49 protein-coding genes and 3 pseudogenes (1 of these 52 running past the window's edge) are annotated in these 57,671 nt (G+C 68.7%); 34 read left to right on the plus strand and 18 right to left on the minus strand.

Annotation, left to right across the window (positions count from 1 at the left end; genetic code table 11):
• The first annotated feature begins 141 nt into the window (after nt 1–141).
• From EER30_RS10975 to EER30_RS10985, 3 genes and pseudogenes are all read left to right on the plus strand, one after another.
• Nucleotides 142–1,713: an AAA family ATPase gene (locus EER30_RS10975; protein WP_127500289.1), complete on the plus strand. Its 1,572-nt coding sequence runs from the start codon at nt 142–144 to the stop codon at nt 1,711–1,713.
• A 41-nt stretch (nt 1,714–1,754) separates the two neighbouring features.
• The gene (locus EER30_RS10980; RefSeq protein WP_127500290.1) at nt 1,755–3,755 is read left to right on the plus strand and encodes a DUF885 domain-containing protein; all 2,001 of its coding nucleotides are present in this window, start codon (nt 1,755–1,757) and stop codon (nt 3,753–3,755) included.
• 446 nt (nt 3,756–4,201) lie between these two features.
• Nucleotides 4,202–5,603: pseudogene (locus tag EER30_RS10985) on the plus strand (IS701 family transposase).
• 1,025 nt (nt 5,604–6,628) lie between these two features.
• Here the strand turns inward: EER30_RS10985 and EER30_RS10995 are convergent.
• Nucleotides 6,629–7,174 carry a TetR/AcrR family transcriptional regulator gene (locus EER30_RS10995; RefSeq protein WP_127500292.1) on the minus strand — a complete coding sequence of 182 codons (546 nt, stop codon included), beginning with the start codon at nt 7,172–7,174 and terminating at the stop codon, nt 6,629–6,631.
• A gap of 116 nt (nt 7,175–7,290) precedes the next feature.
• On the opposite strand from EER30_RS10995, the gene EER30_RS11000 reads away from it, so the two are divergent.
• The 3 genes from EER30_RS11000 (at nt 7,291) to EER30_RS11010 (ending at nt 10,665) form a co-directional block, all read left to right on the plus strand.
• Complete coding sequence (locus EER30_RS11000) at nt 7,291–8,181, plus strand: oxidoreductase (protein WP_240669949.1); 891 nt, start codon at nt 7,291–7,293, stop codon at nt 8,179–8,181.
• Nucleotides 8,182–8,276: 95 nt separating this feature from the next.
• Entirely contained in the window at nt 8,277–9,158 is an 882-nt protein-coding gene (locus EER30_RS11005) for an SDR family NAD(P)-dependent oxidoreductase (RefSeq protein WP_127500293.1), read from the plus strand.
• Between the two features lie 55 nt (nt 9,159–9,213).
• Nucleotides 9,214–10,665 (plus strand): aldehyde dehydrogenase, encoded by a 1,452-nt coding sequence (locus tag EER30_RS11010; protein ID WP_127500294.1) that lies wholly within the window; start codon nt 9,214–9,216, stop codon nt 10,663–10,665.
• 127 nt (nt 10,666–10,792) lie between these two features.
• Here EER30_RS11010 and EER30_RS11015 read toward each other — a convergent pair whose 3' ends face one another.
• Together EER30_RS11015 and EER30_RS11020 are read right to left on the minus strand one after the other, a co-directional pair.
• Entirely contained in the window at nt 10,793–11,212 is a 420-nt protein-coding gene (locus tag EER30_RS11015; RefSeq protein WP_127500295.1) for a carboxymuconolactone decarboxylase family protein, read from the minus strand.
• A 90-nt stretch (nt 11,213–11,302) separates the two neighbouring features.
• Complete coding sequence (locus EER30_RS11020) at nt 11,303–11,767, minus strand: hypothetical protein (protein WP_127500296.1); 465 nt, start codon at nt 11,765–11,767, stop codon at nt 11,303–11,305.
• A 695-nt stretch (nt 11,768–12,462) separates the two neighbouring features.
• Here EER30_RS11020 and EER30_RS11025 point away from each other — a divergent pair.
• Together EER30_RS11025 and EER30_RS11030 are read left to right on the plus strand one after the other, a co-directional pair.
• Nucleotides 12,463–13,152, plus strand: a complete 690-nt coding sequence (locus EER30_RS11025) for a hypothetical protein (protein WP_127500297.1) — start codon at nt 12,463–12,465, stop codon at nt 13,150–13,152.
• Nucleotides 13,149–13,412, plus strand: coding sequence for an ATP-binding protein (locus EER30_RS11030; protein WP_240669950.1), 264 nt, complete (start codon nt 13,149–13,151; stop codon nt 13,410–13,412). The genes EER30_RS11025 and EER30_RS11030 overlap by 4 nt, the downstream gene beginning before the upstream one ends.
• A gap of 17 nt (nt 13,413–13,429) precedes the next feature.
• On the opposite strand, the pseudogene EER30_RS49895 reads toward EER30_RS11030, so the two are convergent.
• A pseudogene (locus EER30_RS49895) lies at nt 13,430–13,691 on the minus strand (TSUP family transporter); the annotation flags it as partial.
• Nucleotides 13,692–14,115: 424 nt separating this feature from the next.
• Between EER30_RS49895 and trxA the strand changes: the two are divergent.
• Both trxA and EER30_RS11045 read left to right on the plus strand, forming a co-directional pair.
• On the plus strand, nt 14,116–14,496 hold the full coding sequence (gene trxA, locus EER30_RS11040) for a thioredoxin (RefSeq protein ID WP_127500298.1): 381 nt from the start codon (nt 14,116–14,118) through the stop codon (nt 14,494–14,496).
• Between the two features lie 59 nt (nt 14,497–14,555).
• Nucleotides 14,556–14,825 (plus strand): metal-sensitive transcriptional regulator, encoded by a 270-nt coding sequence (locus tag EER30_RS11045; RefSeq protein ID WP_127500299.1) that lies wholly within the window; start codon nt 14,556–14,558, stop codon nt 14,823–14,825.
• Between the two features lie 3 nt (nt 14,826–14,828).
• On the opposite strand, the gene EER30_RS11050 is transcribed toward EER30_RS11045, so the two are convergent.
• Complete coding sequence (locus EER30_RS11050) at nt 14,829–15,206, minus strand: DUF302 domain-containing protein (protein WP_127500300.1); 378 nt, start codon at nt 15,204–15,206, stop codon at nt 14,829–14,831.
• A gap of 3 nt (nt 15,207–15,209) precedes the next feature.
• The gene (locus EER30_RS11055; protein WP_127500301.1) at nt 15,210–15,878 is read right to left on the minus strand and encodes a ferritin-like domain-containing protein; all 669 of its coding nucleotides are present in this window, start codon (nt 15,876–15,878) and stop codon (nt 15,210–15,212) included.
• 99 nt (nt 15,879–15,977) lie between these two features.
• On the opposite strand from EER30_RS11055, the gene EER30_RS11060 reads away from it, so the two are divergent.
• Nucleotides 15,978–16,124: a hypothetical protein gene (locus EER30_RS11060; RefSeq protein WP_164842281.1), complete on the plus strand. Its 147-nt coding sequence runs from the start codon at nt 15,978–15,980 to the stop codon at nt 16,122–16,124.
• A 116-nt stretch (nt 16,125–16,240) separates the two neighbouring features.
• On the opposite strand, the gene nicT is transcribed toward EER30_RS11060, so the two are convergent.
• Together nicT and EER30_RS11070 are read right to left on the minus strand one after the other, a co-directional pair.
• Entirely contained in the window at nt 16,241–17,425 is a 1,185-nt protein-coding gene (nicT, locus tag EER30_RS11065; RefSeq protein WP_127500303.1) for a Nickel transporter NicT, read from the minus strand.
• Between the two features lie 71 nt (nt 17,426–17,496).
• Nucleotides 17,497–18,687: an NAD(P)/FAD-dependent oxidoreductase gene (locus tag EER30_RS11070; protein WP_127500304.1), complete on the minus strand. Its 1,191-nt coding sequence runs from the start codon at nt 18,685–18,687 to the stop codon at nt 17,497–17,499.
• 227 nt (nt 18,688–18,914) lie between these two features.
• Between EER30_RS11070 and EER30_RS11075 the strand changes: the two genes are divergently transcribed.
• From EER30_RS11075 to EER30_RS11090, 4 genes are all read left to right on the plus strand, one after another.
• Nucleotides 18,915–19,235 (plus strand): rhodanese-like domain-containing protein, encoded by a 321-nt coding sequence (locus EER30_RS11075; protein ID WP_127500305.1) that lies wholly within the window; start codon nt 18,915–18,917, stop codon nt 19,233–19,235.
• Between the two features lie 34 nt (nt 19,236–19,269).
• Nucleotides 19,270–20,631, plus strand: coding sequence for an MBL fold metallo-hydrolase (locus EER30_RS11080; RefSeq protein WP_240669952.1), 1,362 nt, complete (start codon nt 19,270–19,272; stop codon nt 20,629–20,631).
• Nucleotides 20,632–20,714: 83 nt separating this feature from the next.
• Nucleotides 20,715–21,314 carry a rhodanese-like domain-containing protein gene (locus EER30_RS11085; RefSeq protein WP_127500307.1) on the plus strand — a complete coding sequence of 200 codons (600 nt, stop codon included), beginning with the start codon at nt 20,715–20,717 and terminating at the stop codon, nt 21,312–21,314.
• A complete protein-coding gene (locus EER30_RS11090; protein ID WP_127500308.1) occupies nt 21,311–22,243 on the plus strand; it encodes a TSUP family transporter in 933 nt (310 codons plus the stop codon). Before EER30_RS11085 ends, EER30_RS11090 begins: the two co-directional genes overlap by 4 nt.
• A gap of 207 nt (nt 22,244–22,450) precedes the next feature.
• On the opposite strand, the gene EER30_RS47875 is transcribed toward EER30_RS11090, so the two are convergent.
• A complete protein-coding gene (locus tag EER30_RS47875) occupies nt 22,451–23,506 on the minus strand; it encodes a DUF302 domain-containing protein (RefSeq protein WP_205650181.1) in 1,056 nt (351 codons plus the stop codon).
• 244 nt (nt 23,507–23,750) lie between these two features.
• Between EER30_RS47875 and EER30_RS11105 the strand changes: the two genes are divergently transcribed.
• The gene (locus tag EER30_RS11105) at nt 23,751–25,499 is read left to right on the plus strand and encodes an aminotransferase class V-fold PLP-dependent enzyme (RefSeq protein WP_127500309.1); all 1,749 of its coding nucleotides are present in this window, start codon (nt 23,751–23,753) and stop codon (nt 25,497–25,499) included.
• Nucleotides 25,500–25,556: 57 nt separating this feature from the next.
• Here the strand turns inward: EER30_RS11105 and EER30_RS11110 are convergent, their stop codons facing one another.
• Complete coding sequence (locus EER30_RS11110) at nt 25,557–26,060, minus strand: methyltransferase family protein (protein WP_127500310.1); 504 nt, start codon at nt 26,058–26,060, stop codon at nt 25,557–25,559.
• Nucleotides 26,061–26,572: 512 nt separating this feature from the next.
• On the opposite strand from EER30_RS11110, the pseudogene EER30_RS11115 reads away from it, so the two are divergent.
• The 4 genes and pseudogenes from EER30_RS11115 to EER30_RS11125 form a co-directional block, all read left to right on the plus strand.
• A pseudogene (locus EER30_RS11115) lies at nt 26,573–28,465 on the plus strand (heavy metal translocating P-type ATPase); the annotation flags it as partial.
• Between the two features lie 27 nt (nt 28,466–28,492).
• On the plus strand, nt 28,493–28,936 hold the full coding sequence (locus tag EER30_RS49900; protein ID WP_432417532.1) for a hemerythrin domain-containing protein: 444 nt from the start codon (nt 28,493–28,495) through the stop codon (nt 28,934–28,936).
• The gene (locus tag EER30_RS11120) at nt 28,933–29,616 is read left to right on the plus strand and encodes a hypothetical protein (protein WP_127500312.1); all 684 of its coding nucleotides are present in this window, start codon (nt 28,933–28,935) and stop codon (nt 29,614–29,616) included. Before EER30_RS49900 ends, EER30_RS11120 begins: the two co-directional genes overlap by 4 nt.
• 80 nt (nt 29,617–29,696) lie before the next feature.
• Nucleotides 29,697–30,320: an alkaline phosphatase D family protein gene (locus EER30_RS11125; protein WP_164842282.1), complete on the plus strand. Its 624-nt coding sequence runs from the start codon at nt 29,697–29,699 to the stop codon at nt 30,318–30,320.
• Nucleotides 30,321–31,152: 832 nt separating this feature from the next.
• Here EER30_RS11125 and EER30_RS11130 read toward each other — a convergent pair.
• Nucleotides 31,153–32,301, minus strand: a complete 1,149-nt coding sequence (locus EER30_RS11130; RefSeq protein WP_205650182.1) for an amidohydrolase family protein — start codon at nt 32,299–32,301, stop codon at nt 31,153–31,155.
• A 784-nt stretch (nt 32,302–33,085) separates the two neighbouring features.
• Between EER30_RS11130 and EER30_RS11135 the strand changes: the two genes are divergently transcribed.
• The 6 genes from EER30_RS11135 (at nt 33,086) to EER30_RS11160 (ending at nt 38,680) form a co-directional block, all read left to right on the plus strand.
• Nucleotides 33,086–33,286 carry a hypothetical protein gene (locus EER30_RS11135; RefSeq protein ID WP_127500314.1) on the plus strand — a complete coding sequence of 67 codons (201 nt, stop codon included), beginning with the start codon at nt 33,086–33,088 and terminating at the stop codon, nt 33,284–33,286.
• Nucleotides 33,287–33,316: 30 nt separating this feature from the next.
• A complete protein-coding gene (locus tag EER30_RS11140) occupies nt 33,317–35,461 on the plus strand; it encodes an MMPL family transporter (RefSeq protein ID WP_127500315.1) in 2,145 nt (714 codons plus the stop codon).
• Nucleotides 35,462–36,099: 638 nt separating this feature from the next.
• The gene (locus tag EER30_RS11145) at nt 36,100–37,155 is read left to right on the plus strand and encodes an SEC-C metal-binding domain-containing protein (protein WP_127500316.1); all 1,056 of its coding nucleotides are present in this window, start codon (nt 36,100–36,102) and stop codon (nt 37,153–37,155) included.
• Nucleotides 37,148–37,759, plus strand: a complete 612-nt coding sequence (locus EER30_RS11150) for a hypothetical protein (RefSeq protein WP_127500317.1) — start codon at nt 37,148–37,150, stop codon at nt 37,757–37,759. The genes EER30_RS11145 and EER30_RS11150 overlap by 8 nt, the downstream gene beginning before the upstream one ends.
• A 23-nt stretch (nt 37,760–37,782) precedes the next feature.
• A complete protein-coding gene (locus EER30_RS11155; protein ID WP_127500318.1) occupies nt 37,783–37,995 on the plus strand; it encodes a hypothetical protein in 213 nt (70 codons plus the stop codon).
• Nucleotides 37,976–38,680, plus strand: coding sequence for a chloramphenicol phosphotransferase CPT family protein (locus EER30_RS11160; RefSeq protein ID WP_205650183.1), 705 nt, complete (start codon nt 37,976–37,978; stop codon nt 38,678–38,680). Before EER30_RS11155 ends, EER30_RS11160 begins: the two co-directional genes overlap by 20 nt.
• 123 nt (nt 38,681–38,803) lie before the next feature.
• Here EER30_RS11160 and EER30_RS11165 read toward each other — a convergent pair whose 3' ends face one another.
• From EER30_RS11165 to EER30_RS11170, 3 genes are all read right to left on the minus strand, one after another.
• A complete protein-coding gene (locus EER30_RS11165) occupies nt 38,804–39,196 on the minus strand; it encodes a VOC family protein (RefSeq protein ID WP_127500319.1) in 393 nt (130 codons plus the stop codon).
• Nucleotides 39,169–39,330, minus strand: a complete 162-nt coding sequence (locus EER30_RS46990; protein ID WP_164842283.1) for a hypothetical protein — start codon at nt 39,328–39,330, stop codon at nt 39,169–39,171. Before EER30_RS46990 ends, EER30_RS11165 begins: the two co-directional genes overlap by 28 nt.
• Before the next feature lie 164 nt (nt 39,331–39,494).
• On the minus strand, nt 39,495–42,527 hold the full coding sequence (locus EER30_RS11170) for an AAA family ATPase (protein WP_164842284.1): 3,033 nt from the start codon (nt 42,525–42,527) through the stop codon (nt 39,495–39,497).
• 219 nt (nt 42,528–42,746) lie between these two features.
• Between EER30_RS11170 and EER30_RS11175 the strand changes: the two genes are divergently transcribed.
• From EER30_RS11175 to EER30_RS11190, 4 genes are all read left to right on the plus strand, one after another.
• Nucleotides 42,747–43,421: a sigma-70 family RNA polymerase sigma factor gene (locus EER30_RS11175; protein WP_127500321.1), complete on the plus strand. Its 675-nt coding sequence runs from the start codon at nt 42,747–42,749 to the stop codon at nt 43,419–43,421.
• The gene (locus EER30_RS11180) at nt 43,418–45,448 is read left to right on the plus strand and encodes a hypothetical protein (protein WP_127500322.1); all 2,031 of its coding nucleotides are present in this window, start codon (nt 43,418–43,420) and stop codon (nt 45,446–45,448) included. Before EER30_RS11175 ends, EER30_RS11180 begins: the two co-directional genes overlap by 4 nt.
• A gap of 55 nt (nt 45,449–45,503) precedes the next feature.
• Complete coding sequence (locus EER30_RS11185; RefSeq protein ID WP_092555671.1) at nt 45,504–45,797, plus strand: WXG100 family type VII secretion target; 294 nt, start codon at nt 45,504–45,506, stop codon at nt 45,795–45,797.
• An 84-nt stretch (nt 45,798–45,881) separates the two neighbouring features.
• Complete coding sequence (locus EER30_RS11190; RefSeq protein ID WP_127500323.1) at nt 45,882–50,234, plus strand: FtsK/SpoIIIE domain-containing protein; 4,353 nt, start codon at nt 45,882–45,884, stop codon at nt 50,232–50,234.
• 46 nt (nt 50,235–50,280) lie between these two features.
• On the opposite strand, the gene EER30_RS11195 is transcribed toward EER30_RS11190, so the two are convergent.
• Both EER30_RS11195 and EER30_RS11200 read right to left on the minus strand, forming a co-directional pair.
• On the minus strand, nt 50,281–50,883 hold the full coding sequence (locus tag EER30_RS11195; RefSeq protein WP_127500324.1) for a hypothetical protein: 603 nt from the start codon (nt 50,881–50,883) through the stop codon (nt 50,281–50,283).
• A complete protein-coding gene (locus EER30_RS11200) occupies nt 50,880–51,167 on the minus strand; it encodes a hypothetical protein (RefSeq protein WP_127500325.1) in 288 nt (95 codons plus the stop codon). Before EER30_RS11200 ends, EER30_RS11195 begins: the two co-directional genes overlap by 4 nt.
• Nucleotides 51,168–51,608: 441 nt before the next feature.
• On the opposite strand from EER30_RS11200, the gene EER30_RS11205 reads away from it, so the two are divergent.
• From EER30_RS11205 to EER30_RS11215, 3 genes are read left to right on the plus strand one after another with little or no spacing between them, the layout of a single operon-like run.
• The gene (locus EER30_RS11205; protein WP_127500326.1) at nt 51,609–52,328 is read left to right on the plus strand and encodes a hypothetical protein; all 720 of its coding nucleotides are present in this window, start codon (nt 51,609–51,611) and stop codon (nt 52,326–52,328) included.
• Nucleotides 52,325–53,599, plus strand: a complete 1,275-nt coding sequence (locus EER30_RS11210) for a LysM peptidoglycan-binding domain-containing protein (protein WP_127500327.1) — start codon at nt 52,325–52,327, stop codon at nt 53,597–53,599. Before EER30_RS11205 ends, EER30_RS11210 begins: the two co-directional genes overlap by 4 nt.
• 31 nt (nt 53,600–53,630) lie before the next feature.
• Nucleotides 53,631–54,989: a ferredoxin reductase family protein gene (locus EER30_RS11215; protein WP_127500328.1), complete on the plus strand. Its 1,359-nt coding sequence runs from the start codon at nt 53,631–53,633 to the stop codon at nt 54,987–54,989.
• Nucleotides 54,990–55,302: 313 nt separating this feature from the next.
• Here EER30_RS11215 and EER30_RS11220 read toward each other — a convergent pair whose 3' ends face one another.
• Nucleotides 55,303–55,923 (minus strand): TetR/AcrR family transcriptional regulator, encoded by a 621-nt coding sequence (locus EER30_RS11220; RefSeq protein ID WP_127500329.1) that lies wholly within the window; start codon nt 55,921–55,923, stop codon nt 55,303–55,305.
• Between the two features lie 87 nt (nt 55,924–56,010).
• Here EER30_RS11220 and EER30_RS11225 point away from each other — a divergent pair, with 87 nt between their 5' ends.
• Nucleotides 56,011–57,399, plus strand: coding sequence for an MFS transporter (locus tag EER30_RS11225; RefSeq protein ID WP_127500330.1), 1,389 nt, complete (start codon nt 56,011–56,013; stop codon nt 57,397–57,399).
• 58 nt (nt 57,400–57,457) lie between these two features.
• On the opposite strand, the gene EER30_RS11230 is transcribed toward EER30_RS11225, so the two are convergent.
• Nucleotides 57,458–57,671, minus strand: the 3' end of a protein-coding gene (locus tag EER30_RS11230; RefSeq protein ID WP_127500331.1) for a pyridoxamine 5'-phosphate oxidase family protein. It continues 326 nt past the right edge of the window; only the last 214 of its 540 coding nucleotides appear in the window; the start codon falls outside the window, past its right edge; its stop codon occupies nt 57,458–57,460.

A 57,671-nucleotide genomic window follows, 5' to 3' on the forward strand; every position in this document is an offset into this window, starting at 1 on the left:
CCGTGAAGAACCGGCTCAACCGCATGCAATACCGAGCCGGACTGATCGACGCCTTCTTCACCGGAACCGGCCTTTCACCACCGGCACCAGCCAGACCCTGACCGCAAAAGGTGTCTAGCCGTCGCCGCAGCAACCGAGGACATGCGGCTGCAAGTAGATCACCTCCGCCAGCTGTACGAGGCTGCGCGGGAGGACGCCGAGCGGCAGGGTCGGCAGATTGCCGAGTTCGAGCGGCTGCGGCGGGCAATGGACGACCGTGACCCGGACGAGGTGCGCGACGAGATCGACCGCCTTCGGGCCGACAGCACGGAGCTCAAGCGGCTGCGGCTGACTGCTCCGGCGGAGAAGGAGTTGCAGCTAAGCGCTCTCGAGGAAGAGGCTCGTCAGCTTCGTGACCGTTGTGTCGTCTACGCGGCGGACAACGAACGGTTGCAACGCCAACTCTCCGCACACCAGATCACGGCGACAACGCTGGAACGGATGACCGTCGGCAAGGAGGCGTTGGAGGCGGAAGTCCGTGCGTATCGCGACATGATCGAGGAGGAGGAACGAAAGTGGCAGGGGCTGGTGGCACGGCGCGAGGGCACCTCACCGCTGCCGATGTGTACCGAGATGGATGCCATCCATGCGGATCGGCCGTCCGACCTGTCGGAAGATGTGCCGCCCCTGCCTGAGCTGGTCAGCCGGGTTCGTGCCCTCATCCGCCAGCAACATGACCTCTTCTACGAAGAGGCCGACCTGCGGTCGTTTCTGGCCGGCCTGGCCACCAGCCAGCTTCATCTGTTGCAAGGGATCAGCGGCATCGGCAAGACACAGTTGCCGCAGCGTTTTGCCGAGGCCATCGGGGCTGGGTCGGCAGTGGTATCAGTGGGCGCGGATTGGCGTACCCCGCAGGACTTGATGGGCTACTACAACGCCTTCGAGCGCCGCTTCTACGAATCCGAATTCACAAAGGCGCTGTATCGCGCCCAATGCCCAACCTTCGCCGACCAGCCTTACGTCATTGTGCTGGACGAGATGAATCTCTCGCATCCCGAGCAGTACTTCAATGACGTGCTCTCCGCGCTGGAACGTGATGTGAGCAGGACAGCCACGCCAGATCTCGTGCTTATGAGCGCGGCCGTGTCGCCCCCGCCGAGGTTGCTTCGTGAGGGCAGGCTGCTGCCCGTGCCAAGGTCGGTGTTCTTCGTCGGCACGGCCAACCACGACGAAACCACAGTCTCCTTCGCTGACAAGACCTACGATCGCGCCCACGTCATCGAGCTGCCGACCAGCCCGCACTCGTTCGACGTCCCGCCGCAGGATCCACTCCCGCGTCTGAGTTTCCGGGCATTGACCCGTACCTTCGATACGGCAGTGGCCAAGCACGGGGGTGCGGCGGCCGATGCGCGAACGTTCCTCACCAACGAGCTGGCCAGCCGTCTGGCCGATGACTTCCGCATTTCCTGGGGAAGCCGGCTGAACAAGCACATCGCGCGGTATGTGCCCGTTGTGGTCGCGGCGGGCGGAACGGTTGGCGAGGCGACCGATCATCTGATCGCGACCAAGGTTCTGCGCAAGCTGCGCGGCCGGTACGAAATCCGGGTCGATGAGCTCAAGAAGTTGCGGGACGATCTCGAATCGCGCTGGTCGAGCCTGCCGGGTAGCGGCATGCCGCCTATTCGCTCCCGGTCCGTCATCGAGGCACTCATCCGAGACCTGGGTCAGGCGTAGTGCCCACGGACCTTGTCGTTGACCGGATCACGGGCCGCCTAGTGCCGGTCGACGAGGCCGTGCCCATGCTTGGACGCTATGCCAACCCGGGTCGATCTGGAAATAAGGTCGGCAGCCTTGACGGCCTTATGCCGGACATCGTTACCAGGGAAGCGGTCGTCGCTATCGGCGAACGCGTCGCGGACCTTGCTGCCCGTCGCGCGCCCTTGAGCGACTTGATCGACGTATCACCTTTGGTCGACGACCAGGCAGCCCGGGTAACGCTGCGGCAGCAGCCGCTCGAAGCGGCGATCGAAGAGCATTTGCCGTATCTCCGGGCCGTTTGTTTTCGGCCGGCGGCCCGTTTGCGCTCCACCAATCGCCTGGTACCGGTGGCGAGGATGCGCACCATTACTCCGCACTCTATCGTCCGGCTCGCCGCCCACAGCGAGGACTGGGCAGCGCTGCGCCCGGACGGGGTTCGCCCGGACCGCGTGCTAAGCCCCGAGCGGGAAGTGGAGATCGACCTGTATGAGAATCGACTCGCCGCCCGTTTGGTCGACGAGTTGTCGCGGTATCTCGCCGCGCGTGCGGCGCAGATCCGTGGAATAGAAAGCATGTTCAGCGGCATTCAGCGCTACATCGACGACATCGCCGGACGGCATTGGAAGTCTGGCTTGCGGCTGTGGAGCCTGGTCGGTGAGCTCTTCGATCGACAGGATTGGCAAGAGTTGGCGCGATTGCGCTTGGCCGAGGTGGAACGACTGCGTACGGCTGTCATGGCATTGCGGTCCTCGCCGGTCTGGGTGGGTGTCAATCGCCGGGCCGCACTTGGAGGCGCACTGCGCTCGACCAATCTCTTGGCCGGCGAGGACCGTTACCGACATGTGGCCGAGTTGTGGCGACAGCTGGTGACCTTGCACGGCGCCGACCAATCGGCTAACGCGTTGATGAAGCAGGCCGAGGGCTGGGTCGCTGGGTTTGCCGGATTTTGTTGGGTCTTGGTGGTCCGGGCATTCGATGAACTGGGCGCCGTACCGGAGATACCGGTGCGAGTAGGAGAGGCCGTCACCTATTCGATCGGCGAGACCACCATGACGCTGCGGCCGAGGGCCGGATCGGGAGTTCTGCTCCTCGAAAAAGACTCGGTCCCAGTGATGCGCATTGTTGCACTTCCGCATGCGTTGAGCGCTTCCGGTAACGCCGACACTGTGTCGACCGAACTGGACGCTCTCGTTGCCGCAGCGCCCGACATGCCTACGCTGGTGTTGTACCCGGGTACGCAGGAGGAGCGCCAACAGCTGCCCGAGGGCGTTCGGTTGAGGACATATGAGTCACCTGGCACCCCTGCGCCGCAGCACCGCAACTCGATGCTCTGGCCGATGCCGGTGTCTCCGATGGAGATCGACAGTGTGATTCGGCTCGCTCGCACGGTGCGCTGGTTGGTCGAGCAGCCACGCCTGACTAGCTATCCATATAAGGTGTCCTGCAGCGCGGCGTTAGCTGACGAATTGGTCGTCAAATGGGACTGGCTGGTTCGCGTGCCAGATGGCGTCGCCGTGATCCGAATCCCGGCGGCTAACGAGCGAGCCGCCGCCGAAACCTTGGTGTCGGCGAACCGGCACGAGACTGCGCGGTTCCGCGGGCTTGGCAGCAATGTGGCCGAAATGCAAACGCTTTGGCAGGGAATTGAGCGCGCGATCGCAGACACACTAGATCTGACCCGCTGTCCACGGTGCGGTTCCTCATCTACGAGGCCGGAAAGGGCATTGGAACCTCGCGGTGATAGCGGCTTCCGGGCGACTTGTGGAGATTGTGACGCCGCATGGGAAAGCCGCCCCTGCGCGTCGTGCCTTCGAACCTATCCAGTCCTGGCGACGTCCGGCCCGACGATCGAGTTCCCAGACGGTGATCGGATCGACCGCCGCTACGGTATTGACCTGCTCGTTGCTCCATGCGCGACGCGGGAACGGATATTCATATGTCCCTGGTGCGCACGCTGCGGCAACGAGATGGCTGCGTCGAACTGCGTCCGGTGCACGACTACAGCAGTCGCGCCTTGACGGGCATTTGTGCTTAGCTTTCGTCGTCGGCGGTGCCACGGGAGCGTTGGCCTATGATGCCAATCGGGTAACATGGGTTGCTGACGCTACTTTTGTTGCGCATGGCACGATTGTGGAGAAGCCCTCAATGTAGCACAGGTGATGACCTTGTCGCCTTGGCAGCTTAATGAGTAAATCAGCATATACGTAGGCGTGGGCACGGCGTCGGAAACGAGAATTATTCGGCCGTCCTGGAATCCATGTAGCGGCCTTAATGCAGTGGAGCGTCGCAAACTGTGCTGAAGAATATTCTTTCTCTTGAATTTTGGACGGTTTGCATCTGCTGCCGGAAATCCTAAATGGCAGGCGCCGCACTAGTACGGCAGCCGCCATTAGCAGTCTGACCTGCTGGGATGCGGTGGGGGCGGTGTCCAACATGGACGCAGCCGCCTGTTGATCATGTGTGTGTGAAGACAACAAGATCGAAGGCGGCTGCTGCTGCCAGGATAGAGGCTGCCCGCACAGCCCGGACCGCGGGTGAGTTGCTGGGCCGGTTGCGGTCGTGTTTCGTGCGCACGCAGACCTGGCAGCACGCGGGCCGGTACGTGTCGGCGCTGGTCAGCGAGATCCCGAAGCGCAACGGGTGGGCGATCGCGCAGCAGGCCGGGGACCGCACACCGGATCGCACCCAGCGGCTGCTGAACCGGGCGGTATGGGACGGGCAGGCGGCGATGAGTCAGGTCCGCCGGTTCGTCGTGACCGGCCTGGACGCCGTAGCCGGGCGCCGAGCCCGGCGGGGGCTGCGGATCGCCGCGCTGGACGAGACCGGCCAGCAGAAGGCCGGCACGGCGACGTGCGGGGTGAAACGGCAGTACATGGGCTGCGCCGGCCGGCTCGCGAACGGGATCAACACGGTGCACCTGGCCTATGTGCGTGAACGTGTCGGGCATGCGCTGATCGGGGCCCGGCAATGGATCCCGGCCGAGCACCTCACCGACCCGGACACGACGACTCGGATGGGCATCACCAGCGGGCTGGAATTTCGGACCAAAGGGCAACTGGCCATCGACATCTGCACCGACGCCTACGCCGACGGCGTCGCCTTCGATTTCGCCTGCGGCGACGAGGTCTACGGCAACTGCACCCAGCTCCGGGAATTCTTCGAAGACCGGCAGCAGGCCTACGTGCTGCGCGTCGCGTCGACCTTCATGCTCACCCTCAACCCGGAGACCCGGATGACCTGCGCGAAGGCCGTCGCCCTGCTCGTCACCGACCAGCGCCGGTGGCAGATCCGCTCGGCCGGTGCCGGCTCGAAAGGACACCGCTGGTATGCGTGGGCGTGGATCGCGACCGCCAGTCCCCGGCACTACCTGCTGATACGCCGTCACCTCAAAAGCGGTGACCTGGCCTTCCACTACTGCCACGTGCCACAAGGCCAACCGCTGACCCTGGCCCGACTCATACGGGCCGCCGGACTGCGCTGGCCGGTCGAGGAAACGTTCGAGTTCAGCAAAGACTCCTTCGGCCTCGACCAATGCCAAGCCCGGCTCCACACCGCAATCACCCGGCACACCGTGCTGGTCATGACCGCCCTGGCCATCTGCGCGATCGCCGCTGCCCGCCTCAAAACCCGCACCGACACCCAAGCCCCACCAGCCAGCACACCCGAATCAGCGACCACCGTCCGAGCCCGGCATGATCCCGCTGACTATCCCCGAAACCGCACGCCTGCTCGCCACCACCTGGCACCAGCCGAAACCCACCGACCACGACACCCACTGGCGCAACTGGCGACGCCGCCACCAAGCCCGAGCCCGCTGGTTCCACCAACGCACCCGACTCAACCGAGAGTATTCCCTGGCCAACTAGCAAATGGCGGCTGCCGTACTAGACCGACCGTGGTCACATGCCTGGTCACAACGATGGTCCGGTTCTGTCGGATCGGCCAGAGCTGAGTGGCATGGCCATGCCGTTCTGTCCGGTTCTGCGTACGTAAAAGCATGCGCCGACACTGCTTGACCAAATTGTAATGCGACTGGGGGTCAAGGGGTCGCAGGTTCAAATCCTGTCAGCCCGACAGCGAAGGGGTTTCGCAGGTTAGAGACTTGCGGAAGCCCTTTTTCGTGTCTGACGACGTCACCGGGATCGAACACGCCGCTTGTAGACCCTTTGACTCGGCAGGTGACGAGAGATGCCCCTACTGAAGCTCGACCGACTGTGCGAAGGCCTGGAGAAGGGCGAGTGGGCCGGCTTCCTACGCGACTGGGACCGCGCCCTGCGGGCCGGGAATCACCCGGAGACGACCCGCTGCAACTACTTCCTGGCCGCCGCGCAAATGGCCAAGTATCTGGCCGACGGGTCCCCGGATCCGGACGCTGATGACGCCGCGCAGGACCCAACCCTGGTGACGAAAGCCGTCGCCGTTGACCACGCTGCCGAAGGCGGTAGTGCTGCGCCGCGACCTGTACTTGTCGGCGTCGAAGCCGGCTCCGTCGATTACGGTTTTGGCGTGGGAGTGGCGGGATGCTCTGCTTTCGTTGCAGCCGTCGAGAGTGGAGTTTTAGCAGCACGGCGGTGGGGCCCTGACAGGCGCGGAGTGTGTGGCCGCCTATGGAATTGGCTAGGTTCCTAGGATGCAAGGCGCGATGAGGCGCAAGCGATCGAGATGCGGTGTTGGACCGCTGTGTCGGGTGCATGGAAACCCCCATTCCAGCATCCCGCCGTTGGACTGGTGCGGGATCATGTGGTCCACGTCGGCCGGCGGCAGGCCTGTGTCCCGCAGGAAGTTGGCGATAGCAGGGGCGGGTGGATCTTCGCCGAGTCCCGGGCCGCGCGACCCCACACATTGAGGGGTGCGGGCCCGCATTGAGAACTCGGCGGTGAACGGGGGACCGTCAGGCCGCGCCGAGGCCGTTCATGAAGGTGGCTACGACGAGGTCGGCGGCTTGCGGTGGCGTCAGGGTGGGGAACTGGTGGGCTGCGGCGTCGACGAGTTGGTCGAGGACCGTTCGCGCCCAGGTCATGTCCACGTCGCCGCGGAGGTATCCCTCGTCTCGTGATCGGCGGATGAAGGCGTCGACTCGGGCGCTCTGTTCCTGACGGCGGATGCTGGCGGCAGGGTCGTTCTGCATCATGCGGCGAGTGTCGAGAGGCCATTCGCGGCTGACGGGGACGATTTTCTCCACGTAGCGGTGCAGGGCGACGGGCACGGGGGCCTCGGTCAGGCGGGCCTCGTCGAGGACGTTTTCGGCGGAGTCGAGCTTGGCCTGGAAGACGGCGCTGAGCAGGGCTTCGCGGTTCGCGAAGCGGCGGTGCAGGGTGGTGCGGTCTACTCCGGCGGCAGCGGCGACGGCTGACATGGAGGTGCCGGGGTCCTCGGCCAGAAGTCGAGCTCCGGCGCGGAGGACGGCATCTAGGTTGCGGGCGGCGTCGGCTCTCATGGTGCTGCGATCTTACTCGACTGTTTCAGTTACCCGGCAATCTTCTGCGTGTGAGCCGCGGAACAGAATATTATCGCCTCACTGCTGTTGCATTTAGCGACCGTAACTCTACGGTTGTGTTGCTGCCCGCTTCGGGCGGCGAGGAATGGCAAGTGAGGATACGTACGATGACAAGGACTTGGCTGATCACCGGTAGCTCGCAGGGCCTGGGCAAGGCACTGGTGCTCGCAGCGCTGGAGGCCGGCGACCGAGTAGTGGCGACTTCCCGCAAGCCGGAAGCGCTGGCTTCCCTGGTGGCAGAGCACCCCGAGCGTCTCGCGACCGTCGCGCTCGACGTCACCTCCCCGGCGCAGGCCCGAGTGGTGGTAGCCGCGGCGGTGCAGCGGTTCGGCTCCATCGACGTGGTGGTCAACAACGCGGGCTACGCCACCAGCGGCTCGATCGAGGATTTTCCCGAGGAGGAGTTCCGCGCGCAGGTCGAGGCGAACCTGTACGGCGTGGTCAATGTGACGAGGGCGGTCCTACCCGTGATGCGCGGCCAGCGCTCCGGGCACATCGTGCAGATCTCCTCGATCGGCGGCCGTGTGGGCGGCACTCCCGGCCTGGGTGCCTACCAGACGGCGAAGTTTGCTGTGGAGGGCTTCTCCGAGGTCGTCGCCAACGAAGTGGCCCCCTTGGGCATCAAGGTCACCATCGTCGAGCCGGGCGGTATCCGCACCGGCTGGGCCGCCGGGGCCGCCGAGCCCTCCGGTCCCATCACGCCTGACTACGAGCAGACGGTTGGTGCGTGGCTGGATCGATTCGCGCAGTATGCCGGGAACGAGCCCGGCGACCCGCACCGCATGGCCCGCGCCATCGTCGACACCGTGGACGCCGCGGAGCCTCCGCGCCGACTGCTGCTCGGCAGCGACGCACTAGGGATCGCGATCAGCTCAGAGGAAGGCCGTATAGCGGAAGCCAACTCGTGGGCCAAGGTGAGCCGGTCCACGGATTACCCCACCGCCTGACCGACACTGCGGTGGCTCGGAACGGGGCCGGTCAATGCGCGCCGCACACCTGCCCCGCTCCGCGAGCGCGCCCCAGTTCGCCAAAGGGAAACGCAATGATCAAGACCTTTTTGGTAGCCGGCGCGGCGGGGGGACTGGGCGGCCGGGTCGTCGAGGCCGCCCTCGCCGCCGGCCACAACGTAGTAGCGACCGACCTCGCGCCCCACGGCGTATCTGTACCTGACGAGTACCGCGACCGGTTGCGCGTACGCATCATGGACGTCACCGATCCGGACTCCGCCCGTGCTGCGGTCGCCTGCGCGGTCGCCGAGTTCGGCGCGGTCGATGTGCTCGTGAACAGCGCCGGCGCCCGAACTGTCGGTTCGATCGAGGACATGTCCGACGACGAGTTCCACCGCGATGTCGACGTCAACTTCTTCGGTGCGGTCAACACGGTGCGCGCCGTCCTGCCGGTGATGCGCCCGCGTCGTTCGGGCAGCATCATCAACGTCTCCACCATCGGCGGCCGGCGCAACCAGCCCGGTCTGAGCGCCTACCAGTCATCCAAGTGGGCGCTGGGCGGTTTCACCGAGATCCTCGCCCGCGAGGTCGCCCCCATCGGGATCCGCGTCACCTTGGTGGAACCTGGCGGAATCCGAACTCCGTGGGCAGTCGCCCCGATGACGGTGCCGGACATCCACCCCGAGTACGAGGAAACGGTCGGCGCCTTCGCCCGCACCTACAGCAACAACCCCGACGTGCAGCGGGGTGACCCGGACAAGATGGCCGCCGTGATCCTGAGGCTCACCGAAGAGCCGGCACCGCCGGTGCGGCTTCTGCTCGGCTCCGACGCTGCCTGGCTCGCTCCGCAGATCACGACGGCGCGAGCCGCGGAAGACGCGGCGTGGCGCGAACTCAGCGTCTCCACGGACCGCGACGGACTCGGCGATTTCGCCGACACCGAGGTCGCGCGGATGGTCCGCCCGGCCAAGCCCTGATACCCACCCCACCATCCCCTTCCCTCCACCACTTTTCACCTAAGGAATGACAGACATGACTGTGCGCGACAAGCTCTTCATCGGTGGTTCCTGGGTGACTCCCAGCGCACCGGAGCTGATGCTCGATATCCTGTCGCCCCACGACCAGTCGGTCATCGGCCGTGCGGCGCAGGCCGCTCCGGCCGACATCGACAGGGCGGTCGCTGCGGCGCGTGAGGCATTCGACCACGGCCCGTGGCCGCGTACCACGCCCGAGGAGCGCCAGGAGGTCGTGCGTCGCTACGATGCGCTGCGCACCGCCCGGGCGGACGAGATCGCCGCGGCGATCTCGACCGAGAACGGCTCGGCGGGCTGGTTCACCAAGATCGGTCAGCCATTCCTGACCCGTCAGACCAACGCCTACCTCCAGGCAGCCGAGGAGTTCGGCTGGGAGGAAATCGTCAGCCCGTCCGACCCGTCGGTGGCCTTCGACACCATCGTGCGGCGCGAGGCGATCGGTGTGGTCGCTGCGGTCATCCCGTGGAACTCCCCGTTCTCCGCCGCCACCGCGAAGCTGATCCCGGCTCTGCTGGCGGGCAACACCGTCGTGCTGAAGGTCTCCCCGGAGAACTCGCTGAGCATGATGCTGCTGGCGGACCTGTGGCACGAGGCCGGCCTGCCCGAGGGCGTCCTCAGTGTTCTTCCGGCGGATCGTGAGACCAGCGAGCACCTCGTCTCGCACGCCGACGTGGACAAGATCTCCTTCACCGGTTCGACCCGCGCCGGACGGCGGATCGCGGCGATCGCCGGGGAGCAGCTGAAGCGTGTGGGTCTCGAGCTGGGCGGCAAGTCCGCCGCCCTGATCCTGGACGACGCCGACCTGGCGGCCGCGATGCAGGGCCTCAGGTTCGGTTCGCTGGGCAACAACGGTGAGGCGTGCATCCTGCAAACTCGGATCCTGGCCCCGCGCAGCCGCTACGAGGAGGTCGTGGCCGCAGTGAAGGAAATGGTCGAGTCGCTGAAGGTCGGCGACCCCTCCGCCGCCGACACCTTCATCGGCCCGATGATCCGCCGCGACCAGCAGCAGCGGGTCATTGATTACATCAACATCGGCATCGAGGAAGGCGCACGGCTGGTGACCGGCGGGCCGCAGGTCCCGGCAGGCCTGGAGAACGGCAACTATGTCACCCCGACCGTGTTCGCCGACGTCGACAACGGCATGCGCATCGCGCAGGAGGAGATCTTCGGCCCGGTCCTGGCCGTCATCGCCTACGACAACGATGACGATGCTGTGCGGATCGCCAACGACTCCGAGTACGGACTGTCCGGCGGCATCTGGTCCGCGGACGTTGCCCGCGCCCTGGCCGTCGCCCGCCGGCTGCGTACGGGCACCGTCACTCTGAACGGCTCGCCGATCAGCTTCGACGGACCCTTCGGCGGATACAAGGCCAGCGGTCTCGGCCGCGAGTACGGCAAGGTCGGCCTGACCGGCTACGTCGAGCATAAGTCGATCACCCGCACCCGGTAATCACGTGTGTGAGGGCCCTGAGCGCCAAACCGGCCTGACCTGGGATGCGGCCTGGCCCCGGCCGCGTTGCATCAGCTCCGCCCGGTCACCTTTCTCCTGCCGGTGGCCGGGCGGGTCGCAACCGTCGTCACCGGCCGTGTGCCGCATCTTCGACCGGGGACTGTGCCCGCTCCGCGAACACCTGGGCGGCGATCGCGTAGCTGTCGAAGGCACGAGCCACGCCCGCATAGACGGCGATCTGAATGAACGCCTCGACGATCTCCTCGGGCGTTACCCCGTTGTTGAGGGCGATGCGCAGCTGGCCACGTAGCGGCTCGAGAATCCCTAGCGAGGCTGTGATAGTGACGGACACCAGAGCCCGCGTACGGGTGTCCAGGATTTCGCTGCGTGGCCAGGCGTCACCGAACGCGTGCTCGGTGGCGATCTGCTTGAAGTCGGCGGCGTTCGACGGCTCGCCCTCGCCTGCGGTGAGGAACTGCTCGAGACGGAACCCCAGCATCTTCTCCGCTGTGTCGAGGGCGCGGGCGTAGTCGGAGCTGTCGGGCATGATGCCTCCTAGATGTGGTCGCGGAGCACGTGGGCCAGATGGACCCGCGAGTCGATACCGAGTTTGGTGAAGACGTTGCGGACGTGGTGCTCACGGTGTGGGGGAGAGGTAAAGCTGCTGGGCCGCGCCGCGCTCGCGCAGGGACCGGCGGACACGCCGGGTGTCGGCGACGGCGCCAGCCTCCGAGTAGCTGGCCAACGCCTGATCGAGCCACTGCACCGCGTCGGTGTCCCGGTCCTCGGGCGCCACCACGACGGCGGCGTCCTCCAACGCGATCGCGGCGAGCAGCGGCCGGCCTGCGGCGGTCTGGAGCTTGGCCACGGTCACAAGCTCCTCGACGTCGCGGGTGAGCACCCCGTGCACATGGGCGGCGACGGCGGTGAAGGCGGGTGCGTCCGCCGCCCCGCGCTCCAGCGTCGCCGCGGTCTCGAGCAGCCGCTTCCGCAGCTGCTGGTCGGCTGCGTCCAACGCAACCCGGGCGGCCATCGCCAGGAACGCGAAGTCGGTCGGACGGGGCGGAGCGGCCGGGATCAGCGGGTCGTCGCGCAGCAGCACGGCGGCTGTCCCCGCGCTGAGCGGCGGCCAGCGCCAGTACCCGGCCGGCCCAGCGGTAACCGGCGGGACTGTCGCCGGTGCGCAGTTTACGGGCGGTCACCATGGCCGCGCGTCTTAGCGCGGCGTCGTCCAGGTGCTGCCCCAGCCGGGCGAACGTGATCATTCGCAGCACACCGGCTAGGCCACCGGGCTGCTCCCGGCCGGTTCCGGCCAGGGTGCGGGCCGTCTTGCCGATTCCGGCTTCTCCCCGGACAACGAGCACGCCGCTCAGGTCGTGCCGTGCACGGTCGAGCAGGTCGACCAGCAGGCGCCGTTCGCCGGCGCGGCCGATCAGCACGCCGCGAGGGAGATCCCTGCTCATATGCCGATCATCACACGGCTCTGAACGGTCGCACCGGGACGACGTGCAGCTGGGGGTAAATCGTGCGCGAACGTCGGTCCGGCACGGAGGACCTTCGACGAATTCGCAGCGACCGGCAAGACCGGAACGGTCATATCGGGAAGCAAAGGCTCCCACTGGATCTTGCAAGCCCCGGGGGCTCCCCGGGTTCGCACCCCGTCTGGCGTCGATAGCGTGCCTGGTGTGAGAAAGGTACGGCCAACAGGAACAGCGTCGTCATCGATCCCCCCAGGCGGTGCGGCCTCGTGCGCCGCCGTCGTCCAGGACTTCCGTGTGCCGACCGAGGGAGGTATCAATGCCCGGTCGCGATCTCGCGCCTCTGATCGGGCGGGACACCGAGTGGCGGGTCCTTGAAGAGTTTCTGGCTCGGGGACGGGACGGTGCCGACGACCTTCAGTGGGTCGATCCAGCCAGCATCGCTTTCCTCGAGTTCGTTGCTCGGCGGATCGACGGCAGCGGGATCGGGCTGCTGACGGCCGTATTGTCGGAGGCCGTGACCGTCGCCGCAGCCGTCGGGCTGCCGCTGCTGGACATCACTACGCTGCGCGACGATGATGCCGTACGGCTGGTCGAGCAGCGCTATCCGATCCTCGCGGGTCGGGTCGGGCGGCGGCTGCTGGCCGAGGCCGCCGGGTGTCCGCTCGCACTGGTCGAGCTGGCCCTTCGGATCGTTCAGCCGTCCGCCACGCCGGTGAGTGAAGCGGCGCCGATGGATCGCCTGCACAGCCTGTACGCCCACCGCCTCGCCCATCTCCCCGAAACCACGCGGCGCCTGCTGTTGCTTGCCGCGCTCGGCAGCACTTCTAACCTGAACGCCACCACCGGACCAGCCCGCGACAGCCTTGGGGCCGCCGAGGAGACTGCCCTGATCACGGTGGACCGGACATCCGGCCGGATCGAATCAGTCATCCGATGGCCCGCTCCGCCGTGGTCTCACTCTCCGCCAGCGATGAGCTGCGTGCGGCCCACGCTGAACTTGCGGTGAGCGACGCGGGTGACCCCGACCGGCGCGCCTGGCACGTCGCGGAAGCCGCGATGAGCCCGGACGAGTCCGTCGCGCGGTTCGACCGGCTGTGGCGCGGCCGTGACACGGCGGGAACAGCTGGCTCCGGGATCGGTCTGGCGGTCGTCCGCGAGTTGGTCACCACCCACGGCGGCGCGGTCGGCATCGACTCGCCAGCCTCCGGGGGCGTCACCGTGACCATCAGGCTGCCGACAGCCGCCCCCTTGCCTCCACGACGGTGACTGGCGCCGAACCGGTTCACCGTCGGGCAACGGCCGGTTCTGAGTGCTCGCAGGCTGCCGGCCAAGACGGTGACGGCGGCGGCAAGTCTCCAGTCGATGTGTACTCGGCCAGGTAACCGGCGAACCGGCGAACGACGTGATGGCGCTGACCACCAGGTACCGTCCCTCACGGCGACCGACATGGGCAGAACGCCGAGCAGGGCGAGGGCGGGCACGACGAGGAAGCCGCGACCCGGCGCCGACCAAACCGGCGACGCATCCGACCACGACGCCGTCGACGGCGAGGAAACTGGCGGCCGTCGGCGGTAAGCAGGAATGCGGTGGTCGTCGATGGCGACGTTGCCGTCGCGGTGGCGGGTGGCGGGCGGCGACATCGGCCTCGCGCATCTCTGCCTACTCCGGACCGGCGAACGCCGGGGTATGTGTGCTCGACCATCGCGGGCACACGGCAGTCGCGGTTAACCCCTTCGCCCCATTACTTCCGAGCCGCATGACCCAGTCTGAGCTATACCCCGGGGGGTATTATGGGGCGGGAGGGAAGGAGGCGACATGCATCTCGAGGAGGCCGGCAACGCCGAGGCTCGCCGTCCGACGGCGAACGCGAGGAGAGCGTGGCCCGGCTGGAGAAGCTCTTCCTGTCCCTGGGCTGACCACGGCCCACGACTCCGGCGCCGGCGCGGTCGGCGAGAAGGGAAAGAACATCATGAGTACGACACGCCTGACGGCGGATACCTTCGAGCAGGCCATCACCGGTGACGGCATCGTGCTGGTCGACTGGTGGGCGTCCTGGTGCGGCCCGTGCCGCCGCTTCGCCCCGGTCTTCGAGCAGGCCAGCGAACGGCACACCGACATCGTCTTCGCCAAGGTCGACACCGAGGCCGAGCAGCAACTCGCGGCCGCGGCCCGGATCTCTTCGATCCCGACCCTGATGGCCTTCCGCGACGGAATTCTCGTCTTCTCCCAGCCCGGGTCGCTGCCGTCCGCGGCGCTGGAGGAACTGATCGCCGCCGTACGCGGGCTGGACATGGACGAGGTCCGCGGCAAGGTCGCGCAGCAGCTTGGCGGCAAACCGGCGGCGGCATGACGCCGATGACCAGCATACCCAACGGGGTATGCTGGTCATCGGCTGTCCGGGAGGTAAGCATGGAGATCGAGGCAGACGCCCTCACCGACGTGATCAAGCGGCTGCGCCGCGCCGAGGGTCAGATCCGCGGCATCATCGCCATGCTGGAGTCCGGCCGTGACTGCGCCGACGTGGTGACCCAGCTGGCCGCGGTGTCGAAGGCCCTGGACCGGGCCGGCTTCAAAATCATCGCGACGGGCCTGCGGCAATGCGTAATCGCGGAACAGGACGGCAAAGACCCGACCGTCGACATGGCCCAGATGGAAAAGCTCTTCCTGTCGCTGGCCTGAGGCTCACTCGGCCAGTGTGTCGAGCGCGGCCCGCAACCGGGTGGACGCCTCGTCGGCGACCTCCTTGAGTTCGGAGCGCCCGGTAACTTGAACCATGACCTGCGGGTCGAGCGCCGGCGCGAGCGTGTGGCCGGGTCCGTCGGTGCGCACGATGACGTTGCAGGGCAGCAGCAGACCGATCCCCCGGTCGGTGTCCAAGGCCAGGTGCGCCAGCGGCGGGTTGCAGGCGCCAAGAATGAGGTAGTCCTCCATCTCGGCGCCGATCCTCTCTCGGAGGGTTGCGCGGACGTCGATCTCGCGATTGTCTTTGGTAGGTCGGCGAAAGTCACCGTGCTGTCCTGCTGCGGTGGGTGGGGCGGCGATGATCGCCCCACCCACCATGGTTCACCGGTTCGCCCAGCGCGTGAAGGCGGTCAGGTGACGCTGGGAGGCGGCGAGCAGGTTGGTGTAGACCTGCTTGACGTCCGGGGCGGTCAGAGCGTTGAGGGCGGCTTTCAGGTCGGTGATGTCGGTGCGTTCGACCTGCTGTCCGGCGGCGAGGGCGGCGGACAGGCTCTGGTTACCCTGTGCCAGCAGTTTGTCGTAGGTGGCTTGGACGGCCGGATCGGTGAACGTGCCGGCCGGCTGGTTGGCGGTCGGGTCGGTCACGGCGTAACGCTGCAACAGCGTGCGCACGGCGGTCAGGTGCTGGGTCTCGGAGACGGCGATGTGGTCGAAGACGGCGGCGTCGTAGCGGGTGGCGAATGCCACGTAGAGGTCGTGGGCGAGTTTCTCCTCCTGCGCCATGGACGCCAGCGTGGTCTTCTGGGCATCGGTGAGGGTGCCCTGCGGGGCGGTGACGCCCTGCCCCATGCAGGTGCCGTCGCCGAAGCCGGACCCCATGCCGTAGCCGAAGCCCCTGCCGGGGGCGGACGAGTCGGCGGTGGCAGTGCTGGACGGTCCGGGACCGAACGGGCCGGCGCCGGCCAGTGCCGGTGCCGCGACCGCGAGTCCGCCCAGGCCCAGCGCGCCGGCCGCCACCAGGGTGGCTGTGCGGCGGGTGATGGTCTTCATGACTTTCTCCTTTCTTTTTCTTGCACCTTCACGGTCGCTCTCCGACGTGATGACGGCGTGCAACCGAGATGCAGAACGCGTGGAGAATGTCAGGGCCGGGTGACGACCACGACGGTGTCGCGGGCCGGCATCGGGCTGCCGCCCACCGGCCGCAGCGCGGTCTCGGCGCCCCGCTCGGCCGCGAGCCGGTGGCCGGTCGCGACGGCGCGGGCCCGCGCGGACGCCTTCGGGCCGGGACTGCGCTGATCGCCCGGGGTGAGTTCTCGATCGTCATTGTCGCGGCTTGATCAATGATCAAGCGTTGGGTGACATGGTCGTCGCCTACGTGCTGTTGTCGGCCGTGACGCTGAGCGGTACCCCGGTCACCGGCAGGCCTGTTGTCCGGCGTGGTGGTGCGTTCTGTCGGTGGGCGGTGCCGCCAAGCTCGCCGACCAGCGCTGCTCGATGGCGCCGAGGCGCCACACCGCGATCGCTATGAGCCAGGAGGCGAGGAACAGCAGGACGATGCCGTAGCCGGCGTAGTCGAGCGGAATGCCGCCGATCGCGGCCAGCGGTCCGAAGGTGATGTTTGCCTGGTGGGCAAGGACGCCGATCAGCTCGATGGTGCCGATGATCAGCGCGACGGCGACGGAGATCGAGGTGATGGTGATGTTGTAGAAAACCTTGCGGACCGGTTTGGCGAAAGCCCATCCGTACGCGGCGTTCATGAACACGCCGTCGATGGTGTCCATCAAGGCCATGCCGGCAGCGAACAGGACCGGCAGCACCAGGATGGAGTAGAACGGCAGGTCGAACACGGCCGCGCCGCCGGCCAGGACGAGCAGCCCGACCTCGGTGGCGGTGTCGAAGCCAAGACCGAACAGCACGCCGACCGGGTAGATGTGCCACGGTTTGCGCACCGATCTGGTGAGTCCGCCGAGAAGCCGGTTCATGAAGCCGCGCTTGTTGAGTTGCTCCTCGAGAGCCTGCTCGTCGTAGACGCCGCGGCGCATGTCGCGGAACACCTTGATCACGCCGAGCAGGACGATCAGATTGAGGACGCCCAGGATCCAGAGGAACACTCCGGAGACCGAGGCGCCGATGAGGCCGGTGATCGAGTGCAGGCCGCTGCCGTCATCCTCCACCTGCCCGGCCAGGGCTTTGACGCCGACCGAGAGCAGGAACGCCAAGCCGAACACGATCGTGGAGTGGCCGAGGGAGAACCAGAAGCCCACCGACAACGGCTTGCGACCTGCACCCCTGACGATGTTGTCCTGCATCAGCTTGCGGGTGGTGTTGTCGACCGCGGCGATGTGGTCGGCGTCGAAGGCGTGCCGTAGCCCGAACGTGTAGGCCAGGATCCCGACGCCAACGGTGAAGACCGGATGGTCGCCGCCGAGAGTGAAGTGTTTCGGCGCGACCAGCCCGAAAAGCACGCCGAACCCCACCGCGTGCAGCAGCACGATGAACCCGGCCATGCCGGCCAGCGATCGCCGGTCCCGCGCCGTGAGGCTGTGACGGAAACGGGAGCGAGGGGACGCATCCACGGCCAGCTCGGTGGAACTCATGTCGGTTTCCTTTCGGGCGGCAGGTCGAGCTTCCGGACGGCGCGGCGTAGTGGGGCCGCCAGCCGTGTCGCTCAGAAGCGGCCGCGGAGCATGCCGTGCCAGTACAGCGCGGGCAGCCCGTATCGCTTGAGCAGCCACATGTCGTAGCGGGGTCGCATGGTGTCGATGACCGGGAAACTCGGGCGCGGAGTGAGCGTGTAGTCGAACTCGGCCAGCAGCATCCGGTTGTGGGCGGTGACCAGCGGGCAAGAGGTGTAGCCGTCGTAGCGGGCCGCCGGCTGGGTGCCATCCCGCGCGGCGAGCAGGTTCGCCACCAGCACCGGTGCCTGCTTGCGGACGGCGGCGCCGGTCTTGGAGGTAGGCAGATCGGCCACGTCACCGAGTGCGAATACGTTCGGCCAACGCGGGCTTTGCAGGGTGTACTGGTCGACGTGGACGTAGCCGAACGGGCTGGCCGGGTCGGCGAGCGGCCCGGCTTTGATCCAGTCGGGGGCGCTCTGCGGCGGAGTGACGTGCAGCATCGTGTAGTCGATGGTCTCCTTGGTGCCGGTGGTGTTGTTCAGCAGCACCGCGCGGCGGTTGGGTCCGTCGACCTCGACCAGTTGGGTGTCGTGCCGGACGTCGATGCCGTAGCTCGCGGCGATGCCGCGCAGTACCTCGCCCCATTGGGGCTGGCTGAACATGGCGGCGGTGGGTAGCACGAGGATGGGCCGGATCCGGTCCAGGACCCCTTGCCGGCGCCACCAGTCGGCGGCCAGGTAGGCGATCTTCTGTGGTGCGCCGGCGCACTTGATCGGCCCGGGCGGCATCGTGAACAGTGCCGTCCCGCCCCGCGTCTGCTGCATGAACTCCCAGGTGCGCGGGGCCAGGTCGAAGCGGTAGTTGGTGGATACGCCGTCGTGGCCGAGCGCTTCGCTCAACCCGGTGACCGATTCCGGGTCGAGTTGAAGTCCGGCCGCCAGGACCAGGAAGTCGTACGACAGCTCACGGCCGTCGTCGAGGGTGATACGGGACCCGTCGGGGTCGACCGCGGCCGCCCGCTGCCGTATCCAGCGAACCCCCTTGGGGATAACGGTCTCTTGCGGGCGGAACGACTCGTCGGCGTCGGCGCGGCCGCCGCCGACCAGGGTCCACAGGGGCTGGTAGAAGTGCCGGTCCGACGGCTCGACGATCGCTACGTCCCGGACGCCGGCCCGGCGCAGCCGTGCCGCGACGCTGATGCCCGCGGTGCCCCCGCCGATGATGACCACCTCATGACGCATTGCTGTTCATCCTCTCCGTCGCGCTGGTCAATATACCCCTGGGGGTATGCTGAACTGTAATCAGATCCATCGCCGATCGCCAATCCCCAGCGTGCGCGCGGTCGAACGGCCCTCGTCGGGGCGGCTGGCGGTCCGCCGGGGATCGGCGGGCTTGACGTGGCGGCCGATCGGCGCGCTATGGTGAGAAACAGATACCCCCGGGGGTATCCGAAGGAGGGACTCCGTAGATGCGCGAAATTGACCAGACCACGTTCGCGGCCGCACATCGGGACGGCGCGGTCGTCGTCGATGTCCGCGAGCCGTTCGAGTACGCGGGTGGGCACGTGCCCGGCGCGGTGCTGATCCCGCTGCGGCAGCTGGCATCGCGGGTGGCCGAGTTGCCGCGCGGCGTCCCGGTCTACGTCGTGTGCGCCAGCGGCAACCGCAGCCTTTCCGCCGCCGACTACCTGGCCGCGGCCGGCATCAACGCCTGGTCAGTGGCAGGAGGTACCGGAGCGTGGCTGCGCGCAGGCCGGCCCATCGTGCGCGGCACGCGAGCCGCGGCCTGATCCCCGACCGATGACAGCAGAAGGAGTTCCGAACGTGTTGCGAATCCTGCCTATCGACACCCCGACCCTGGGCGACCGTAGTTACCTGGTGCACGACGGACAGGTGGCATTCGTGGTCGACCCCCAGCGCGACATCGACCGGGTGCTGGGCCTGGCCGCGAGCGAGGGCGTCACGGTCACCCACGTCTTCGAGACCCACATCCACAACGACTACATCACCGGCGGATACGCCCTGGCCGAGGTGACCGGGGCGGCGTACCACGTCAACGCCGACGACCCCGTCTCGTTCGACCGGATCCCGGTGCGCGACGGTGACGTGATCGCTGTCGGCGACAGCCTTCGGGTGCGGGTGCTGGCCACTCCCGGGCACACCTTCACCCATCTGTCGTACGCCCTTGACGCCGGCGGCGAACAGGTGGCGGTCTTCTCCGGCGGCTCCCTGCTGTATGGCTCGGTGGGCCGGCCGGACCTGCTCGGCCCCGACCACACCCACGCCCTCGTCCGCCACCAGTACGCCTCCGCACAGCGTCTCGCCACCGAACTGCCCGACACCGCCGGGGTGTATCCGACTCACGGGTTCGGCAGCTTCTGCTCGGCCACCCAGAGCGCGGCCGACGCCGCCACCATCGGCTCGGAGAAACTGATCAACCCCGCGCTCACCCGCGACGAACAGGCCTTCGTCGACGAGCTTCTCGCCGGCCTGGACGCCTGGCCGGCCTACTACGCCCACATGGCACCGGCCAACAGCGCCGGACCCGCCGCCCCGGACCTGACCCGGCCGCAGCGGGCCGACGCGGAGCAGATCCGCAAGCGCATCGCCGCCGGCGAGTGGGTGGTCGACCTGCGCAATCGGGTCGCGTTCACCGCCGGGCACGTCGCCGGCACGCTGAACTTCGGCCTGGATGGCAGCTTCGCCACCTACCTGGGCTGGCTCATCGGCTGGGGCACCCCGGTGACCCTGCTCGGCGAGACCCCGGACCAGGTCGACGAGGCGCAGCGGGAACTGGTCCGCATCGGCATCGACCGGCCCGCCGCTTACGCCACCGGCACGCCTACCGAGTGGGCCGGCGGCGAGGACCTCGCCACCCTCCCGCGAGCCACCTTCGCCGACCTTGCGCAGGTCCTCCACCACCGGACGGTCGCCGTGCTCGACGTGCGCCGCAACATCGAAGCCGCCCAGGCGCGGATCGACGGCGCCGTGCACATCCCGTTGCACGACCTGCTCCGCCGCCTCGACGAGGTCCCCCTCGGCGAAGTCTGGGTGCACTGCGCTGCCGGCTACCGCGCCACCATCGCCGCCAGCATTCTGGCCGCCCACGGCCGCCGCCCCGTCGTTGTCGACGACGACTTCGACCGGGCCCGGGCCGACGGCGTGCTCGCCCTCGCCGTCGGCTGACCGATCCCGTACCACCGCCGGGCGGCCTCCCCCGAGCCGCCCGGCGGGTTCTCCCTGCCCGCAATCAAGCCGAACGAGGAGCTATGACCCCCTCCGACCCGACCACACCGGGCGCCGTGGACGCCGGGACCCTGCGCGACCTGCTCACTTCCGCACACGGACCCCGGGTGCTCGACGTGCGCACGCCCGGCGAATTCGAGAGCGAGCACATTCCCGGCGCCTACAACGTCCCGCTCGATCTGCTCCGTGAGCACCGCGCCGACCTTCGTGCTCACCTCGACGACCAGATCGTGCTGGTGTGCCGCTCCGGCGCCCGCGCCACTCAGGCCTTCACCGACATCGGTCTGCCCAACGTGAAGATCCTGGAGGGCGGCATGCTGGCCTGGCAGGCCGCCGCTGCCCCGGTCAACCGTGTTCGGCGCCGCTGGGACCTGGAACGACAGGTCCGCCTCGTCGCCGGCGGCATCGTGCTGGTCAGCGTCCTCGGGTCCCTGCTGCTGCCCGGCCTGCAATGGGTCGCCGCCCTGCTCGGCGCCGGCCTGGTGTTCGCGGCACTCACCAACACCTGCGCCATGGGCATGCTGCTGGCCAAACTGCCCTACAACCGCGGCGCCACCTGCGACCTGGACAGCATCGTCGGCCGGCTGCGGGACACCGCACCGCAGCCCGAGGTCCGGCCATGACCGCCACCACCCTGGTGCTGACCATCGTGCTTGCTGTGGGCGTCGGCGTCAGCCTCGGCCTGCTCGGCGGTGGCGGTTCGATCCTCGCCGTTCCCCTGCTGGTCTATGTCGCCGGCCTGCCCGCCAAGGAGGCCATCGCCACCTCGTTGCTCGTCGTCGGCACCACCAGCGCCGTCGCTGTCATCCCGCACGCTCGTGCCGGACGGGTCCGCTGGCGTACGGGCCTGATCTTCGGGGTGGCCGGCATGACCGGCGCCTACGCCGGCGGCCGGCTCGCCGCCTACATTCCCGGCACCGTCCTGCTCGCGGGGTTCGCGCTGATGATGCTCGCCACCTCGATCGCGATGATCCGCGGCCGCCGGCCGAAACCCGGAAAACCCGTTCCGCACGAGCTTCCGGTGCTGCACGTCATCGCCGACGGCGTCGTCGTCGGCCTGGTCACCGGTCTCGTCGGCGCCGGGGGCGGCTTCCTCGTCGTGCCCGCACTGGCCCTGCTCGGTGGGTTGCCCATGCCCGTCGCCGTCGGCACCTCCCTGCTGGTCATCGCGATGAAGTCGTACGCCGGCCTCGCCGGATACCTCTCGACCGTGCACATCAACTGGGCTCTCGCGGCCGCGGTCACCGCCGCCGCCGTCCTCGGCAGCCTCGCCGGCGGGAAACTCGCCGGCCGCATCCCCGAGCTGGTGCTACGCAAGACCTTCGGCTGGTTCGTCGCGATCATGGGCGTTTTCGTCCTGGCCCAGCAACTGCCGACCGGCCTATACGCCAATCCGATTCTCTGGGCGGGCGCTGTCGGGCTCGTCGCCGCAGGGGCCACCTGGGCCCTTGTACGCCGACGGTCCGCGAACCTGACGGACACGCCCAGCGCCGACGGTCGGGACGATACGCCGGGCCGGCCATCGGCCGACTACCGCCGAGTGCCGCGGTGAACACCAGCATGACACCGGCACGCACCATGGCGCGTGCCGGTGTCATGCTGCACCTGCCGGTGACCGCCTTCGCGATCACGGTGGGACTCAGCGGCGTCACGTTGGCGTGGCGCCCGCCTGCGGCGCGGGTCTGCGAGGACGGCGGTGCGCACCGTCTCTCGCTTGCGTGGCAACGGCCCGGTCGGCGGCGGCAGACCGGGCCGGCGCTCAGGCGGTGAGCTGGTCGAGGGCGGCGTGCAGCCGGTCGGCGGCGTCGTCGGCGACCGCTTTGAGTTCGGGCCGGCCGGTCACCTTGACCATGGTCTGCGGGTCCAGCGCCTGTACGAGGGTGGCCTCGGCTCCGTCGGCGCGGACGACGACGTTGCAAGGCAGCAGCAGACCGATCTCCCGATCGATGTCCAGGGCCTGGTGGGCGAGGGGCGGGTTGCAGGCACCGAGGATCAGATAGTCCTCCATGGTCGCGCCGAGTTTCGTCTGCAGGGTCGCCTGGATGTCGATCTCGGTGAGCACGCCGAAGCCCTGGTCTTTGAGCGCGGCGCGGACCCGGTCCACGACGGCGGCGGAGAACGGCTGCGGAAGGCGGGTGGTGTATGCGTAGGACATCGTCGGGTCTCCTTGGTTCGGCTGGTAGAGCGTTCGCAGCTGCTCGTGGTCGCGCTGCAGCGCCAGGCGGCGGTGCAGCACGTGGTTGTGCAGGGACTGGCTGCGGTGGGCAGCGATCGCCCGCCGTTGGCGGGTGCGGGAGACGCTGAGCCGCAGGTCGATCTCGTCCGGCCGGCGTCCGACGAAAGCGGTGCCGAACTGGTCGTTGAGCCGGACGGCGATGTCTTCCGGAATCGTCCAGGCCAGCACGGTCCGGCCGGTGGCGCGGGCGGCGGTGAGCGCGGCCTGGGTGGCCCGCTGGTGGTCGGGGTGACCGGTGACCCCGCCGGTGTCGAACACGAGCAGGTGGCTGGGGTGCTGGGCGGCGATCAGCCGGCGGACATGCCCGGCCAGCTCATCGAGGGGGTACTGGCCGAGGTGTGCGTCGGGGTAGTCGAGCAGGTCCACGGACTCGACGCCGAGCACCGCCGCGGCGGCGCGCAACTCGGTGCCCCGGACGGTGGCCAGGTCCCCGGCGCGTGCGTGCAGGGTGGATGCCTCGCCGTGGGTGAGGCACAGCAGGGTCACGGGAACCCCGCAGGCGGTCAGGAGGTCCAGCACCGCGCCCAGTGCGAACGACTCGTCGTCCGGGTGCGCGACGACGACGAGGACACGGTCCACGTCACAAGCCGGTTGGGCACGTCGCCCGGGCGGGCCGATCGTCGGGTTAACCGGGGGTCTCCGCATACTCTCCACTATACGCCCGGGGGTATACGGAAGCCGATGATGAGAGAGGACCAACGGCCCTTCCGGCGGTACCCCGGCGGGTATTTGATAAGTGGGCTGGTGTCGCATCGCACCGTGCACGACAACCTGACCACTGACTGGCGCCCCCATTGATCCGATTTGACCGAGGACGGCTGCGATGACGACATCGGTGACACAGCCGGAGACCAGACGGCCCGCGCTTCTGATCGAGCGGATCCGGGCCGGGATCATCGGCGAAGGTCAGATCCTCGACGGCCCGTACGGACCGCGCCGGATCACTTACGCCGATTACACCGCCTCCGGCCGCTCGCTGGACTTCATCGAGGACGCCATCCGCGAGTACGTGCTGCCCCAGTACGCCAACACTCACACCGAGTCCTCCGGCACCGGCCTCGCCACCGGCCGGCTGCGCGAGGACGCGCGGCGCATCATTCACGACGCCGTCGGCGGGACCGACGAGCACGTGGTCATCTTCTGCGGCTCCGGCGCCACCGCCGCGATCAACAAACTCGTCGGCATCCTGGAACTGAGGCTGCCCGAGGGCCCCACCCGCCGGTACGGACTGCTGGACCGGATCCCGGACCAGCAACGGCCGGTGGTGTTCGTCGGCCCCTACGAGCACCACTCCAACGAATTGCCGTGGCGCGAGACCTACGCCGACGTGGTCGAGATCGGTGCCGACCCGGACGGACGCCTCGACCTCGCCGACCTCACCACCCAGCTCGTACGGTACGCCGACCGGCCGCTACGCGTCGGCAGCTTCTCCGCAGCCTCCAACGTCACCGGCATCCTGACCGACACCGGCCCGATCGCGGCACTGCTGCATCAGCACGGGGCACTGTCGTTCTGGGACTATGCGGCGGCCGCGCCGTACGTGCCGATCCGGATGGCCGAATCCGTGCCGGGCGCCGGTGACGACAAGGACGCGGTGTTCCTGTCCCCGCACAAGTTCATCGGCGGCCCGCAGACACCGGGCGTCCTGGTCGTGCGACGTGACCTGGTCCGCAACCGGGTGCCCACCGCGCCCGGCGGCGGCACGGTCGCGTTCGTCGACCCGGTCGAGCACCGGTATCTCGATGATCCGGTCACCCGGGAAGAAGGCGGCACCCCGGCCATCGTCGAGTCGATCCGGGCCGGCCTCGTCGTCGCCCTCAAACAGGCTGTCGGCACCGACCTCATCGAAGCCCGCGAACAGCGGCTGTGGCGGCGAGCGCGGCACCGCTGGGCGGCCGACCCGCACATCGAGGTTCTCGGCAGCCTGCAGGCGCGGAGGCTGCCGATCGTGTCGCTACGGCTGCGCCACGGCTCGAAGTACCTGCACCACAACTTCGTGGTCGCGCTGCTCAACGACCTGCTCGGTGTTCAGGCCCGCGGCGGCTGCTCCTGCGCCGGCCCGTACGGCCATCGCCTGCTCGCCATCGACCCGGAACAGTCGCACGCGTTGGGCGACGAGATCGGCCACGGCTGCGAGGGCATCAAACCCGGCTGGGTCCGGATCAACTTCAACTACTTCATCTCCGACACCGTCGCCGACTACCTCACCGACGCCGTCGCCCTCATCGCCGCCGTCGGCCACCGGCTGCTCGTCGACTACCGGTTCGATCCACACACCGGCCTATGGCGGCACCGGCACGCCGCAACGGCAACGCTGCACTTGGCCGACCTGCACTACAACGCCGCCGGCGCTCTGACCGGCCCCGCACGCCGGCCTGCCGCCGGCGAGGAGGTCCTCGGCGGCTATCTACGCCAAGCCGCAGAGGTGATGGAGGACCACGCCGACGACCTCGACGACGGACCCACTGGCCTGCCGACGGATTTCGAGACACTGCGCTGGTTCCACCTGCCACCGATCTGCCTCGACCACGCCGAGCCCACTGCCCCGCCTCATGCCCGCACCGCGCTCTGAAGCGGGCACCGGACCCCTTCCTCACCAGCCTGCACTGTCAGCGATTTTCCTGTCCGTTCAGGTGCGGCCGGTGTGTCGCCGGGAAAGGCAACGGCGCGGGTCGGGGACCAGTCGCGGGGTGCGGGCCGCATAGTCACGGTAGCCGGGGAAACGGGCAGCCAGCTTGCGCTCCTCCAAGCGGGTCTTGCCCCACAGCAGGACCAGCAATCCCAACCACACCCAGACCCGGGTCAACCGGCCGCCGAGCAGCACCACCGCGGCGCCGCCGAGCAGCAGACCGGTGTAGATCGGGTGACGTACATACGCGTATGCGCCGGTCGTACGTAGCTGGGCGGCGGACGACGGCAACGGCGACGCGGTCAGCCCGGACCCGAGGCGTACCGCTGCGGCGCCCGCGAACACCGCCGCGATCGCGATCACCACGACGGCGGTCACCGCCGGCCAGCCGGTCACCGACCAGACCCGTTCACCCGGAACCCACACCAACCCGGCCAGCAACACCATTTGCAGAGCCACCAGCGACCACGCCGCAAGCTGCTCCGTCCGCGGAGATGTGTCCATTCACCCTCCCGCCAGTTCGACTGCCGCGCGGCGATCCCTCTCGACCAGCATGCACCTCCGCACATGTCCTACCGCATCCTGCCGGGGTCAGGGGAAGCCGCGGGCCGGTGGGTTTCGTGCATGCGGACCCAGGCGAGCAGGCCGGCGGCGTCGGTCAGGGCATCGACATCGGCGGTGGCGGTGCGACGCCGAAGGCATCGGCGAGGACCTGCCGCCAGCTCGCCGATCGAAGCCGCCGTCACGGCGGGCCACCAATTCCTGCCGTCGGCAAGCACGTCCCGCAAGCCGAGGAGTGAACACCATCACTGTTACCGGCATCGCCGAAGAAGCAGATCGCCGACGTCGGCGTGCCCGAGGTGCCAGAGTTCCTGGAGCAGATCGTCGTCTCCGGCGGCCACCTGTGGGCCTGCCGGATGTCCGCTGCGACCCGCGGACAGGTCGACGGCTGCCGGCCCAGCGACGCAAGGGGTGTCGTTGTCTGGGTCTTGCGGCCCTGCCGGTGGCCCCGGGAGATGTCCGACCGTAGAGGTGAACCGGTGGACACGGGGCCTGTCGGGTGGCGTGGGGAGGACGGTATGCGACGGTGGTGGCAGCGACGGGAGCAAGTGTTGTTCGTCGCGACGCTGTTGCTGTTGCTGATCGGCTCGGTTGCCGCTGCGATGGAGGCCACGAGCGTGGCGGAAGCGGTGTGGAGCGCTGCGACCTTGCTCGGCCTGGGGTACTCGACGGCATCGCTGGTCGTGGCGGCGCGGCGGCGGGAGGCGAGCGTCGACCTGATCGCGTGGCTGGCGCTGGCGGGTGCGTTGTGGGTCGGCGAGGCCCTCGCGGGTGCGGTGATCGCGGTCATGCTGGCCAGCGGTGTGCTGCTGGAGGCGCGGGCCGCGGCCCGGGCACGACGCGAACTCAGCGCCCTGGTGGCGAGGGCGCCGCGTACCGCCCGGCGAGACACGGCGTCCGGGCCGGTCGAGGTGCCGGTCGCCGAGGTGGTGATCGGTGACCGGCTCGTGGTCGGCTCCGGCGAGATCGTGCCGGTCGACGGACGATTGCTCGGCCCGGCGGTGCTGGACGAGTCGGCGCTGACGGGTGAACCACTGCCGGTGGAGCGCCGGACCGGCGAGGACGTCCGCAGCGGAGTGGTGAACGCGGGTGGGCCGGTGCGCCTGACGGCCACCGCGACGGCCGAGGCGTCGACCTACGCCGGCGTCGTACGCCTGGTGGAGCAGGCGCAGGCGGCGAGCGCGCCGTTCGTGCGGATCGCGGACCGTTTCGCGGTGGCGTTCGTCCCGGTGACGCTGCTGCTGGCCGGCGCGGCCTGGGCGGTCACCGGTGATCCGGTACGGGCGGTGGCGGTGCTGGTGGTGGCCACGCCGTGCCCGTTGCTGCTGGCCGTGCCCATCGCGATCATGTCGGGGATCTCCCGGGCGGCCCGCATCGGTGTCATCGTCAAGGGCGGCGGCGCCCTGGAACGGCTGGCAGCGGGCCGGGTCATGCTGTTCGACAAGACCGGCACGTTGACCGCCGGGCGGCCGGTCCTCACCGATGTGGTGACTCCCGCGAACGAGCCGCTGCCGGCCGACGAGGTGCTGCGCCTCGCGGCGAGCCTGGACCAGAGCTCCGCCCACGTGCTGGCCGGCGCCATCGTCACCGCCGCCGACGTCCGCGGCCTGCGGCTGGCGCCGCCGGACGGGGTCCAGGAGCGCCACGGCTACGGGGTGCAGGGCCTGGTGGACGGCCACCTGGTCCGCCTGGGCAAGGCGGCATGGATCGTCCCCGGTCCGATGCCGGCGTGGATGCGCCACGCCCGTAGACGGGCCGCGCTCGACGGCTCGCTGACGGTGTTCGCGGCGATCGACGACGTACCGTCCGGCGTGCTGTTGCTGGAGGATCCGGTACGGCCGCAGGCGCCTCGCATGGTCCGAGCGCTGCGCCGGGCCGGGATCGATCGCGTCGTGCTGGTGACCGGGGACCGTGCCGACACGGCGGAGGCCGTGGGACGTGTCGTCGGGGTCGACGCGGTGCACGCCGACTGCGACCCCGGCGACAAGCTGGCCCTGGTCCGGGCCGAGCAGCGGCTGGCGCCGACCGTCATGGTCGGCGACGGCATCAACGACGCGCCGGCGCTGGCGGCGGCGGGGGTCGGCGTCGCTCTGGCGGCCCGCGGGGCGACCGCGTCGGCCGAGGCCGCCGACGTGGTGCTCACCGTCGACCGGATCGACGCGCTGGCCGACGCCATCCTCATCGCGCGACGCTGCCGCGTAATCGCGGTGGTGGCGGTCCTGGCCGGGATGGGTCTGTCGGCTGCGGCGATGCTCGTGGCGGCAGCCGGACACCTGCCCCCGGCCGCCGGCGCGCTGCTACAGGAAGGCATCGACGTCGCCGCCATCGCCATCGCCTTGACCGCACTGCTGCCCGGGCGGTCGCACACCGTGGCGATGAACGCCGCTGACATCGCCACGGCCCGGCGTTTGTACGCCGAGCATCGCGAGGTGGGCCCGCTGGTCGAGCAGGTGCGCACCGTCGCCGACGCGTTGAACCTGCCGCCGTACGACCTGGGGCCGGTCCGCGCGCTGCTGGACGACCTCGAGGTGCGGCTGCTCGCGCACGAACGCGCCGAGGAGGCCGAGCTGTTGCCGATCATGGCCCGGGCGCTCGGCGGGGCCGAGTCGACGAGTGGGCTCAGCCGCACCCACGCCGAGATCGACCACCAGATCGGACGCCTGCGCCGGACCGTGGACGATCTCGTCGAGCAGGCGGACGCCGAGGACGTCACCGACGTACGGCGGCTGCTCTACGGGCTCTCTGCGATCCTGCGGCTGCACAACGCCCAGGAAGAGGAAGGTGCGTTCAGTCTCCTCCCCGATCCGCAGGCGCCATGATCAGGTTGGTTGCCTCCTCCCGGCGTGCCGTCCGGCGCGCGAGCCGGATCTGGCTGCTGCTGACCATCGGGGTCTTCGCCGTGCTCGCGGTGATGGTCGGGATCTCGCGTAACCCCGAGGGTGAGGGTTTCGCCACCTGGGCGGAGCTGCCGGCCCAGCTGGTCCTGCTCGGCGTGGCGCTGGTGGGATGGCTGCTGCCGCGTCGCCGGCAGGGCATCGCGGCGGTGCTGGTGGCTGTGGCCGGCAACGGTCTGGGCGTACTCGCGGCTCTGGCCTACTACCCGGCGGTCAGCGTCCTGGTGCTCGCGGTGTTCCTGCTGCCGGCGGCGGGTCTGTGGCTGGGGTGGCAGCACGATCGAACGGGACGGCAGGTGACCGCCCTCGCCGTCACGACAGTGGTGCTGCTCGCGGGTGCCTGGGCCGGAGCCTCGAGCGTCCACACCCGCTGGTTCGGCCCGGCTCACCCGGTGTCGTCGCAGACCGCACTGCCGGTCGACCGGGTGGTGTGGGCCTGGGCCGGGGCGGTGACCACCACGTCGGCGACTGTCGTCGCCGAGGTGGTCCGGCCCGCCCTTAGCGCCCGGCTGGTGCTGACCTCGGACCGGCGCGGCGCCGGTCGTTCGACCGCCGCCGCGGCCGTCGGCGGCGACGGCCTCGTCCGCTCCGGGCCACCGAGCTGAGACCTGACACCACCTACCGGTACGTCGTCGAGGTCGATGCGACGGCCGACCACGGCAACCCGTCACGCAACGACGTCACCGTGTTCGGCGATCTCTACCGGCGGACCCTGACCGCGCCGGCCCAGGCCGCCCTGTACCGGTCCGTCCCCGTCGCCTACGTCTGGGACGACCACGACTACGGCCCCAACAATGCCGACGGCGCACGGCAACTGGCCTGGTTGGAACGGGAACTAGTCGTCGCCGGGCGCAGCCATGCCGTCGTGGTGTGGGTCAACCCGGATCCGTGGATCGCCGCACCGGCGGACGGCGCCGACGACTGGGGCGGCTACCCGCGGGAGCGGCGCGCGATCGCCGATGTCATAGCGGGCGCCCGGATCGACAATCTGATCATGGTCTCCGGTGACGCGCACATGGTGGCGCTCGACGACGGCAGCCACAGTGGATACAGCGGGTCCGGCCACCCGGGCTTCCCGGTGCTGCAGGCTGGGGCACTGGACCGGCCCGGCAGTGTCAAGGGAGGCCCGTACAGCCACGGCACGTTCCCTGGCGGCGGGCAGTTCGGCACCATCACGGTCACCGATGATGCTGCCGCGTCGCGGGGCGGGGTCGAGCTGACCGGTCGTACCTGGCGCAACCAGGTGCTCGTCTCGTACCGGACCAACTTTCCGGCACCGCCGGCCTCGCCGGGGCCCCTACCCGGTTGAGGGTTTCCCCACGGTCCTGTCTGCACGGGCCGTCTGCCCCTGTGTGTTGACGACCATGACGATGAGGATGAAGTGGTGAGCATTCGCGTTGTCGACCGCGCACCGGGTGATTTTAGTAATGACGCCCGTATTGGTGTGAACTCAGGGTCATTGCGTTGTCGGGCAACTGCCCGGGTCACCGCGGCGGCGAAGCCGTGTGATCGCCGGTTGGCTTAGCGGATGGCGCGGCGCCGGTCGCACACTCTTCCACCGCGGTCCGTGCGCGCTGGCCAGCGGTGAGGTGACATCTGGATTTGGGCGCCCGGGTCCAGTGACCACCCTTGACGCGGATGGTGGTAGATCGATGACTTGTAATGACGGCTCCGCCGTACTGCATGGTGTCGAGTGTCGCGGCGAAGTCGCCTACGGAGCCGGCGGTCGCATAGTCGACCCGGTCCAGGGGTCCCGACCGGGCGGTGATCGTGTCGCGGACCGCCGTGGGCAGGTGTTCCCAGAGGTGCCGGGCCAAGGTGCTCTCCGTCCACACGTCGGTGCCGGGGCCCAGCGTACGGTCCCAGGCACCTACGTGTGCGGATCAGCGGGTGGGGCTGTCGGTGCAAGAAGCCGTCCGAGCTTTCACCTAGGGAGAGCGCCAGGGCCCTGACACCATCACGACTTTGCTGGGGCCTTGGCTGCGACCCCTTCACATTCGGGTCGCCTCCAGCTGCGAACCCCGTTCGATTTTTGAAGAGCCTGTATGAGACCGCGTTATGGGGCGGCCGCACATCGCATACTTCGGCCGTACTCTCGCCTTACAGCAAATCATTCTTTCACTCCGGCCGACGCCGGCGCGTCACTTCACGGGCACTTTCATTCGGAACAGTTTCTCTGCATTTCGGAACGCGATCTTTTCCTTGTCTTCGCGTGGTAGATCGACTCCGCGGAACCAGTCGGTCTGCGCCTTTATGTCCGCGAACGGGTAGTCGGTTGCGAACATCACCCGATCCACGCTTATGAACTGCAGCAGGAGATCGAGCAGTTCGGTCTGGGGGAATGCGCTGGTTGTGACCCAGAAGTTGTCCTGGAAGTATTGCGCGAAGGGCTTCTCAAGCGAGTTCTCGGTCGCCTCGCCCATGTCTTCGAGGATCCGCTTGTAGTAGAAGGGAAGACCTTCGCCCATGTGGCCGATGATGATTTTCAGTTTGGGGAATCTGTCGAAAACCCCGTACGTGATCATCCGAATGCATTGGGTCAGCACCTCCTGGTGCCAGCCATATCCAGACCCACTGAAAATGTAGTCTTGGAGCCCTTCCGTGTATTTAGACCGTGTGGTGCTGTAGTAGATCTTGAAGACCTCGTCAGCTGGATAGCCGGGATGCAGGTAGATCGGCACATCGAGAGCGACGGCACGTGCCAGCACAGGCTCGAAATCGGGATGATCGAGATACTTCTTCGTGATATGTCCGTTGGTCAGTGCGCCCAAGAAGCCATCTTCCTCAACCGAGCGTTCCAGTTCGTCCGCCGCCGCCACCGGGCTTTGCAAGGGCAAGGTGGCGAAAGCCTTAAAGCGGCCCGGATATTTGGCGATTGGCCCTTCCGCAAGTTGCCGGTTAAGACGATAGGCAAGGTCGATGCCCCTTTGCCCAGGGACGTTTTGTACGGACGGTGTATGAGCAGAGAGGATTTGAACGTTGAGTCCCCCCGCGTCCATATCGCCGATGCGGCGTTCGCCTAGATCCGCAAGACCGATTTCCTCAAGGAACGCGATGTGATCCTTATTGATGGAGTTCATCTTCATCAACGCGGGAGTCGAAAAGGTCTCCTCCGCGCCGATGAAGGGGAGGTCCCGGTCTCGCAATACAATGTCCGAATTCGTGTCCGGAGTTGTGTCCGGAGTCTTGTTCCCGTCCGCTGCAGAAGCGACGGCATACGTGGACAAGCCGGCACCAGCGCCAAGTGCCGTGGCAGCGGCTAGAAAGCCGCGGCGTCCCATGGACTTCATGTCAGTCTCTCTTCAGGTGTTTGTGTGGTGTGGTATCCGTACGGCATCCGTCTGCGAGATGCTTCAGTTCGACCCTTCGTCGTTACCAGGCGCGCCCAGGTGTCCACCCACTCCGCGTCCCCGCGTCGACCTCGGCGCCGGCCGCGCCGGTTCCGCCGAAACACTGCCGGCCGAAACCGGGGGTCTTCGCGTCCTGCGTGCGCGCCGCGGCAGCACCGACCGGCGGCACCGTGAGTAACCGCTCGCCGGCGCGCGGCGGCTGTGGGGGAGCTGACGACCCGCCCGCGTGCGCTGTGCGGGCCAGCCGCGCTGGGCCCTGCGCTGTTGTCGGCGTGTGACCCGCAGGCGGCGACAGGGGACGCCGTCGCCACCGACATGGTGGTCGCCCCCAGCCTTAATCGCCTGGGCGGCGCTTTCCCTGACGGCGCTGCGTTGACTGCCATCAATAGCCTCCTGCATACGAGTTGCCTCGCTTATCGAGCGGCTACTTCGTACCGAGCGAACCTGAGACGAACGTTAAATTCGGCCGCTCAGGCCGGTTGGCCGAACCTGAGCCACCCCCGCTTTGGCGGAGCTCGTCGTATGTGGCGTTGAATCGTGGCCGCATCGACATCGACCGGCTGCGTACTGCTCTGGCGGCGGTGGGGGTCCCACGGCGCCGCGGGCGGCCGAATCGTGCTCGCGGTAGACGTGGCGTGCTGACCGACGAGCGTCATCTGGTCGGTGGCCGGGTGCTCGAGTCAGGCTCGGGGATGCTGCGGCGACGGACATATCTGGATTCGGCGTGACCCGTGGCGGGTTGCCGGTCGGCATCCAGATCATCGGCCCGTACCTGGAGTACCGGACGGTCACCGACGTCGCTCGGCGGCTTGCCGACCTCGTCGGCGGTTTCCAACCCCCGCGGGCGTTCGTAGCCGCCAATGGCCTGAGCGGCGATATTAATGATCGTCTCAGATTCGCTCGGTACGAAGTGGCCGTCAAATAAGCGAGGTAACCCGTATGCAGGAGGCTATTGATGTCAGTCAACGCAGCGCCGCCCAGGAAAGCGCCGCCCGGCCGGTTGGCCGGCCGGTGGGTGCCGTGGCTGGTGATCGGCTTGTGGCTGGCGCTGGCGGCGGTCATGGTGCCGCTGAGCGGAAAGTTGAGCTCGGTCACCACCGACAGGGCCGTGGACCTCCTGCCGGCCAGCGCCGAGTCCACCAAGGTGGCGGTGCTGGAGGACCTTCTGCCCGGCGGTGAGGACAACACGTTCGTCTTCGTGTACCACCGCGCCGGCGTCATGACCGACGCCGACCGCGCGACGGTCGAGCGCCACTACAACACCCTTGCCAAGCGGTACCCGCCGAAGACGGCGGAGGCCGACGAGGAGGACGAGGGCCCGGCGACGAGACTTTCCACCGACGGCCAGGCGATGGTGTTCACCCTTGACGTGAGCACGACCTACGGCCCACCGGAGGACCTCGTCGGCCCGTTGCGTGACGCCGCGAAGGACCGCCCCGCCGGCCTGGAACTCGACGTGACCGGCCCGGCCGCGATCGACGGCGACCTGGACGCCATCTTCGACGGCATCGACCTGCAGGTCTTCCTCACCACCGTCATCGTCGTCACGCTGCTGCTGATCCTCACCTACCGCAGCCCGGTGCTGTGGTTGATCCCGCTGATGGCCGTGGGCGCGGCCGCACTGACTGCGATGGCCTCCGTCTACCTGCTCGTCAAGGGCTTCGGCATCGTGGTCAACAACCAGAACTCGGCGCTGCTGACGATCCTGGTGTTCGGCGTCGGCACGGACTACGCGCTGCTGCTCATCGCTCGATATCGGGAGGCACTGCACCACCACGAGAACGTCCGGGTCGCGATGGTCCACGCGCTGCGCGGCGCGGCGCCGGCCATCGTCGCGTCCGCGGCCACCGTGGTCGCCGGCCTGCTCTGCCTGCTCGTCGCCGACCTGAACAGCACCAGCGGGCTGGGCCCGATCGGCGCGGCCGGCATCCTGTGCGCGCTCGTGGCCATGCTGACGCTGTTCCCGGCGGTGCTCGTGGTGCTCGGCAGGCGAATCTTCTGGCCGGCCATCCCGCGGTTCAGCACGGCCGCGCAGGACAAGCCGGGGCTGTGGGAACGGCTCGGCGCTACCATCAGCCGCCGCCGGTGGGTCGCCACGCTCGGCTCGCTCGGCATCCTCGGCGTGCTCGCCATCGGTCTGACGGGCAACACCGGCGCCCTGCGGGAGCAGGACCAGTTCCTGTCCGCACCGGAGTCCGTCACCGGCTTCACCGTCTTGCGCCAGCACTTCCCGGAACTCGGCGGCCAGCCGATGACGATCTACACGCGGCCGGCGTACCAGTTGCGGGTGCTCAACGTCGTCAAGGGCACCCCCGGCGTGGCCCAGGCCGTCCCGGGTGAGACCAAGGGTGGCTGGGCCGACATCTCCGTGTTCCCGACCGACGCGCCGGACACCGCCGCGGAGTACGACACGATCAAGCGGGTACGCACCGCCGTGCACGCGGTGAACGGGGCAGAGGCGATCGTCGGCGGGCCGAGCGCGGAGAACCTCGACACCGAGGTGACCACCAGCCGCGACGAGAAGCGGGTGATCCCGCTGGTGCTCGCCGTCGTCCTGATCATCCTCGGGCTGCTGCTGCGCGCGATCGTGGCCCCGCTGATCCTGATGGCCACCGTGATCGTCTCGTTCGCGGCGGCCTTCGGCGGCAGCGTGTTCGTCTTCGACACGATCCTCGGATTCAAAGGTATCGACTATTCGGTGCCGCTGCTGGCATTCCTGTTCCTGGTGGCACTCGGCGTCGACTACAACATTTTCCTGGCCAGCCGGGCCCGGGAGGAGACCGTGCGCCTCGGCACCCGGGAGGGCATGCTGAAGGCCCTGTCGGCCACCGGCGGCGTCATCACCTCGGCCGGGCTGGTCCTGGCGGCCACGTTCGCAGTCCTCGCCACACTTCCGCTGGTGATGCTGATCGAGGTCGGGTTCCTGGTCGCCTTCGGCGTGCTGCTCGACGCCCTGCTGGTGCGCTCGGTCCTGGTGCCCGCCCTCACCCTGCTGATCGGCCGGCGGATCTGGTGGCCGAGCCGGCTGTCCCGGCCGGTGGAGCCGCCGGACCGTCAACAACCGTTCGTGGACGATGAGGAGCCCGCGCTGCAACGCTGAGCGCGGCGGCACGGACGAGATCCGGGACGGGGACCCAGGCCCGTCCCGGATCTTTCATGGGCCCGACCGGTCGCCACCCAACGCATCACCTCCCGCCCACCCCGGGCGGCGGTGATCACCACGTTCTGAATCAGGACCCGCTGCAACACCCGACCTCCGGCAATTGCGCCGGCCCCGCGCGTACGGTTTACGCCGGGATTCCGGCGGATCTTCGTAGTCAGTTCGCACTCAACAGCTCTTGTGCCTTCTCTCGGTGTCCGACTCCTGTCGGGGATTCCTGGTTGAGCAGGGCGTTCAAGGTTGGAGTGATTGAATCTCGACGTGACTGGTCTCCTTGTCGATCACGGCGAACGTCGATGCATTACATCCTCCTATGTGGATGATCACGACACCGCCATGACACGAACGCCGGTACGGTGATCTTCGCCTGGGTTCGCCGGTCCTGTCCGGGGCCGGTGATTCCATGATCGTGGTTGCTCGTGAGGTTCGGAAGTTGGCTGCGGGTGTCCCGGGTTGTCCGCAGTAGTCTCGGCCCTGGTTGATCCGCCTGTCGGCGGGTCGGGAACGGCCGTGATCGTCAGGCGGGGATCACGGCCCGGTGCACGCGTGCCCGGCGCCTGCTGCAGCATGATGGTCTGATGCCGGTGAACCACCAGTCCGAGGTTGAACGTGTCGAACGGCAGCTTGCGTCGGCGATGGCCGCGCGTCCGCGTGACGACGGCGCCTACCTGGCCGCGTTGCAGGACGCTGTCGCGCTCACCCGTACCGACATGGACGCTGCCGAGGTGTTCTACCTCCCGGAACTGCTCGACGATCTGGCGCAGGCCTACGCCGATACCGGCCGGTTCGACGAGGCGTTGCTGACGATCCGCGAGGCTGTGGACGCCGGCTTGGAGGGGCAGCCCGACAGCCGATGCCGGATCGCGGAAATCTTGATGCGGGCCGGACGCGTCGGCGACGCCGAACCGATCTGGACCCAGGTCAGGGCCGAAACCCCCGGCGACGTGTGGCTGTTCAACAACGCCGGCCTCGAGTACGCCGCTGTCGGTGACCACGCCACCGCCCTGGCCTGGCTGACCGACGGGATGCGTATCGCTCTGGACAGCGGCGACCCCGAACGGCTCATCCCTCAGCTCATCGACCTGCGCCGGACGAGTATGACCCAGCTGAACATGGAAGCCGATGACCTGCAGGCCCGTGCGGCGGACTTCCACTCCGAACGGGAACGCGATTCCCGGCAGCGGATCCTGCGTACCGCGGCACCGGCGGCCGTGGCCAACTATCGCGCCGCAGCTGTCCCGATGCCGGTGGCGTGGTCGTGGTTCCCCGCCGACGAGTACGACGAAGCGCTCGCCCGATGGCCGGTGCTGACCGAACCCGGCGAGGCGGCTGCCGGCGGGCGATCGCATGCCGAGTACTGCCGGGCCATGCAGGTCAAACTCGCCGAGGCCACCGAGGCCGGGATGGCCCGGGTCAGCATCGCCCCGATCCGGGTCGGCGCCTTGCTGGCCTGGTGCGCCGAACGCGGCGAGAACCCCGGCGAGGCTCGGGCCGCCTACGCTGCCGACCTTGCCCGGACCCGTCCCGAGCAGCTGATCTCCTGGCCGCCGGGACGTAACGAGCCATGCTGGTGCGGTTCGGCCCGCAAGTACAAGAAGTGCTGCGGCGCACCCCGGACCGGCAACCATGGCTGAACCCGCCGATGCTCTCGTCGTGGAGGCGGCGCTGGCCGACCTGGCCCGCATCGACGCGGACAAGGCCGCCGCGGCTCGGGCCGGTTTCGACTCGTTGACCTGGGGCGAAGGGCTCGCCGCTGTCACCGGGCATGCTCTGGCCGACTTCCTGTGGTACCAGCTGCCGACGAAATGGATGTGCGACCTCGACGAGAAACAGCAGGTCGCTGCTGCTCTCGGCGAGCTGTTCCACCGGTTGGGCCGCACCCGGTACGCCGACATGTGCGGCTCGGCCGCCACTGCCGACATCCTGGCCGTCTACGAACACGACGGCGGCACGGCCGGATTCAAGGCCTACCGGTCCGCGCTGGCGGCCACCGGACTGCAACCACCCGACCTGCCCGGCGTGCTCGAGTGGGGATCGGTCATGGGCAGCGACGAGGCCAGTGCCTACGCGTCGGCGTCGCTGGCGCTGGAACACGCCATCGACAACGGCGAGCTGCGACCCGGCCAGCCGGGCTGGCGCAAAGCCGCCGACCAGACCACTCGCGCCTTCCTAAACAGTTCCCGCGACGGCATACCCGGCAGGACGGGGATCAGATCCCGCTGTTGGAGCTTCTGTTGACCGGCATCAACTTGTAGCTGACCGTGCAACCGGGCGACCGCGTCGATGTCCTGCTACACAGCTCGGACCGGCTCGGCTGGGTGGTCACGGAAGGTGAGCCGGACGGCGATGCCTACGCCGAAGCCGCGGCACTCATCCGGCGGCAGCCGTTCACCGTCAAGGAACCGCTGGGCGGCTCGGCCGGTGGCGACGAGACGCTCGCACGGCTCGCCCGATATGCCAACGGCGCACGGTGATGACCCGCACCCGCCCTACACTTCGAACGAGCACATCACCGAGCGCGGAGGCGACGCGTTGATCATTTTTTTGAATGGCGGATCCAGCTCGGGAAAGACGTCCGTAGCGCAATGCCTCAAGCATATTCTGGGTCAATCCTGGCTCAGCTTCAGCATCGATGACTTCGTCAACGCACTTTCTCCGAAAATTTGGAACGAGCCCGGCGGACTGACGATCGGCGAGACGGGCGAGGTCGTCGTCGGAGACAGGTTCCGCGAGCTGGAGGCGGCGTGGTACGCAGGGCTGGCACGTATGGCCGAACGCGGTGCCGACCTCGTGGTGGACGACGTTCTGCTCGACGGAAGTACCGGTCAACGACGGGTCGCGGCGCACCTGGCCGGCATCGATGTCCTCTGGGCCGGACTGAAATGCGACGGCGCGGTCGCCGAACTCCGCGAGATTGCCCGAGGCGACCGTCAGCCCGGAATGGCCCGCCAGCAGAGCGAAAAGGCGCACGCCGGCGTCACCTACGACATCCTCGTCGACGTGGTAGGGCGGGAGTCATACGACTGCGCCCAGCAGATCGCGGACCTCGCCCAGTCTTGTTCGAGGGACCGTCGCGCCGTTGCCGTGTCGTCGGCGCGGACCACGAAATTGCCCGATGACTTCCACGATCACGGTGGGAGGCGCACTGGATCACCATGAGCTGGCTGAACGGGACGAGGCGTTGTTCGACTACGACGAGTTCGGCGTCCCCGTCGAGGGCCAATCCGGCCGGGGGTTCCGCGCCGCGGACGGGCGGGGAGCGAGCTGCACGCCGCAGTGGGGTCAGCGGTCCAGCGGCTGGACGATCTGGATGGGGTTGCCGTCGGGGTCGGCGACCCAGGCGATCAGCAGCCGGTCCAGCCAGACGTGCGGACCCTTCAGGGCGGGCGCGCCCAGGCCGACGACGTGCTTGTAGGCTGCGGCGGTGTCGTCGGTCCAGAGAATGACAGCGATGTGCTGGCCGTCGGTGACCGGGTCGAGACCGTGGTCGTCCCGTGTGGAGTCCACCGACGAGAAGCCGATCTTGTAGCCGTCCAGGGCGAGGTCGACGTGGATCGGCGTCCCCTCGGTGGGCACCCGGAAGGTCTCGGTGAAGCCGAGTTTCCTGTAGAACCGGGTCACCCGAGTGACATCGTCGCTGAATAGGATCAGCTGAGGCTCTTGGAACATGGCCATGGTGCGACCTTAATGGAGTCGGCCCCACGGTCGAGCCGGTCACCGTCGACCGGTGACGCCGACACCAGCCGCGCCGCCGGATCCGGTCGCCCCACCAGCAGGGCGAGCAGCGCGATGCCGGCGACCACCAGCACGGCCGTGGCGATCAGCCGGGCGCGGTACCGCGCGGCGACCTGACCCTGACCAGCGAACAGTTACGGGCAGCCGAATATCGATCGTTGATCGGCCCCGGTTGGGGTTCACCCGTTCGCGCTGTCCGGCGCCGCCGGTCTGGAATCTGCTCCGAGGGAGTCCGACCTCAGGAGAGTTGTTCCATGAACGGGGCGACGTGTCGTTGGACCAGCACGAAGCCGAATCGCGCTGCGGTTCTCTGTGCTTCGGCCGCCATGGCGCGTGCCCTGCCGGGCACGGCTCCGTCGAGGGCCTCCGCATAGGCGAGCTGTGTGCGGGCAACGAACAGAGGCGCCCGCAGCCGGCGGTTGACGGTGAGGGCGAGTTCGTAGGCGGCGGCCGCCTCCTGCATCCGGCCAAGGGTTGCGAGCGTACGGCCCAGTCCGTAGGCGATGGAGCCCTCGGTGGTGGCGCCCGTGCTTGCGATCTGCTCCTGCCATCGGCTGAGGACTGGCAGGATCCGGGCGGCGGGCTCGGGCAGGGCAAGCGTATGGCAGACATCGGCCCACAGCATCAGGGCCGTAGACCAGAACTGAGGTGCGCCGCCGTCTGAGGCGTCAAAAGCCTCGGCGAGCGCCCGGGCCTCCGTTTCTCTTCCGAGTTCGCACCATACGTAGGCGAGGGCGGCGTGGAAGACCAGCAGCCCCGGGTTCTCCTGAACGACCTGCTCGAGGGCATCGACCGTTTCGGCGAGGCGGTCCTGGGCTCGGCGGATCTGAAACATCTGGCCGGCGAAGCCGAAGAACGCCTCCGGTTGCCCGGTGGCGGCACCGAGCTCGAAGCCAGCCGTGGCGACGGACTCGGCCCCTTCCAGGTCGCCGTCCAGGAACAGGTGCAGAGAGTCGGTTTGAGAGGTGGTCCAGCGGACGAACGGTTCCGGGCTGTTCGCTGCGAAGGAGCCCAGAATCAGTTTCTCCCGGTCCATGGCGTCGCGATCACCGAGCTGGAGTTCGATCTCGTGCTGGGACATCGCGAGTATGCCGCGCAGCCGCGCGTCGCCGGTGGTTTCCGCGGCGGCGAGACCTTCGGGCAGCAATCGTGCCCGCTGCCTGAGGACGTCGGGAGCGCGCAGTGCGCTTTGGGCAAGGCTCACCACTTCCGCGATGACGCGGGCCTTACCAACTGCGCGGGCGAGCATCATTGCCCGGGTAGCCACAGGCTCGACCTGTTCATCGGGCGCTCCGTGCAGCTCGATGGCGAGAATCGCATGGAGGAGAGCACCGTCGGGCCCGCCGGGTCGTACCGCTATCGCCCGGCGCAGGATCGCGACCCGCTCGTCGTCGATCGACCCGAACACGCTGACGTCGCCGCGATTGTTGGCCAGCGCCGCACGGACGAGCAGATCGTCGTGGTGCAGCTCAAGAGCGAGGCGACCGGCGCCGAGAAGCGTTTCGCGATGCGCCGGGTCGCCGATCTGGCGTTGGGCGGTCCCGAGGCCGACCAGGATTTCGCAGCGCTGCGCCGGGTCATCGTCGAGAAGGAAGTCGAGGGCCTGGCGGTACCAGGTGACGGCTTCGTCCGGCGCGAGGTGGGAAAGCGCATAGTCGCCCGCCGACTGGGCGTACTGTGCGGCCTTTCCGTGGTTGTACGGGGTGACGGCGTGGATCCAGTGGTGAGCGATCTCGCCTGCACGTTCGCCCGGATCGGCACCGCATCGTCGCTCCAGCGCCACCGCGACCGCCTGATGGCCGAACGCGCGTACCGTCGGGCTGAGCTGCGTGTACAGGGCATGGGCGACGATGGCGTGAGTGAACGCGAAGCGGCCGCCGGCGTCGAGGATGAGCGCGTTGGCGACGGCGGGCCCGAGCCGTCCGAGCGTTTGGAGAGGGTCTTCGCCGAGCAGCTCGGAAAGCAGATCGAGTTCGAAGTCACGGCCGATGACCGAAGCCGTGTCGAGTGCCCTGCGGGTTTCGGGACCGAGTCGCTGGACGCGGCTGCTGACGACCTCGCGCACACTGGTGGGTAACCCGTGGATTCCCAGTCGGGTCGGAGCTGTCCAACGGCCGTCGGCGCGTTGCCTGATCGCTCCTGTCTCGCCGAGATGGCGCAGGATCTCGGTGACGAAGAACGGGTTGCCTTCGGTCTCGGCCCGCAGCAGGTCACGTAACACGAGTCCGTCGCGGTCCATCTCGTGGCCGGCTACGTCCTCCAGAAGACGGAGCAGCTCGCTGTCATCGAGTCCGTCCAACGCCAGCCGGGTGGTGCCGGGCTCACGATGAGTCGCGGACAGCAGTCCGGTCAGCGGATGTGACGCGTCGATGTCGGAGTCCCGAAACGTCGCGAGCACCAGAACCGGCGTGGCCAATGCCCTCTCGACCAGATGGCGCAGCAGGGTGAGCGTCTGCACGTCCGCCCAATGTAGATCGTCGAGTATCACCAGCGCGGGCTTTCCCCGCGCGGCGATGGCGTCGAGGACGCCGACGACCGAACTGTAGAGCGCGAAGCGTGCCGAGTCCGAATCGAGGTCTGCCGCTTCGGTTGCGCCCAGCAGCGGTGCGATCGCCAGCTGGTGGCCGGCGACGGCATCGGGCATGTGCCGGTCGAGGCTCAGCAGCGCCTCGCGCCAAGGCTGATAGGGCACGGACAATTCCTGGTCGCAGCGCCCGTACAACACCGTGGCATCCCGGTGCGCCGAGGCTGCGAACACCGAACACAGCGTCGTCTTGCCGATCCCCGCTTCCCCGCTGACCAACGCGAGTCGACGCTGCTGCGAGGCGACGACCTGCTTCCATAGATGTTTGAGCACCGTACGTTCGTGCTCCCGGCCGGCGAACCCCAGGCCCGTCGGCATCGCCAACCGCTCCGGCAGGGGTAGTTCGCGATCAGCCTCCAGCCCGTCCGTGGCCTGGTCGACCGTGCCGATGAACTGATAACCGCGGCGGTGCACGGTCCGGATCAGGCGTTGTTCCTTGCCGGTGTCACCGATCGCCACCCGAACCGCACGAAGCACCGTGGTGACCGAGGCCTCGCTGACGAAGCGATCACCCCACACCGAGTCGAGGAGTTCCTCTTTGGACACCACTCGATCACGGTTCGTGATCAGATGAAAGAGGACGTTGAACGCTCGAGGCTCGAGCGGCACCCGCTTACCAGCGCACCGGAGCTCGAAGAGGCGGGGGTGAAGCTCGAACCCTGCGAAACGGTAGGACGCCCCGAGCACGAGCGCAATCGTACAGGTCACTCGTCATGCGACGACCCGCGGAGAACTGTCCGATTGGAGTCGGAATGCATGGCGATCGTCAATATTTCGGTCCAAAACGCCTGTGGTGAGGTTTCCTCAGAGAATCCTCAGGCAATCGAAAAGTATCGGCACGGCCTTTCCCCGACGCTGGAGCGAGTTCTGGACTGTTGAGAATGAAGCTGAGGGAGCACCGTCGCAGTGAACAGGGGTCGAAGTCTCGCCGCGGATGGCGCTCATCCAACCCGGAACGTACCGCAGCGTCCGCGTCCGGCGGCCCGGCGAAGGCACTCCGCTGTACCGGGCCAAACGGTTCGGCAGTGCAGCGCTGTCGCCTGCGCTCCGGCCGGGGATTCCAGCGCCGAGCGCGCCTACCTGGAGTTGGTCTCGCGCTACGGGGAGCCGATCCGTGCTTACCTGCTGCGACTGAGTCGCAACCACAATGTCGCCGACGATGTGTACCAGGAGACACTGCTGAAGGCGTGGCGTCACCGGCACAGTCTGATCGGCAGGGAGGGGTCGGTCCGGAGCTGGTTGTACACGGTGGCTCACAACGCGGCCGTTGACCTTATGCGCGCACGCCGGGCTCGTCCGGTTACCGGTGAGATCTGGGACAGCCTGCAACGTCCGGTCCCGGATCACGCGGATGCCGTCGTGACCACTGTCGCACTGATGCCCGCGTTGCGCCGGCTTTCGGCGGAGCAGCGCGTGGTGCTGTTCGAGTTGTATTACCGGCGCAGCACGGTGATCGAGGCAGCCCGTGTGATCGGCATACCTCCGGGCACGGTCAAGTCGCGGGCGCACTACGCGGTCCGGGCATTACGGGCCGAGTTGATGTCGTCACCGGTCGCACACCACGAGATGGAGTCCCGGTGAGCCGGCGCCATACGTCCGGGTTCGACATTCTCGGCATGGACCAGGATCCGGCTCCCGGGGATCCGGACCGGATCGACGAGCTTGCCCGGTTCTATGAGGAGATCCGAGACGACGCCCAGACCGGTGTTCGAGTCCTCGGTAGAGGCGGCTCCCTGTCCCGGGCGCGCGGGGAGTCCATGGAGAAGCTGCGCGACATGCTCGGCAAGCTGCCGGGCAAGCTCCAGCAGACGGTCGACTCCTTCGACGCGGCAGCGCAGGCCTACCGGACCTACGCCCGCGTACTGCGTGACCAGCAGACCCGCATCGACACCGCGATGGATCAGGCCCTCGAGGCCGGGCCGGCCACCCGGCGGGTAGCCCCGAGAGCGGCGACCGACGCCACGCCGGACCAGATCGCTGAGGTACGGGCGGCAGCCGACGAGATCACGGGAGCCAAGGCCCGGCTCTCGGCTGCGCAACGGCTCGCCGCCGACGCCCGCCGGCTGCGCGAGGCGGCCTCGGCCCGGTGCCGGGCAGCGCTCGACGACGCCGCGGACAAGGCCATCAAGCCGCCTCCCCGGCGTCGCTTCTTTCAGCGGATCGGCGACTTCTTCCGCAACAACCCGATCTTCCGGCTGATCATCGACATCGTCATCGCCGTCGTCGGGGTGGTCCTGCCCGTCGTCGGTATCGTGCTCGCCGCGGTCGCGCTGGTGGTGACGGTCGCGGTCCAGAGCGCTAACGGCAACTTCGAGCTGGGCACCCTCCTGGTCGGCCTGGTAACCCTGGTACCCGGCGCGAAGCTGCTCGGCCCATTCGTCCGCGGGGCGAAGTCGGTGGCTCCCGGCCTGGTCAAGACGGTCAGCAGCGGCGCACAGGCGTTCGGACAGATCGGCCGGAACAACACCCTGATCAAGGGCGCGCTGACGTTCGGTGGCCGTACCGGGGCTCTCGGCCGGCAGGGCGTGGCCGAGTTCGGCAAGGGAGTGGTGCAGGAGGTCGCGACGGTCGGCCTGAACCGGCTCGGCAACTCGAACAGCGAGGGATTCAACCTCGCCTCGATCGCCGGTGAGGCCGCGGCCGGCGCTGCCTTCGGAACTGCCTTCGACGGCTTCCGGAAGGGCTCCGGCGATGGGTTCGACCTCGGTGCGCGCCCGAACGACGACGTCGGAACGACACGGGGTGGGGATACATCGGACTCCGCCGTCGCGTCGGTGGATACCGGCCCCTCGGCCTCCAGCGTGGAGAGCTCCGGCTCAGGTGTCTCCGCGGATACTGGTACGGGGGCGCCTTCCACAGCCGATGGCGGTTCCGCGGGTACGGCATCGTCGGCCGGGCCGTCGGATCTGCCGCCCACCGTGGACTCTGGATCGTCGGGCGTTGCCGCATCACCCGAGGTCGACGCGTCGAGCACCGCCCAGGTGGCTGGTCCCGGGCCGGCGGCGGAGCCCGTCCGGGAAACCACGGGGTCCGAGTCGCGTCAGCCTGCTGGCGACACCCGGGACGAGGCGCTGGACCGGACAGCGGCACCCGAAGACGGAACAGCCGTGGGCTCGGCGGACTCCCGAGCCGAACCCGCTGACCCGTCCTTGCCGACCTCGGCTGCCGGCGATACGTCCGTGTCGCCGGCCCAGAATCCGGCCGAGTCCGCGACGCCGGGCGATGGGCCTGCTACCGCGACCCCCCTGGTGTCTCCGGCCGAGACGGCCCAGGGCGCCGCACCGACCACTGCACCGCCGCCTCTGCCATCAGCGCCGGGTGGCGCTCCCACAGGGCAGGAAGCCCCACGCCCGGAAACCGGCCGACAGGACGCCTCCGACGCCGGCAAGACAGCGGATGCCGACTCCGGCGGCACCGGTGACGACCCGATCGAGGAACGTGCGGCACAGGCGGTGAAAGCCGCAGGCTCCGGGCTGACGGGCGACCTGGCCGCCAGTGCCATCGAAGAACGTCAGGGCGAGGAGCCGCCGGCTCCGAGCGAGATCGGGCACGGGTTCGTCCTCGACGAGAAAGACGACACCGGCTTCACCAAGAAGACCCGTAGGTAGACAACTCACCGGCCGAGGGCCGGGGAGCACGTTCAACAGATCAAGGAGCACCATCATGCCCGATTTCGCGGTCAACAGCGACGAGACCGCCCAGACCTCGGCCGCGTTGCTCAACGACTTCTCCCAGCTGCAGGACAAGCTGGTCGAGGTACGCGGCAAGGTGCAGAACCTGCTAGCCCAGGGGTACCGCACTCCGGCGGCCCAGCAGCGGTTCCAGCCGTTCTTCGACGAGTTCGCCAAGGGCTTCGACCAGGTCAACCAGGGACTGCAGGGCATCGGCAACTACGTGCGCTCGGTCGGCGAGGCGTTCGCCTCCACCGACCAGGACCTCGGTTCACGCCTCGGCTGACGTTCAGCCGAAGAGACGACCCGCGGACGCCCGGCGCGACAGCGCCGGGCGTCCGCGGCTGGACAGGATGGGAGGAGGAACGAGATGCGTCTCAATGTCAGTCTGGTTTCCGAGGACTCACCGACGGCGGAGCCGCTGGTCGTGGAGGCGGAACCGGGTACGTCGGTGCGGGCGTTCGCCGCTGAGCTGGCCGAGGCCGTCGGCGGCAGTCCCGGCACGCTGTTCCACGGCGCCACACCGTTGGATCCGCGGATGTCGCTGGCCGAGGCACGGCTGGGCGCGGGGGCCGAACTGGGCCTGAACCGCCCGGCCCGGTCGTCGGCCGGGCGGTCCGGTGCGGTGGAGGTACGGCTGGTGAGTGGACCGGGTGCGGGCGGGATCGTGCTCCTGCCGCCCGGAGAGTACGAAATCGGCAGTGCGGCCACCTGCCGGGTGCGCCTGCCCGGTGAGGTGCCACCGGTCGCAGCCCGTCTACTGGTGACCGTGGACCGTACGGTCGAGGTCACCGCCGTGTCGGCGACGGAGATGGACGGTGTCACGCTGGAGGGCACCACCGAATGGCCTGCTGGTCGTCAGCTGGCGATCGGCGGGATCCTGCTGGAACTGGCGACCGGCGTACCGGCCCGCGCGCCGCTGACCCGCGCGGCAGACGGCTTCACGTGGGAGTTCAACCGGCCACCGCGGTTCTTCCCGCAGATCCCGGGCGGGAAGTTCCGGCTGCCGGCCGAGCCGGTCAAACCGGAGAAGAACCACTTCCCGCTGGTGACGTTGCTGCTGACCCCGGCCATCGGTGCTCTGGTCGGCATCCTGGCGACCGGCAACTGGCGATTCATCTTCCTCGCCCTGGTCTCCCCGATCGGCGCGTTGCTGACCCAGTTCAGCAGCAAACGGCGGGGCACGCAGAGCTTCGCCGAGCAGATGCAGGAACACGACGAGAAGCTGGCCCGGGTTCGTGCCGACATCGACGAGGCTGTCCTCGAAGAGCAGCGGGCCCGACGGTACGCGTACCCGGATCCGGCCTTCACCGGCCGTATCGCCACGCTTCCCGGCGAGCGGCTGTGGGAACGGCGCCGTCACGACGACGACTTCCTCGCGCTGCGCGTGGGTACCTGCTCGATGCCGTCCACAGTCCGGGTGGAGGATCCCGCCCTGGACGAGCACCGCCGGGTCACCGTGCCGGAACTGGGTCAGGTGCCGGTGCCGGTGGACGTGCGTGCCGCTGGCGTGGTCGGGGTGGCCGGGAGCCGTCTGACCCGGCTCGCGCCCTGGCTGGTGGCGCAGGCCGCGGTTCTGCACAGCCCCGATGATCTGATCATCTGTGTGCTCACCGATGCCGGCGCCGAGAACCGCTGGTCCTGGTTGCGATGGCTGCCCCACGCCCGCGCCGAGGGTGAGGAGGCGTATGTCCGCATCGGCACCACCGCCGAGTCGGTGTCGCGGCGCATCGCCGAGCTCAACCGGACGATCGCGGCCCGGTCCGCGAGCGACCGGCAGAACCCGGCCGAGCGTGGCGCGGCGAGCGGTGAGCCGGACGTCCTGGTCGTGTTCGACGGCGCCCGGCGGCTGCGGTCGATGCCCGGCGCGATCACCCTGCTGCGTGACGGTCCCGCAGCCGGCGTGCACATGCTGTGCCTGGAGCCGGAGGAACGGCTGCTGCCGGAGGAATGCCGGGCGGTCGTGGTCTCCGACGACACCGGTGCCTCGGTGCGGACGGCCACGACCGCGCAGGTCACCGGGATCCGCGCCGACGAACCGGATGCCGGCTGGTACGAGCGGGCAGCCCGCCGGATGGCGTCGCTGGGTGCTTCCGGCGACGGCGACGAAACGGTTCTGCCTCAGTCGGCACGCCTTCTCGACATCCTCGACCTGGAGCCCCCGACCCCGGACAAGATCGCGGCCGGCTGGGCGGTCCGGCCCCGCAGCACCGAGGCCGTGCTCGGCGCCGGGATGGACGGCCGTTTCGCGATCGACCTGGTCCGGGACGGGCCGCACGCCCTGATCGCGGGAACCACCGGCGCCGGCAAGTCGGAGCTGCTGCAGACCCTGGTGGCCACCCTCGCGGTGGCGAACCGGCCGGACGAGATGACCTTCGTACTGGTCGACTACAAGGGTGGCAGCGCTTTCGCCGAGTGTGAGCAACTGCCGCACACCGTCGGTATGGTGACCGACCTGGACACCCACCTGGTGGAGCGGGCGCTCACCTCGCTCGGCGCGGAGCTGCGTCGGCGTGAGCACGCGCTCGCCGCGGCGGGGGCCTCCGACATTGTCCGGTATCAGGAGCGCCAGGCCCGGGACGCGAGCATGCCACCGATGCCGCGGCTGGTTCTGGTGATCGACGAGTTCGCGTCGATGGTGCGAGAGCTGCCGGACTTCGTCACCGGCCTGGTCAACATCGCGCAGCGGGGTCGGTCGCTCGGCATTCATCTGGTGCTGGCGACGCAGCGGCCGTCGGGTGCGGTTACCCCGGACATCCGGGCCAACACGAATCTGCGGATCGCGTTGCGTACCACTGATCAGGGTGAGAGCCGCGACATCATCGACGCCCCGGACGCCGGCGAGTTGTCGCCGCGTACGCCGGGCCGGGCGTTCGCGCGGCTGGGATACGCCGCGCTGCTGCCGTTCCAGGCGGGCCGGATCGGTGGCAAGCGGCCGGTGCTGGGGGACCGGGCCGACGAGGTGCGCATCGAGATCACCCACGTGGACTGGCTCCGGCTGGGTGACCCGGTCCCGCCACGGCGAGTTTCCGGCGCGCCGGCCGGTGGACCGGCCGACACCGATCTGAAGGAACTCGTCGGTGCCATCGTCGCGGCCACCGAGCGGCTCGGGGTGCCGCGGCAGCCGAGCCCGTGGCTGCAACCCCTTGCCGAGGTCGTGCAGTGGGCCGAGCTACCTCAGCCCGCCGTGCCCGTGCGGCCGGGTGATCTGGGCGCGGTCGCGTACGGCATCGTCGATCTGCCGGCGTCGCAGAGCCGTGAACCGCTGCTGTTCGACGTCGACCGCACCGGCCACATCTTCTTCGTCGGATCTGGGCGCAGCGGCCGTTCGCAGGCGCTGCGCACCCTGGCAGCCTCGCTGGCGGCCCGGCACTCCAGCGCCGACGTCCACCTCTACGCCGTCGACTGCGGCAACGGGGCGTTGTTACCCCTGGCTGGTCTGCCGCACTGCGGCGCCGTGGTGGACCGGCTGCAGACCGAGCGTCTGGACCGCATGCTGACCTGGTTGAACAGCGAGCTGACCCGCCGGCAGGCGCTGTTCGGCGAGCAAGGAGTGGCGGACCTGGCGGAGCAGCGCCGTAACGCCCCTGCCGGCCGGCGCCTGCCGCACATAGTGCTGCTGGTGGACCGATTCGAGGTGTTCGAACGGGACTTCGCCACCTACGACAACGGCAGCTACCTGGACCGGCTGACCCGGGTGCTGCGCGACGGCGCCGGGGTGGGGGTACACGTCGTGCTCGCCGGGGACAAGGTGCTCGGTTCGGGCCGGTTCGCCGGAGCCACCGAGGAAAAGTTGATCCTGCGTCTCAACGACCGCGGCGACTACTCGCTGCTCGGCCTGAACCTGCGCGAGGTTCCACCGGAGCTGGGCCCGGGCCGGGCACTGCGAATGGTCGACCACGCCGAGGCACAGATCGCCGTGCTCGGCCCGGACGTCAGCGGGCAGGGACAGGCAGCGGCCATCGTCGAGGGTGCCCGGCAGATCACCGCCCGGGACGCCGGAGTGCCGGCACATGCCCGGCCCCGCCGATTCGCGGCGCTGCCGGAGCTGATCGGGTACGCCGAGATGCGCCGGATGCTGCCGGCGGAGAGCAAGCCACTGACCGCGACCGTCGGTGTCGGTGGTGACGAGATAGTCCCTCTCGGACCGGATTTCGCCGACATCCCCACCTTCGCGATCGGTGGCCCACCGAGGTCCGGGCGCAGCACCGCGTTGCTGTCGGTGGCCCGGACGCTGCTGGCGAACGGCACCGGTCTGATCGTGGTGGCGCCGCGCCGGTCGCCGTTGCGTGACCTGGCCGGGCAGCCGGGGGTCACCGCAGTGGTGACCGATGCCGGGGTCGCCGCGGTGGACTTCCGGACGCTGCTGAAGAGCATTCCGGAGGAGACCGGCACGGTGGTGATCGACGACGCCGAACTGCTGGCGCAGTCCGACATCGACGGTGACCTGAACACCCTCGCCCGGGGAGCGGCGGGTAACGGCTGGGGTCTCGCAGTGGCCGGCAACGCCGAGGCGTTGAGTCTCGGCCTGGCCGGCTGGCTGACCCAGCTCAAACGGAACCGGGCCGGTCTGCTGATCGCACCGCAGAGCATCACCGACGGCGACCTGATCGGGATGCGGATTCCGCGGGGCATCGTCGGGCAGGCGGCCCGGCCCGGTCGTGCCTACCTGCATCTGGGTGACGGGGTTTTGACCGCGGTGCAGGTGCCGAAAGCGGACTGACGGGTACGAGCCGGGGTGCCCCGACAAGGCATCCCGGCTCGTACCGTCAGGCGAAGCGCAGTGTCCCGGTGATCGCGTCGAAGACGTCGTAGAGGGCGTCGGCGAGCGGCAGGTTCGGGCTCATCCCGGTGACCACCAGGAAGGATCCCGGTTGTCCGGGGACCGGGACGATCGTGTGCATGGCGACCATCACCGCCGACGTGGTCTCGGTCAGTTCGACGATCTCGGTCCCGGTGATCCGGGCAACCGTCCCGACGGCGGGCAGGGTGGCCGACGTGACGGTGCGGTCTCCGTAGCCGTCGGCTCGTGCCGGGCGCGACACCTGCTGGGCGATGTCGGCGACCGACGGTTCGGTGCCGTCCGGGACGGTGATCCCGAAAACCGCCACGAACGCCATCAGCAGTCCGCCGTCGTCGTCGCGGGCGATCATGCCAGCCGCGGCCGCGGCGCCCTGCTGCCGTGCCGTGCGCAGCAGACGGCGGGCCTGGCGTATGGCGTCATCGACGGCCGCACGCTGTTCGGGGGTGGTCACCGCGGCTCGTAGCTCGTGCTGCTGCCTGCTGAGATCCTGCCGGGCCAGGTCGTAGTCGAGCCAGCCCTCGGGCACCTCGAACGTGAACGATCCGGGGGCGTGTACCGATGTGGTCATCGCGCGCCTCCGAGGCTGTCGCCACCCTGTTCGTCGACCTTGGTGAACGTGTCGAGGACGAGATCGATCGCCTCGATGATGTCATCGCACTCGTTGCGCAGTTGCTTACGGCCCGCGTCCCAGCGGTCCTCGAAGTTCTCCGCGGCATCGCGGATCGGGGGCCCGACGGTCCGGCTGAAGTCGGCGGAACTGCGTTTCACGTTGATGGTCCGCAGCACCTGCCGCATCGCGTCCGCTGCCCGCTGAAGATCCTCACCCGGGATCACGATGTCTGATCTGGCCATGCGCCCATCACGACCGAAGAGCCGAAACGGTTCGTCGAATGTGACCTGAGACACAAACACCGAACCGGCTGGGGGTCTCGATCGTGATGGCCGCATCTGTCGACCCCGACCGAACAAGGAGGTGTCATCGTGGTTCGGACTCCTGCCCACGTTCTGGCCGTTCCCCTCGCCGCGGCCCTGATTCTCGTGGCCGGCTGTGCCGACGGCGATCCTGCCGCTCCGGCCGCGGCACCGGTTCTCGCCGCTGGCGAGATCGAGCTCGTCAGCGCGCCAGCGGCGAGTGTCGGCCTGACCGGCGACGGTCGCGGAGAGACATCGTCTCCGGCGGCCACCACCGAGCCCGCGGCCACCTCCGAGCCGCCCCCGGCGGCCACCACCGAGGCCGCACAACCCGAGCCGGCTGCCGACACGAAGGCCCCGGCAAAGTGGGTTCAGCTTTCCGTGAACAAGGCGGCCATCGGGGAAACCGTGACCGACGTGACCGGCTTCACCGTCTACACCTTCACCAAGGACCCGGTCGACCCTCCGGCATCACAGTGCACCGGCGAGTGCACCCGCAGCTGGCCGCCAGTGCTGATCCAAACCGGAGGCCGGGTCTTCGTCGATGGCATGAAGAGCGATGACATCGCCGCGATCCGGCGGCCGGACGGCGGAGTCCAGGTCACCATCGGCGGGCGCCCAGCGTACCGCTTCAGCGGCGACACCGTGCCCGGCGACCTGAACGGACACGGTGCCGACGGCACCTGGTTCGCTTTCTCGCCGGACGGGAAAGCGATCGACGCGCTGATCGGCACGGCCGAGCTGAAGGACGCGAAACCGGACCGCGCCAGCACGCTGACTGCCAAGAAAGGCAAAGACGGCCCGATCCTCGTCGACGACGACGGCGCGACCCTCTACCGCTTCGATCAGGACGACACCGACCCGCCGGCCAGCAACTGCAAAGGCGCCTGCGCGGCCCTGTGGCAGCCCGTGGTCGCCAAAAGCGGCGGAAAGGTCAAGCTCAAGGGCATCGACGCGGACCGGGTCTGGTGGTTGAGCCGCAAGGACGGAACCAAACAGGTGACACTGGACGGTTCGCCGCTCTACCGCAACGTCGCGGACAAGAGCACCGACACGATCATCGCCAGCGCCGCTGCCCAGGGCTGGACGGCCGCCCGATGATCCGCCGTGCCGTCATGCTGCTGACGGCGATCCTAGCCGCCGTCCTGGCCGAGCCTGGAGTCGCCTCGGCCGCACCCGACGACCTCGTCAAGGTCGCCATCGTGCGCACCTCGGAGCAGAACGGTGGACGCGCTGACTCGTTGCCGCAGATCGCTCAGCGCAACCTGGGTGACCGGGCCCGCGCCACCGAGATCCTCGACTTGAACCGAGCCCGCCCGCAGCGGGACGGCGGTGCTCTCACCGACTCGGGCGAGGTCCGGCCGGGATGGATTCTCCTGCTGCCCGACGACGCGGAGGGCCCCGACGTCCAGCTCGGACGAGTCAACTCGGATACGACCGGCGGCAACGACTCGTTGCTCACCGGCCAGGTCGTTGCGGCGGTGGCCGGGGCGGTGATCCTGGCGTTGCTCAGTCTTCTGGTGATCTTCCGCCGCCGAATCGGACGCGGCGTGCGTGACCGCTACCGTGCCTACCGGGACAACGCCCGCTGGCATCAGCAGATCCAGGAACGGATGAGGGCACGTGCCGAGCTGGCCGCCGAGTTCGCGGCCGACCAGCGTCGTCCCGCACTGGCCCGGCAGGCGTCCGTTGAACTGGCCGCCGACACCGTGGAGGCGTACGCGCTGCGCGTCGACGAGCGCACAGTGACCGCCTGGGTGACCGCCGATCACCAACCCCGCCAGCCGTGGCACGCCGAGACCGACGTTGTGTGGACCCGCCCGGCAACAGCTACGGCGAGCCCGCTCACCGGCGGCGACTTCGTCGCTCCCTGCCTGGTCCGGGTCGGTGGCGAGGACGGAACCCTGTTCGTGGACCTCACCTGGCTCGACGGCGTCCTGGCGATCAGGGGGTCGGCCGGAGTCGCCATCGACGTCGTGGCCAACCTGCTCGCCGACCTGACCCGATTCCGTCCAGACCTGCCGGTTCTGTCGGTGCCCGGACTCGGCGGCGAGCCGCCCGGCCTGCCACGCAACGCGGTCCGCCTGCGATCCGTGGGTGAACTGCGCGTCGCCGCTCCGGCTCCCGGAACCGACGACGGCATGGTGCGGCTCGCCGCCCGCCGGCGCTCACTGACCAGCCTGGCGGTGATCGCCGAGATGCCGTCGCCCGAGGAGGCGGAGCACCTGCTCGCGGCGTGCGGCCCGGGCACCGGGCAGATCGCGATCGTGCTCGGCGACCTTCCCGGCGCCCGCTGGCGATGGAACGCCGAGGCGGACGGCAAGGTCCGCCTGCCGGAGATCGGTCTGACGGTGACCGCACCGTCCCGCTAGACCCTCGAACTCAGCTTCAGGAAGGCTCACGATGTCAACCACGACCGCAATCCCGGTCACGAACAGACCCGCCCGGCGCAGCGGCCAAGCGCGTACCGCGTACCTGCTGGTCTGGACCTTTCTCTTGGCGAACGCGGTGATCCTGCAGATCATGTTCGCCGATCCCAGCCGGCCGGCGCACAACACGCTGACGGCGATCGGCCGGTTCTTCGGCCTGTACCTGGGCTTCGTCCTGGTGCTGCAACTGCTGCTGATCGGCCGGGTGCCGTTTCTGGAACGTCGCATCGGCATGGACAAACTGACCAACTGGCATCGCTGGACCGGATTCGCGATCTTCTGGCTGGTCGTCCTGCACCCGACGTTCGTCCTACTCGGCTACTCGGAGCTCGACCGGATCTCGTTCTTCGCCGAGATCCCGAACCTGGCCAAGCAGATGCCGGTGCTGCTCGGCATGATCGCCGCGGCTCTGATCGGGCTCATGGCGCTCACCTCGGTGCGAATGGCCCGCCGCCGGATGTCGTACGAGGCGTGGCACGCCACCCACCTGGTGGTGTACGTGATGATCGTGCTCGCGGTGATCCATCAGATCTACGAGGGCAGCTCGATCGCCTCCAGTCCCGTAACCCAGGCCTACTGGTGGACACTGTGGGCCTTCGCGGTCGGGTCGCTGCTGGTCAACCGGCTGTTCGTGCCGATGGTGCGCAACGCCCGGCACCAGCTACGAGTCGTCGCGGTGGTCCCGGAGACCGACACCGCCGTGTCCGTCTACGTCGGCGGCCGGCAGTTGGACCGGCTGCGTGCCCGGCCGGGCCAGTTCTTCTGGTGGCGATTCCCCGGACACGCCTCCTGGTGGCAGGTCAACCCGTGGTCGCTGTCCGCAGCACCCGACGGCCGTACCCTGCGACTGACCGCGAAAGCGATCGGATCGACCAGCGCCGGGTTGCGGAACCTTCCGGTCGGCACCAAGGTGTACGCCGAGGGACCCCACGGCGCCCTGACGACCGCGGCCCGCACCCGGGACAACACGCTGCTGATCGCCGGTGGCATCGGCATCACCCCGATCCGGGCGTTACTGGAGGACCCCGATCTGACCGGTGACGTCGTGGTTCTCTACCGCGCACGCACGCCCGCCGACGCAGTTCTGGCCGGTGAACTGCGCAACCTCGTCCAGGCCCGCGGCGCGCGCCTGCATCTGCTGACCGGGCGGACCACGGACGGCAACCAGCCGTTCAGCCCGGAGAGCCTGCGCGGCCTGGTACCCGACATCGCCGAACGTGACGTCTACCTGTGCGGCCCGGGCGCGTTGGCCACCACGGTGCAGCGCAGCCTCCGCGCGCTGCGGGTGCCGGCCCGCCAGCGGCACATCGAGGCATTCCGCCTAGGCGTCTGACAATCGGCCGAGACGGTGCAGGAGACGTTCGGCGAGGCGCCCGACTGCGGCGAGACCGGCCCGATCGGCGGTGTGCCGGGCCTCCGAGGCGAGAGCCCGGGCCCGCTAGGTTCGCGGCTGGCGGGCAGTTCGGCGTGGGCGAGCTGAGTGCGGGCGACGAACAACGAAGCACGGAGCCGGCGGTTGGTGTCGGGGCGAGGTCGTACGCTGCCGCCGCCGGCCGTGACCTGCAACGTCACGATGAAAATGGCTCACTGAGTATGGTGGACGAGGTGTATGCGGTCGGGTCGTCGGCTCGGAGGCGACGTCGTGTCTAGGTGTTGGTGCCCGGCTGCTGGGGCAAGCCGTCGACGGCCGGCGCGGCGAGGATCGCCTGGACAGTGGCGATGACGATGCCCGGACTGTCTGCCGGGTCCAGCCGGCCCAGCCGGGTTTCTTCCGCGGCGCCGTTGAGGATGTAATGGACCGCGTTGACCAGCCAGGTGAGCGGAAGGTCGGTCCGGAACACGCCTTGCCGCTGGCCTCGGCGGATGAGTTGCTCCATCCGGTCGGCCGCGGCGTTGTGCAGTTCCCGTAGTCGTCCCGGGGTCAGCACTCCTTGGGCGGCGGTCAGTAGTGCCGCCGACTCGGCGACCAGCAGCCAGCTCGAGGCGAGCAGCCGATTCATCGCCATCTGGGCGTCGCCACCCAGGTCGAGGCCGGTGAGCATCCGTTCGCCGTCGTGGAGCGCGTCGACAAGGGCGGCCTCGACGAGCTCGGGGCGGGTTCGGAAGTGGCCGTAGAGGGTCATGCGGCCGACGCCGGCCGTTTTGGCGATGTCGTCGACGGTGGCGGAGGGGTCGCGGCTGAGGGTCTCGCGGGCGGCGGACACGATGCGCGCGATGCTGCGCTCGGCGTCAGCGCGCCGGCGCGGACGCGGATCGGCGGAGACCATGCCCCACCTTAACTCGTACGGGAATGTACGCGGTAACCTTCGGGTTGAAAGTCGTACTCATCCATACGAGTTATGTCGGAGGGTGCCATGACCACACAGGACACGTACGAGACGACGACGCAACATCCGCAGCGCTGGCGCATCCTGGCCTTCCTCGGCATCGCCCAGCTCATGCTCATCCTGGACGTCACCGTGGTCGCGATCGCTCTCCCGCACATGGAGACGGACCTCGGGCTGAGCCGTCAGGCCCTGACATGGACGGTCAGCGCATACACGTTGACCTTCGGCGGTCTCATGCTGCTCGGTGGCCGGATCGCCGACCTGATCGGCGCGAAGCGCGTCGTCCTCGCCGGGCTGCTCGTCTTCACCACCGCCTCCCTGATCGCCGGCCTCGCCGGCTCGGCCGAGATGTTGCTCGGCGGCCGCATCGCCCAAGGCGTCGGCGCGGCCCTGCTGTCGCCGGCCGCCCTGTCCCTGGTCGTCAGCCTGTTCTCCGGCGACGAGCGCAACAAGGCCCTCGGCGTGTGGTCCGCGCTCGGCGGTGGCGGCGCCGCCCTGGGTGTGCTGCTCGGTGGCCTGCTCACCAGCGGGCCGGGCTGGCCGTGGGTGTTCTTCGTCAACGTGCCGATCGGCCTGGTCATCGTCGTCGCGCTGGCCGTCATGCTGCCCTCCACCGCCGGCCTGCGGCCCCGTCCTCGAGTGGACGTTTTCGGAGCCCTGCTGGTCACTGGTTCGACGACCGCTGTCATCTACGCCCTCATCCGTGCCGGGGACCATGGTTGGCTCACCCTCACCACCGGCGCGCTCGTGCTGCTCGCGGTGGTGGGCTATGTGGTCTTCGCCGCGTGGCAGAAACGGGCTCGTTCTCCGTTGATGGATGTGACGTTGCTGGCCCGGCGTCCGGTGGCGACCGGAGCGTTCCTGATCCTCATGGCGACCGCGTTGATGGTGGCCGCGTTCTTCCTCGGCACCTTCTACTTCCAGCAGGCCCGCGGCTACGGCGCCCTGCACGCCGGGTTGCTCTTCCTGCCGGTCGCCGTCGCGACCATGGTGGGCGCCAACCTCACCGGTCAGATGATCGCTCGTCTCGGCGCCCGGACGCTGGCTGTCGCGGGCTTGGTCGTCGCGGCGGCCGGCATGGCGGTGCCGGTGCTGACGATGGACCCGGTCGCGGTCACGGTCGGCGTCGCGCTCGCCGGGGCCGGGGCTGGGGCGCTGTTCGTGGTCGCCTCGGCCACCGCGCTGAGCAACGTCGCCCCGCAGGAGGCCGGCATTGCGTCGGGCATCGTGAGCACCTTCCATGAGTTCGGCGCCTCGATCGGTGCCGCCGTGGTCTCCAGCGTCGCGGCGGTCAGTCTCGTGAGCGACAGCCTCGGCGGTTTCCGGCACGGGTTCCTCGTCGCGGCGGTCGCGGCTGCTGTCGCGGCTGCTGTCGCGGCGCTGCTTACACCTGGCCGGCCGACGGTGCTCAGCTGAGTGTCGCGACGGGTTCGGCCGTCACGCGACCCGGTCCGGGTCGCGCGACGGCCGGTTATCAGGCGTCGACCGTGACGAGCTGTTCCAGTTCGGCCGGCGGCACCTGCATCCGTCGATCGATCCGGTCGCGTTTCCACGTGCGGGTGTCGATCAGCCACCACTGACGTACGGCGACGAGGTAGAGCCGGTGCGGCGCGGGAGGCGCCAGCAACGACCGCTCGAGCTGGAACTGCGCGCGCTGCGCCGGGTCCGGGAAGACGCCACGGTAGAAG

It is taken from the genome of Actinoplanes solisilvae, assembly GCF_003999975.1.
Lineage (GTDB): Bacteria > Actinomycetota > Actinomycetes > Mycobacteriales > Micromonosporaceae > Actinoplanes > Actinoplanes solisilvae.

Coding starts and splice junctions, on each gene's coding strand:
- EER30_RS10975 (WP_127500289.1), top strand. CDS start 142: ATGCGGCTGCAAGTAGATCACCTCCGCCAGCTGTACGAGGCTGCGCGG.
- EER30_RS10995 (WP_127500292.1), bottom strand. CDS start 7,174: ATGAGAGCCGACGCCGCCCGCAACCTAGATGCCGTCCTCCGCGCCGGA.
- EER30_RS11005 (WP_127500293.1), top strand. CDS start 8,277: ATGATCAAGACCTTTTTGGTAGCCGGCGCGGCGGGGGGACTGGGCGGC.
- EER30_RS11010 (WP_127500294.1), top strand. CDS start 9,214: ATGACTGTGCGCGACAAGCTCTTCATCGGTGGTTCCTGGGTGACTCCC.
- EER30_RS11015 (WP_127500295.1), bottom strand. CDS start 11,212: ATGCCCGACAGCTCCGACTACGCCCGCGCCCTCGACACAGCGGAGAAG.
- EER30_RS11025 (WP_127500297.1), top strand. CDS start 12,463: ATGCCCGGTCGCGATCTCGCGCCTCTGATCGGGCGGGACACCGAGTGG.
- trxA (WP_127500298.1), top strand. CDS start 14,116: ATGAGTACGACACGCCTGACGGCGGATACCTTCGAGCAGGCCATCACC.
- EER30_RS11045 (WP_127500299.1), top strand. CDS start 14,556: ATGGAGATCGAGGCAGACGCCCTCACCGACGTGATCAAGCGGCTGCGC.
- EER30_RS11050 (WP_127500300.1), bottom strand. CDS start 15,206: ATGGTGGGTGGGGCGATCATCGCCGCCCCACCCACCGCAGCAGGACAG.
- EER30_RS11055 (WP_127500301.1), bottom strand. CDS start 15,878: ATGAAGACCATCACCCGCCGCACAGCCACCCTGGTGGCGGCCGGCGCG.
- nicT (WP_127500303.1), bottom strand. CDS start 17,425: ATGAGTTCCACCGAGCTGGCCGTGGATGCGTCCCCTCGCTCCCGTTTC.
- EER30_RS11070 (WP_127500304.1), bottom strand. CDS start 18,687: ATGCGTCATGAGGTGGTCATCATCGGCGGGGGCACCGCGGGCATCAGC.
- EER30_RS11075 (WP_127500305.1), top strand. CDS start 18,915: ATGCGCGAAATTGACCAGACCACGTTCGCGGCCGCACATCGGGACGGC.
- EER30_RS11085 (WP_127500307.1), top strand. CDS start 20,715: ATGACCCCCTCCGACCCGACCACACCGGGCGCCGTGGACGCCGGGACC.
- EER30_RS11090 (WP_127500308.1), top strand. CDS start 21,311: ATGACCGCCACCACCCTGGTGCTGACCATCGTGCTTGCTGTGGGCGTC.
- EER30_RS11105 (WP_127500309.1), top strand. CDS start 23,751: ATGACGACATCGGTGACACAGCCGGAGACCAGACGGCCCGCGCTTCTG.
- EER30_RS11110 (WP_127500310.1), bottom strand. CDS start 26,060: ATGGACACATCTCCGCGGACGGAGCAGCTTGCGGCGTGGTCGCTGGTG.
- EER30_RS49900 (WP_432417532.1), top strand. CDS start 28,493: ATGAACGCCGCTGACATCGCCACGGCCCGGCGTTTGTACGCCGAGCAT.
- EER30_RS11120 (WP_127500312.1), top strand. CDS start 28,933: ATGATCAGGTTGGTTGCCTCCTCCCGGCGTGCCGTCCGGCGCGCGAGC.
- EER30_RS11130 (WP_205650182.1), bottom strand. CDS start 32,301: ATGAAGTCCATGGGACGCCGCGGCTTTCTAGCCGCTGCCACGGCACTT.
- EER30_RS11140 (WP_127500315.1), top strand. CDS start 33,317: ATGTCAGTCAACGCAGCGCCGCCCAGGAAAGCGCCGCCCGGCCGGTTG.
- EER30_RS11145 (WP_127500316.1), top strand. CDS start 36,100: ATGCCGGTGAACCACCAGTCCGAGGTTGAACGTGTCGAACGGCAGCTT.
- EER30_RS11150 (WP_127500317.1), top strand. CDS start 37,148: ATGGCTGAACCCGCCGATGCTCTCGTCGTGGAGGCGGCGCTGGCCGAC.
- EER30_RS11160 (WP_205650183.1), top strand. CDS start 37,976: ATGCCAACGGCGCACGGTGATGACCCGCACCCGCCCTACACTTCGAAC.
- EER30_RS11165 (WP_127500319.1), bottom strand. CDS start 39,196: ATGGCCATGTTCCAAGAGCCTCAGCTGATCCTATTCAGCGACGATGTC.
- EER30_RS11185 (WP_092555671.1), top strand. CDS start 45,504: ATGCCCGATTTCGCGGTCAACAGCGACGAGACCGCCCAGACCTCGGCC.
- EER30_RS11190 (WP_127500323.1), top strand. CDS start 45,882: ATGCGTCTCAATGTCAGTCTGGTTTCCGAGGACTCACCGACGGCGGAG.
- EER30_RS11195 (WP_127500324.1), bottom strand. CDS start 50,883: ATGACCACATCGGTACACGCCCCCGGATCGTTCACGTTCGAGGTGCCC.
- EER30_RS11200 (WP_127500325.1), bottom strand. CDS start 51,167: ATGGCCAGATCAGACATCGTGATCCCGGGTGAGGATCTTCAGCGGGCA.
- EER30_RS11210 (WP_127500327.1), top strand. CDS start 52,325: ATGATCCGCCGTGCCGTCATGCTGCTGACGGCGATCCTAGCCGCCGTC.
- EER30_RS11215 (WP_127500328.1), top strand. CDS start 53,631: ATGTCAACCACGACCGCAATCCCGGTCACGAACAGACCCGCCCGGCGC.
- EER30_RS11220 (WP_127500329.1), bottom strand. CDS start 55,923: ATGGTCTCCGCCGATCCGCGTCCGCGCCGGCGCGCTGACGCCGAGCGC.
- EER30_RS11225 (WP_127500330.1), top strand. CDS start 56,011: ATGACCACACAGGACACGTACGAGACGACGACGCAACATCCGCAGCGC.